This window comes from Pseudogemmobacter sp. W21_MBD1_M6, from assembly GCF_052119585.1.
GTDB lineage: Bacteria > Pseudomonadota > Alphaproteobacteria > Rhodobacterales > Rhodobacteraceae > JBGQOJ01.
Window position 1 is genome coordinate 112,252 of sequence record NZ_JBGQOJ010000004.1, and the last position, 55,781, is coordinate 168,032.

At 59.9% G+C, this 55,781-nt stretch carries 57 protein-coding genes and 1 other RNA gene (2 of these 58 only partly in view); 24 read left to right on the forward strand and 34 right to left on the reverse strand.

What is annotated here, in order from left to right; genetic code table 11:
* Positions 1–938, reverse strand: partial view of a cytochrome-c oxidase, cbb3-type subunit I gene (ccoN, locus tag ACEN2R_RS07125; protein WP_442040655.1) — the 5' portion only. 655 nt of this gene lie to the left of the window's left edge; the window shows 938 of its 1,593 coding nt (coding positions 1–938); it begins with the start codon at positions 936–938; its stop codon lies off the left edge, out of view.
* 193 nt (positions 939–1,131) lie between these two features.
* On the opposite strand from ccoN, the gene ACEN2R_RS07130 reads away from it, so the two are divergent.
* A complete protein-coding gene (locus tag ACEN2R_RS07130) occupies positions 1,132–1,971 on the forward strand; it encodes a universal stress protein (RefSeq protein ID WP_442040657.1) in 840 nt (279 codons plus the stop codon).
* Positions 1,972–1,974: 3 nt separating this feature from the next.
* Here ACEN2R_RS07130 and fnrL read toward each other — a convergent pair whose 3' ends face one another.
* A complete protein-coding gene (fnrL, locus tag ACEN2R_RS07135) occupies positions 1,975–2,724 on the reverse strand; it encodes a transcriptional regulator FnrL (RefSeq protein WP_442040659.1) in 750 nt (249 codons plus the stop codon).
* Between the two features lie 62 nt (positions 2,725–2,786).
* On the opposite strand from fnrL, the gene hemN reads away from it, so the two are divergent.
* Complete coding sequence (hemN, locus tag ACEN2R_RS07140) at positions 2,787–4,142, forward strand: oxygen-independent coproporphyrinogen III oxidase (RefSeq protein WP_442040661.1); 1,356 nt, start codon at positions 2,787–2,789, stop codon at positions 4,140–4,142.
* Here the strand turns inward: hemN and ACEN2R_RS07145 are convergent.
* From ACEN2R_RS07145 to ACEN2R_RS07165, 5 genes are all read right to left on the reverse strand, one after another.
* Entirely contained in the window at positions 4,139–5,740 is a 1,602-nt protein-coding gene (locus ACEN2R_RS07145) for an ABC transporter ATP-binding protein (RefSeq protein WP_442040663.1), read from the reverse strand. The genes hemN and ACEN2R_RS07145 overlap by 4 nt on opposite strands.
* Positions 5,737–6,843 carry an ABC transporter permease gene (locus tag ACEN2R_RS07150; RefSeq protein WP_442040664.1) on the reverse strand — a complete coding sequence of 369 codons (1,107 nt, stop codon included), beginning with the start codon at positions 6,841–6,843 and terminating at the stop codon, positions 5,737–5,739. Before ACEN2R_RS07150 ends, ACEN2R_RS07145 begins: the two co-directional genes overlap by 4 nt.
* Position 6,844: 1 nt before the next feature.
* A complete protein-coding gene (locus ACEN2R_RS07155; RefSeq protein WP_442040666.1) occupies positions 6,845–7,927 on the reverse strand; it encodes a microcin C ABC transporter permease YejB in 1,083 nt (360 codons plus the stop codon).
* 18 nt (positions 7,928–7,945) lie between these two features.
* The gene (locus ACEN2R_RS07160; protein WP_442040860.1) at positions 7,946–9,850 is read right to left on the reverse strand and encodes an extracellular solute-binding protein; all 1,905 of its coding nucleotides are present in this window, start codon (positions 9,848–9,850) and stop codon (positions 7,946–7,948) included.
* Positions 9,851–10,040: 190 nt separating this feature from the next.
* A complete protein-coding gene (locus tag ACEN2R_RS07165; protein WP_442040668.1) occupies positions 10,041–10,553 on the reverse strand; it encodes a c-type cytochrome in 513 nt (170 codons plus the stop codon).
* A 119-nt stretch (positions 10,554–10,672) separates the two neighbouring features.
* On the opposite strand from ACEN2R_RS07165, the gene ACEN2R_RS07170 reads away from it, so the two are divergent.
* Positions 10,673–11,506, forward strand: a complete 834-nt coding sequence (locus ACEN2R_RS07170; protein ID WP_442040670.1) for a prephenate dehydratase — start codon at positions 10,673–10,675, stop codon at positions 11,504–11,506.
* A 12-nt stretch (positions 11,507–11,518) separates the two neighbouring features.
* Here the strand turns inward: ACEN2R_RS07170 and ACEN2R_RS07175 are convergent, their stop codons facing one another.
* Both ACEN2R_RS07175 and nudC read right to left on the reverse strand, forming a co-directional pair.
* Positions 11,519–11,989, reverse strand: a complete 471-nt coding sequence (locus ACEN2R_RS07175) for an SRPBCC family protein (RefSeq protein WP_442040672.1) — start codon at positions 11,987–11,989, stop codon at positions 11,519–11,521.
* Positions 11,990–12,028: 39 nt separating this feature from the next.
* On the reverse strand, positions 12,029–12,994 hold the full coding sequence (nudC, locus tag ACEN2R_RS07180) for an NAD(+) diphosphatase (RefSeq protein ID WP_442040674.1): 966 nt from the start codon (positions 12,992–12,994) through the stop codon (positions 12,029–12,031).
* 204 nt (positions 12,995–13,198) lie between these two features.
* On the opposite strand from nudC, the gene ACEN2R_RS07185 reads away from it, so the two are divergent.
* The 3 genes from ACEN2R_RS07185 (at position 13,199) to ffs (ending at position 16,462) form a co-directional block, all read left to right on the forward strand.
* Positions 13,199–15,178, forward strand: a complete 1,980-nt coding sequence (locus ACEN2R_RS07185) for a bifunctional 2',3'-cyclic-nucleotide 2'-phosphodiesterase/3'-nucleotidase (RefSeq protein ID WP_442040676.1) — start codon at positions 13,199–13,201, stop codon at positions 15,176–15,178.
* 95 nt (positions 15,179–15,273) lie between these two features.
* Positions 15,274–16,320 carry a ribosome small subunit-dependent GTPase A gene (gene rsgA, locus ACEN2R_RS07190; protein ID WP_442040678.1) on the forward strand — a complete coding sequence of 349 codons (1,047 nt, stop codon included), beginning with the start codon at positions 15,274–15,276 and terminating at the stop codon, positions 16,318–16,320.
* Positions 16,321–16,364: 44 nt separating this feature from the next.
* An RNA gene (ffs, locus tag ACEN2R_RS07195) (signal recognition particle sRNA small type) lies at positions 16,365–16,462 on the forward strand.
* Positions 16,463–16,520: 58 nt separating this feature from the next.
* Here ffs and ACEN2R_RS07200 read toward each other — a convergent pair.
* On the reverse strand, positions 16,521–17,006 hold the full coding sequence (locus ACEN2R_RS07200; protein ID WP_442040680.1) for a protein-tyrosine phosphatase family protein: 486 nt from the start codon (positions 17,004–17,006) through the stop codon (positions 16,521–16,523).
* Positions 17,007–17,088: 82 nt separating this feature from the next.
* Here ACEN2R_RS07200 and ACEN2R_RS07205 point away from each other — a divergent pair, with 82 nt between their 5' ends.
* From ACEN2R_RS07205 to recR, 3 genes are read left to right on the forward strand one after another with little or no spacing between them, the layout of a single operon-like run.
* Positions 17,089–18,825, forward strand: coding sequence for a DNA polymerase III subunit gamma/tau (locus ACEN2R_RS07205; protein ID WP_442040682.1), 1,737 nt, complete (start codon positions 17,089–17,091; stop codon positions 18,823–18,825).
* Between the two features lie 10 nt (positions 18,826–18,835).
* Entirely contained in the window at positions 18,836–19,189 is a 354-nt protein-coding gene (locus ACEN2R_RS07210; protein ID WP_442040684.1) for a YbaB/EbfC family nucleoid-associated protein, read from the forward strand.
* A gap of 15 nt (positions 19,190–19,204) precedes the next feature.
* Positions 19,205–19,804, forward strand: a complete 600-nt coding sequence (recR, locus tag ACEN2R_RS07215) for a recombination mediator RecR (protein WP_442040686.1) — start codon at positions 19,205–19,207, stop codon at positions 19,802–19,804.
* 203 nt (positions 19,805–20,007) lie between these two features.
* On the opposite strand, the gene ACEN2R_RS07220 is transcribed toward recR, so the two are convergent.
* Positions 20,008–20,754: a DUF1013 domain-containing protein gene (locus ACEN2R_RS07220; protein ID WP_442040688.1), complete on the reverse strand. Its 747-nt coding sequence runs from the start codon at positions 20,752–20,754 to the stop codon at positions 20,008–20,010.
* A gap of 122 nt (positions 20,755–20,876) precedes the next feature.
* Here ACEN2R_RS07220 and ACEN2R_RS07225 point away from each other — a divergent pair, with 122 nt between their 5' ends.
* Positions 20,877–21,518: a ribonuclease T2 family protein gene (locus ACEN2R_RS07225; RefSeq protein ID WP_442040690.1), complete on the forward strand. Its 642-nt coding sequence runs from the start codon at positions 20,877–20,879 to the stop codon at positions 21,516–21,518.
* 35 nt (positions 21,519–21,553) lie between these two features.
* On the opposite strand, the gene ACEN2R_RS07230 is transcribed toward ACEN2R_RS07225, so the two are convergent.
* The gene (locus ACEN2R_RS07230; RefSeq protein ID WP_442040692.1) at positions 21,554–22,537 is read right to left on the reverse strand and encodes an NAD(P)H-quinone oxidoreductase; all 984 of its coding nucleotides are present in this window, start codon (positions 22,535–22,537) and stop codon (positions 21,554–21,556) included.
* A gap of 9 nt (positions 22,538–22,546) precedes the next feature.
* A complete protein-coding gene (locus ACEN2R_RS07235; RefSeq protein WP_442040694.1) occupies positions 22,547–23,251 on the reverse strand; it encodes a COQ9 family protein in 705 nt (234 codons plus the stop codon).
* A 112-nt stretch (positions 23,252–23,363) separates the two neighbouring features.
* On the opposite strand from ACEN2R_RS07235, the gene rpsU reads away from it, so the two are divergent.
* Positions 23,364–23,570, forward strand: a complete 207-nt coding sequence (gene rpsU, locus ACEN2R_RS07240) for a 30S ribosomal protein S21 (protein ID WP_442040696.1) — start codon at positions 23,364–23,366, stop codon at positions 23,568–23,570.
* Positions 23,571–23,640: 70 nt separating this feature from the next.
* Here the strand turns inward: rpsU and citF are convergent, their stop codons facing one another.
* Positions 23,641–25,053, reverse strand: coding sequence for a citrate lyase subunit alpha (gene citF / locus ACEN2R_RS07245; protein ID WP_442040698.1), 1,413 nt, complete (start codon positions 25,051–25,053; stop codon positions 23,641–23,643).
* 3 nt (positions 25,054–25,056) lie between these two features.
* On the reverse strand, positions 25,057–25,515 hold the full coding sequence (locus tag ACEN2R_RS07250; RefSeq protein WP_442040700.1) for an Lrp/AsnC family transcriptional regulator: 459 nt from the start codon (positions 25,513–25,515) through the stop codon (positions 25,057–25,059).
* A 141-nt stretch (positions 25,516–25,656) separates the two neighbouring features.
* Between ACEN2R_RS07250 and ald the strand changes: the two genes are divergently transcribed.
* Positions 25,657–26,775 (forward strand): alanine dehydrogenase, encoded by a 1,119-nt coding sequence (gene ald, locus ACEN2R_RS07255; RefSeq protein WP_442040702.1) that lies wholly within the window; start codon positions 25,657–25,659, stop codon positions 26,773–26,775.
* 142 nt (positions 26,776–26,917) lie between these two features.
* Here the strand turns inward: ald and mscL are convergent, their stop codons facing one another.
* The 8 genes from mscL to pyk form a co-directional block, all read right to left on the reverse strand.
* Positions 26,918–27,301: a large-conductance mechanosensitive channel protein MscL gene (gene mscL, locus ACEN2R_RS07260; protein WP_442040704.1), complete on the reverse strand. Its 384-nt coding sequence runs from the start codon at positions 27,299–27,301 to the stop codon at positions 26,918–26,920.
* A 254-nt stretch (positions 27,302–27,555) separates the two neighbouring features.
* Positions 27,556–28,374 carry a calcium-binding protein gene (locus ACEN2R_RS07265; RefSeq protein ID WP_442040706.1) on the reverse strand — a complete coding sequence of 273 codons (819 nt, stop codon included), beginning with the start codon at positions 28,372–28,374 and terminating at the stop codon, positions 27,556–27,558.
* A gap of 211 nt (positions 28,375–28,585) precedes the next feature.
* Positions 28,586–30,997: a phenylalanine--tRNA ligase subunit beta gene (gene pheT, locus ACEN2R_RS07270; RefSeq protein WP_442040708.1), complete on the reverse strand. Its 2,412-nt coding sequence runs from the start codon at positions 30,995–30,997 to the stop codon at positions 28,586–28,588.
* Positions 30,998–31,064: 67 nt separating this feature from the next.
* Positions 31,065–32,147, reverse strand: a complete 1,083-nt coding sequence (gene pheS / locus ACEN2R_RS07275) for a phenylalanine--tRNA ligase subunit alpha (protein WP_442040710.1) — start codon at positions 32,145–32,147, stop codon at positions 31,065–31,067.
* Positions 32,148–32,282: 135 nt separating this feature from the next.
* Positions 32,283–32,645, reverse strand: coding sequence for a 50S ribosomal protein L20 (gene rplT, locus ACEN2R_RS07280; protein ID WP_442040712.1), 363 nt, complete (start codon positions 32,643–32,645; stop codon positions 32,283–32,285).
* Between the two features lie 14 nt (positions 32,646–32,659).
* The gene (gene rpmI / locus ACEN2R_RS07285) at positions 32,660–32,860 is read right to left on the reverse strand and encodes a 50S ribosomal protein L35 (RefSeq protein WP_442040714.1); all 201 of its coding nucleotides are present in this window, start codon (positions 32,858–32,860) and stop codon (positions 32,660–32,662) included.
* 117 nt (positions 32,861–32,977) lie between these two features.
* Entirely contained in the window at positions 32,978–33,202 is a 225-nt protein-coding gene (locus tag ACEN2R_RS07290) for a hypothetical protein (protein WP_442040716.1), read from the reverse strand.
* Between the two features lie 33 nt (positions 33,203–33,235).
* The gene (pyk, locus tag ACEN2R_RS07295) at positions 33,236–34,681 is read right to left on the reverse strand and encodes a pyruvate kinase (protein ID WP_442040717.1); all 1,446 of its coding nucleotides are present in this window, start codon (positions 34,679–34,681) and stop codon (positions 33,236–33,238) included.
* 110 nt (positions 34,682–34,791) lie between these two features.
* Between pyk and ACEN2R_RS07300 the strand changes: the two genes are divergently transcribed.
* From ACEN2R_RS07300 to ACEN2R_RS07310, 3 genes are all read left to right on the forward strand, one after another.
* Positions 34,792–35,532 carry an N-formylglutamate amidohydrolase gene (locus tag ACEN2R_RS07300; RefSeq protein ID WP_442040719.1) on the forward strand — a complete coding sequence of 247 codons (741 nt, stop codon included), beginning with the start codon at positions 34,792–34,794 and terminating at the stop codon, positions 35,530–35,532.
* A 17-nt stretch (positions 35,533–35,549) separates the two neighbouring features.
* A complete protein-coding gene (locus tag ACEN2R_RS07305; RefSeq protein ID WP_442040721.1) occupies positions 35,550–35,849 on the forward strand; it encodes a DUF1244 domain-containing protein in 300 nt (99 codons plus the stop codon).
* Between the two features lie 168 nt (positions 35,850–36,017).
* Positions 36,018–37,490: a calcium-binding protein gene (locus tag ACEN2R_RS07310; protein WP_442040723.1), complete on the forward strand. Its 1,473-nt coding sequence runs from the start codon at positions 36,018–36,020 to the stop codon at positions 37,488–37,490.
* A 59-nt stretch (positions 37,491–37,549) separates the two neighbouring features.
* Here ACEN2R_RS07310 and ACEN2R_RS07315 read toward each other — a convergent pair whose 3' ends face one another.
* On the reverse strand, positions 37,550–38,404 hold the full coding sequence (locus ACEN2R_RS07315) for a D-amino-acid transaminase (RefSeq protein WP_442040725.1): 855 nt from the start codon (positions 38,402–38,404) through the stop codon (positions 37,550–37,552).
* 90 nt (positions 38,405–38,494) lie between these two features.
* Positions 38,495–39,358 (reverse strand): sugar phosphate isomerase/epimerase family protein, encoded by an 864-nt coding sequence (locus ACEN2R_RS07320; protein WP_442040727.1) that lies wholly within the window; start codon positions 39,356–39,358, stop codon positions 38,495–38,497.
* A gap of 146 nt (positions 39,359–39,504) precedes the next feature.
* Here ACEN2R_RS07320 and ACEN2R_RS07325 point away from each other — a divergent pair, with 146 nt between their 5' ends.
* The 3 genes from ACEN2R_RS07325 (at position 39,505) to ACEN2R_RS07335 (ending at position 42,186) form a co-directional block, all read left to right on the forward strand.
* Positions 39,505–40,461 carry an L-malyl-CoA/beta-methylmalyl-CoA lyase gene (locus ACEN2R_RS07325; protein ID WP_442040729.1) on the forward strand — a complete coding sequence of 319 codons (957 nt, stop codon included), beginning with the start codon at positions 39,505–39,507 and terminating at the stop codon, positions 40,459–40,461.
* A gap of 175 nt (positions 40,462–40,636) precedes the next feature.
* A complete protein-coding gene (locus tag ACEN2R_RS07330; RefSeq protein WP_442040731.1) occupies positions 40,637–41,050 on the forward strand; it encodes a DUF7282 domain-containing protein in 414 nt (137 codons plus the stop codon).
* A gap of 173 nt (positions 41,051–41,223) precedes the next feature.
* The gene (locus ACEN2R_RS07335; RefSeq protein ID WP_442040732.1) at positions 41,224–42,186 is read left to right on the forward strand and encodes an acetyl-CoA carboxylase carboxyltransferase subunit alpha; all 963 of its coding nucleotides are present in this window, start codon (positions 41,224–41,226) and stop codon (positions 42,184–42,186) included.
* A gap of 17 nt (positions 42,187–42,203) precedes the next feature.
* Here the strand turns inward: ACEN2R_RS07335 and ACEN2R_RS07340 are convergent, their stop codons facing one another.
* From ACEN2R_RS07340 to ACEN2R_RS07350, 3 genes are read right to left on the reverse strand one after another with little or no spacing between them, the layout of a single operon-like run.
* Positions 42,204–42,938 carry a lysophospholipid acyltransferase family protein gene (locus ACEN2R_RS07340; protein ID WP_442040734.1) on the reverse strand — a complete coding sequence of 245 codons (735 nt, stop codon included), beginning with the start codon at positions 42,936–42,938 and terminating at the stop codon, positions 42,204–42,206.
* Positions 42,938–43,843, reverse strand: coding sequence for a cell division protein FtsX (locus tag ACEN2R_RS07345; protein ID WP_442040736.1), 906 nt, complete (start codon positions 43,841–43,843; stop codon positions 42,938–42,940). The genes ACEN2R_RS07340 and ACEN2R_RS07345 overlap by 1 nt, the downstream gene beginning before the upstream one ends.
* Complete coding sequence (locus ACEN2R_RS07350; RefSeq protein WP_442040738.1) at positions 43,840–44,517, reverse strand: cell division ATP-binding protein FtsE; 678 nt, start codon at positions 44,515–44,517, stop codon at positions 43,840–43,842. Before ACEN2R_RS07350 ends, ACEN2R_RS07345 begins: the two co-directional genes overlap by 4 nt.
* 161 nt (positions 44,518–44,678) lie before the next feature.
* Here ACEN2R_RS07350 and ACEN2R_RS07355 point away from each other — a divergent pair, with 161 nt between their 5' ends.
* The gene (locus ACEN2R_RS07355) at positions 44,679–45,479 is read left to right on the forward strand and encodes a zinc-ribbon domain-containing protein (protein WP_442040740.1); all 801 of its coding nucleotides are present in this window, start codon (positions 44,679–44,681) and stop codon (positions 45,477–45,479) included.
* Here ACEN2R_RS07355 and ACEN2R_RS07360 read toward each other — a convergent pair whose 3' ends face one another.
* From ACEN2R_RS07360 to argH, 5 genes are read right to left on the reverse strand one after another with little or no spacing between them, the layout of a single operon-like run.
* Positions 45,480–48,035 (reverse strand): TIGR02302 family protein, encoded by a 2,556-nt coding sequence (locus tag ACEN2R_RS07360; RefSeq protein ID WP_442040742.1) that lies wholly within the window; start codon positions 48,033–48,035, stop codon positions 45,480–45,482. It abuts the gene before it with no gap.
* Positions 48,036–48,071: 36 nt separating this feature from the next.
* Positions 48,072–49,337 carry a diaminopimelate decarboxylase gene (gene lysA / locus ACEN2R_RS07365; RefSeq protein ID WP_442040744.1) on the reverse strand — a complete coding sequence of 422 codons (1,266 nt, stop codon included), beginning with the start codon at positions 49,335–49,337 and terminating at the stop codon, positions 48,072–48,074.
* Positions 49,337–49,654: a DUF2834 domain-containing protein gene (locus tag ACEN2R_RS07370; RefSeq protein WP_442040746.1), complete on the reverse strand. Its 318-nt coding sequence runs from the start codon at positions 49,652–49,654 to the stop codon at positions 49,337–49,339. Before ACEN2R_RS07370 ends, lysA begins: the two co-directional genes overlap by 1 nt.
* Positions 49,654–49,800: an argininosuccinate lyase gene (locus tag ACEN2R_RS07375; RefSeq protein WP_442040748.1), complete on the reverse strand. Its 147-nt coding sequence runs from the start codon at positions 49,798–49,800 to the stop codon at positions 49,654–49,656. Before ACEN2R_RS07375 ends, ACEN2R_RS07370 begins: the two co-directional genes overlap by 1 nt.
* Positions 49,797–51,188, reverse strand: a complete 1,392-nt coding sequence (gene argH / locus ACEN2R_RS07380) for an argininosuccinate lyase (RefSeq protein WP_442040750.1) — start codon at positions 51,186–51,188, stop codon at positions 49,797–49,799. Before argH ends, ACEN2R_RS07375 begins: the two co-directional genes overlap by 4 nt.
* A gap of 22 nt (positions 51,189–51,210) precedes the next feature.
* Here argH and ACEN2R_RS07385 point away from each other — a divergent pair, with 22 nt between their 5' ends.
* The gene (locus tag ACEN2R_RS07385; RefSeq protein WP_442040752.1) at positions 51,211–51,768 is read left to right on the forward strand and encodes a TlpA family protein disulfide reductase; all 558 of its coding nucleotides are present in this window, start codon (positions 51,211–51,213) and stop codon (positions 51,766–51,768) included.
* On the opposite strand, the gene ACEN2R_RS07390 is transcribed toward ACEN2R_RS07385, so the two are convergent.
* Complete coding sequence (locus ACEN2R_RS07390; RefSeq protein WP_442040754.1) at positions 51,765–52,343, reverse strand: DNA-3-methyladenine glycosylase I; 579 nt, start codon at positions 52,341–52,343, stop codon at positions 51,765–51,767. The two genes, ACEN2R_RS07385 and ACEN2R_RS07390, sit on opposite strands and share 4 nt — an antisense overlap.
* A gap of 130 nt (positions 52,344–52,473) precedes the next feature.
* On the opposite strand from ACEN2R_RS07390, the gene ACEN2R_RS07395 reads away from it, so the two are divergent.
* From ACEN2R_RS07395 to yddG, 4 genes are all read left to right on the forward strand, one after another.
* Positions 52,474–53,316, forward strand: a complete 843-nt coding sequence (locus ACEN2R_RS07395; protein WP_442040756.1) for an EAL domain-containing protein — start codon at positions 52,474–52,476, stop codon at positions 53,314–53,316.
* A gap of 143 nt (positions 53,317–53,459) precedes the next feature.
* Positions 53,460–54,635 (forward strand): acetyl-CoA C-acetyltransferase, encoded by a 1,176-nt coding sequence (locus ACEN2R_RS07400; protein WP_442040758.1) that lies wholly within the window; start codon positions 53,460–53,462, stop codon positions 54,633–54,635.
* A gap of 75 nt (positions 54,636–54,710) precedes the next feature.
* Positions 54,711–55,436, forward strand: a complete 726-nt coding sequence (gene phbB, locus ACEN2R_RS07405; RefSeq protein WP_442040760.1) for an acetoacetyl-CoA reductase — start codon at positions 54,711–54,713, stop codon at positions 55,434–55,436.
* A gap of 108 nt (positions 55,437–55,544) precedes the next feature.
* Positions 55,545–55,781, forward strand: partial view of an aromatic amino acid exporter YddG gene (gene yddG, locus ACEN2R_RS07410; RefSeq protein ID WP_442040762.1) — the beginning only. It continues 630 nt past the right edge of the window; only the first 237 of its 867 coding nucleotides appear in the window; the start codon lies at positions 55,545–55,547; its stop codon lies beyond the right edge, outside the window.

Below are 55,781 nucleotides of genomic sequence, written 5' to 3' on the forward strand. Positions count from 1 at the left end.
GGACCCGCCCAGATATAAAGAAAGATCAGCGCCCAGAAGTGGATGATCGACAGTTTATAGCTGAACACCGGGCGTTCGGCCTGCTTTGGCACGAAATAATACATCATCCCCAGAAAGCCTGCGGTCAGGAAGAAGCCCACCGCGTTGTGGCCATACCACCACTGGGTCATCGCGTCCTGCACACCCGAGAACAACTGCACCGACTTCGACCCGAAAAGCGAGACCGGCAGCGACAGGTTGTTGACGATATGCAACATGGCGACCGTCACAATGAAGGACAGGTAGAACCAGTTGGCCACATAAATGTGCTTTTCCTTACGGTTGAAGATCGTCCCCATGAACACCGCAAGATAGGCGACCCAGACGATGGTCAGCCAGATATCGACATACCATTCCGGCTCTGCATACTCTTTCGACTGCGTGGCCCCCAACAGGTATCCGGTTGCAGCCAGCACGATGAACAGGTTGTAGCCCCAGAACACGAACCATCCCAGGTTCCCGCCCCACAGCCGCGCGGCACTTGTCCGCTGCACCACATAGAACGATGTGCAGATCAGCGCGTTGCCCCCGAAGGCAAAGATCACCGCCGAAGTGTGAAGTGGGCGCAACCGGCCAAAATTGCCGATCCCCTGAAGGAACTCAAAATTCAGCGCCGGAAAGGCCAACTGGAAGGCGATCCAGGTTCCGACCAGAAACCCCGTCACCCCCCACAAAGAGGTTGCGATGACACCGGCACGGACAACGCCATCCATATAGCCTGTCTCTGGCAGCGGCTTTGGCTCATCTATGCGACGCACCGACCAAAGAAACATGCCGCCCGCGACGAGCATGATGATCACTGCGTGCACCTGATAGGCCAGATCGCGGGCGTAGTTCGCTGCGATTGCGGCAAGTATCGCAATAACGGCCAACGCCACGAGTTTAAGATAATCCCACATAATGTGTCCCTTCGTCTTTCCGCCACGTTCAAACGTTGGGCGGATTCTATCCGACTCCCGCTCTTATGGGGTGGTTCGGGCCAAAGCTCTTTGATCCATATCAAGTGAATGCATCGACCTTATTGACCTACGTCAAGGCTGGCAGTGCACGGGTTGGATAACGTGGCACCATACGATCAAAAGGAGTGGGGCAATGGCCTATAAATCGCTACTTACAGTCATTACGGACGCCGATACCGACAGCAAGGTTCTGATGAAAGCGGCTGCAATGGCGCGCACCGAAGATGCGCATCTGGATGTGCTGTGCCTTGGCGTGGACCGGACCCAGATGGGCTACTACTATGCCGGTGCGAACGCGCTGATCATTCAGGAAACGCTGGACCGGGCAGAGGAAGAGGCCGCAGGAATTGTCGCTGCCGTGACGGAAAAGCTGAAGAACGAGGGGGTTCGATTTGCGGCGGAAAAGGCCGTTGTGCAGATTGCGACGATGGCCCGCCTGGTTGCGGCAAGGGCGCGGTTCTCGGATGCAGTGATCTTGCGAAAGCCCTACGGCACGGGCCGCTCTATCGAGCACGAAGCGATTATCGAGGCGGCGTTGTTCGAGGGAAGCGCGGCTGTGATTATTGTGCCAGAGGCGGCGGACATCGTCGATCCGCCTAGCCGGATCGTCATCGGCTGGAACGAAAGCCCCGAGGCAATGTCAGCAGTCCGGGCCGCCTTGCCCCTGCTTAAAAACGCGGGCCTTGTCAGCATCACAATCATCGACCCGCCCCAGCATGGGCCGGATCGGTCCGATCCCGGCGGCGCATTGTCCACCATGCTAAGCCGACATGGCATCAAGGCCGAAGTCACCGTTCTGGCAAAAACGATGCCGCGGGTTTCCGACGTTCTGCTGCGCCATGTCACGGACGAGAATGCAGATTTGCTGGTGATGGGGGCCTACGGTCACTCGCGGTTCCGCGAGGCGATTATGGGCGGTGCCACACGCGACCTGCTGGAGCGCGCGACAGTTCCGGTGTTTTTGGCGCATTAGGGCCTAGCTAAGAATGCCGCCATCCGTATCGTCCCCGGTTTCGTCCAGAAGAAGATCGAAATCGGGGATGGTGATATGGCGGTTCGCCTCGATCACGATCACGCCGGATTTTTTCAGCGCGGACATCTGGCGACTTACCGTTTCAAGGGTCAGCCCCAGGTAGTCAGACATTGCCTCTCGGGTCAGGGGCAGGTCGAACTGCACCGCGTTCGCAGCCTTGCCCGACGTGGCAGAGGCGTAGCGCCGCGCGATGATCACCAACAAGCTGGCGATCTTTTCACGCGCGGTCTTGCGCCCCAGCAACAACATCCATTCGCGGGCCGCATCCAGTTCGTCCAGCGTCATTTCCAGCAAACGCTGCGCAATATGCGGGGTCGCCTGCATCATCTCTTCGAACGGCTTCTTGCGGAAACAGCACATCACAAGATCGGTGGTCGCCGTCACGTTATAGGCAGCCGTGTCACGACCGGGCCGCCCGACAAAATCCGACGGCAGCAAAAGGCCGACCATCTGGGTGCGGCCATCTTCCATGACCTGGGTCAGCGACGCGATGCCGGTGACGACAGAGGCGACAAAATCCATCCGGTCGCCCGACCAGATGACCGGCTGACCCGCCTGAAAGGTCCGGTAGTATTTGATTTCTTCCAGAAGCGCGAGCTCGTCGGATTCGCAACGTGCACAGACGGCCCGATGCCGGATAGGGCAATCGGCACATTCATGGGGCGCAGCCTTGGGGTGTGCGGTCGTTGTCATGATTCTGTTCGCGTTTGATCTGCGTCAAAGCGCAGATGGTTTCCTAGAAAGATACTAGGACAATGAGCACACAATCGCAACTTCGCAAGTTTGGTCTTTTTGACGCAAAGGTTCCTCGCTACACGAGCTACCCGACTGCCCCGCATTTCACCGATCAGGTCGGGCCGTCGCAGACGGAAGAATGGATCGCCGCCATTCCGCCCCGGTCAGAGATTTCCTTGTATATCCACGTTCCGTTCTGCCGAAGGTTGTGCTGGTTTTGCGCCTGCCGCACACAGGGCACAAGTTCTGACGCCCCGGTCAAGGCCTATCTCGAAACCCTGAAAACAGAGATTGCGCAACTAGGGCGACTGTTGCCCGAGGGCATCCGCCTGTCGCATCTGCATTGGGGCGGCGGAACCCCCACCCTGTTGTCGCCCACCATGATCAGCGAACTTTCCAGCGCGATCGCCGACGTGCTGCCATTTGCAGAGTTGGCAGAATTTTCGGTCGAGATCGACCCGAACGAGATCGATGAGCCGCGTCTGGATGCGCTGGCCGCTGCGGGCATGAACCGCGCCAGCATCGGCGTGCAGGATTTCGATTCCGAGATCCAGAAGGTCATCGGCCGCATCCAAAGCTATGAATTGACCAAAGCCGCCGTCGATATGATCCGCGCACGCGGCATTACCAGCCTGAATTGCGATATTCTGTATGGTCTGCCGCACCAGTCCAATATCCGGATCGCCGAAAGCGTGCAAAAACTGCTGTCGCTGTCGCCCGACCGCGTTGCCCTTTACGGCTATGCCCATGTGCCGTGGATGGCCCGCCGCCAGTCGATGATTCCGTCCGAGGCATTGCCAACCCCAGAGGAGCGGCTGGAGCTGTTCGAAACGGCGCGGCACCTGTTCCTGTCGGATAACTACAATGAAATCGGTATCGACCATTTCGCCCTGAAGGACGACGGACTGGACATCGCGCGTCGGAACGGGAAATTGCGCAGGAACTTTCAGGGGTATACCTCGGATGCCTCCGATGTTCTGATCGGCCTTGGGGCCTCGTCCATTTCCCGTTATCCGCAAGGTTTTACGCAGAATGCCAGCGGCACATCGGACTACACCGCGCGGGTGCGGGCCGGAACGACCCCGACGGTTCGCGGGCACGTCTTTTCCGCTGACGATCATTTGCGCGCCCGGATCATCGAGGCATTGATGTGTAATTTCGTTGTCACCACGGCAGAGCTTTGCGACCGTTTCGGCGTGACAGATGTGCAGGTCGCGCAGATGTTCAAAGAGGCCGCGCAGCAATTCGCGGGCATGGTCCGGGTCACGGCGGACCGATTCGAAATTCTGCCAAAGGGGCGCCCCCTGACCCGCATGATCGCCCGCGCCTTTGACGCATACGACCTGTCCAAGGCGGGGCACAGTTCGGCGGTCTAGACCGCCACGGCCCGCAGATCGAATGCTGCCGCCATCAGGGTGCGTGTATAGTCCGTTTGCGGCGCGTCAAAAATGACGTCGCTGCTGGCGGCCTCTACGATATCGCCCTGCTTCATCACTACGACCTTGTGCGACAAGGCGCGCACGACCTTCAGATCATGGCTGATGAACAGATAGGCCAGCCCGTATTTTCGCTGCAATTCCCGCAGCAAATCGACAATTTGCACCTGAACGGTCATGTCCAGCGCGCTTGTCGGCTCGTCCAGCACCACCAGCTTGGGCCGCAGGATCATCGCGCGGGCAATCGCGATTCGCTGGCGCTGCCCGCCGGAAAACTCATGCGGGTAACGGTGCATCAACGCGGGGTCCAACCCTACCTCGACCATTATATCCGACACCATCTGGCGCGGCACTTGCCCCGTCGGCACACCGTGCACGCCCAAACCTTCGGCGATGATTTGCTCGACCGTCATTCGGGGTGAAAGGCTACCGTAAGGGTCTTGGAACACGATCTGCATATCGCGCCGCAGGCTGCGCAACTGCCCCGAGGACCAGCCCTGCACGTCCTGCCCCATGAACACGATCGGTCCCTTGGACGCAATCAACCGCATGATCGCCAGCGCCAGTGTCGTCTTGCCTGATCCGCTTTCGCCGACAATCCCAAGGGTTTCGCCCTGCCGCACCGAAATGCTGGCGGCATTCACCGCCTTCACATGGCCGACGGTGCGCTTCAGAAACCCCTTCTGGATCGGGAACCATATCCGCAGATCGTCCGTGCTGACAATCTCTGTCGCACCTTCGGGCACTGGCCCGGGGCGGCCCGTTGCCTCGGCGCTCAGCAGGGCCTGTGTGTAAGGGTGCTGCGGGTTCGCGAAGATCTCGGCGGTTGCGCCATGCTCGACGATCTCGCCGTCTTTCATCACGCAGACGCGGTCGGCGATCTTGCGGACGATGGCAAGATCGTGGGTGATGAACAAAAGGCTCATGCCTTCGGCCTTTTTCAGGTCCGCCAGCAGGTCAAGAATTTGCGCCTGAATGGTCACGTCCAGCGCCGTTGTCGGCTCGTCCGCGATCAACAGATCGGGCCCGTTGGCCAGTGCCATGGCGATCATCACGCGCTGTCTTTGGCCGCCGGACAATTGATGCGGATAGGCCCCCAGACGCGATTCAGGATCGTGGATGCCAACCTTTTCCAACAGCTCTATGATCCGCACCCGCACTGCGGGGCCAACAAGCCCCTGATGCAGCATGATGCTTTCCGATAGCTGTTTTTCCAGCGTATGCAGCGGGTTAAGGGATGTCATCGGTTCCTGGAAGATAAAGCTGATGTCGTTGCCGCGCACCTTGCGCAGCATCTTGTCGTCCGCGCCGACCATCTGTTGCCCGTCGTAGGTCACAGACCCGCTGACCTCTGCGCTATCCGGCAACAGGGCCACTGTGGACAGCGCGGTCACCGACTTGCCCGATCCGCTTTCACCGACCAGCGCCACGGTTTCGCCGCGCCCGACGGTGAATGACACGCCCTTGACCGCCTCTGTCAGCGCCCCGTCCTGGCGAAAGGACACGCGCAGGTCTTTGACCTCTAGCACCGCACTCATGAGAAGGTCTTTCTGGGGTCGAACGCATCGCGGATCCCCTCGAATATGAACACCAGAAGCGACAGCATGATCGCGAAGGCAAAAAACGCGGTAAAGCCAAGCCAGGGCGCCTGAAGGTTCTGTTTTGCCTGCAAGGTCAGTTCCCCCAGTGACGGGGCCGACGACGGCAGACCAAAGCCAAGAAAATCAAGGCTGGCCAGTGTTCCGATGGTGCCGGTGATGATGAACGGCAGCATGGTCAGCGTCGCGACCATCGCGTTGGGCAGCATGTGGCGGAACATGATCTTTGTGTTCGACACGCCAAGCGCACGGGCGGCCCGCACATATTCAAAGTTCCGCGCGCGCAGGAATTCGGCCCGCACAACACCCACCAGACTGGGCCAGCCGAACAGGGCCGTCAGGAACACCAGCAGCCAGAAACTGCGCCCCAGAATGGCGAAGAGGATGATGATGATGTAAAGCTGCGGTGTCGAGGTCCATATCTCGATGAACCGCTGAAAGATCAGGTCGGTCCAGCCGCCGAAATACCCCTGCACAGCCCCCGCGATGACCCCGATGACAGAGGCGATGCCGGTGACGATCAGCGTGAACAGGATCGACAGGCGGAAACCGTAGATCACCCGCGCCAGCACGTCCCGCGCGGTGTCGTCGGTGCCCAGAAGATGCATGGAATCGGGCGCCGAGGGGGCCGCGCCGCCGATGTCGTTCACGGTATCGTAGGAATAGGGGATAGGGGGCCACAGCAGCCAGCCCCTGATGATAGCCTGCCCGTCCACAACGCCGGTTTCCGCTTGCGCCATGATGCCCTCGGGGTCGTCGAAACACGCCTCCAGCCCGCCGGACCTGATCAGGCATTGCACCTCTATGTCGCGATATATCGCCTCGGTCGGAAAATCTCCGCCAAAGTCCTGTTCGGAATAGAACTTGTGGACAGGCGAATACCATTCGCCCTGATAGCTGACGATGATCGGCTTGTCGTTCGCCAGATACTCGGCAAACAGGGACACGCCGAACAGCAGGCTGAAGATGATCAGGGACCAATAGGCCCGCCCGTTACGGCGGAAATTTCGCCAGCGGCGCTGGTTCAGGGGAGACAGGCGCATCCTATGTCTCCCTCACGTCGAAATCGATCCGCGGATCGACGAACACATACATCAGGTCAGACAGGATACCGACCAGAAGCCCGACCAGACCGAACACAAAAAGCGTGCCGAAAATCACCGGATAATCGCGGGCGACGGCGGCCTCGAACCCCAGACGCCCCAACCCGTCAAGGCTGAAAATCGTCTCGATAATGATCGACGACCCGAAAAAGACGCTGATGAACAGGCCCGGAAATCCGGCGATCACGATCAGCATCGCGTTGCGAAAGATGTGGCCGTAAAGCACCTGTTCTTCAGACAGACCCTTGGCGCGGGCGGTGATGACATATTGCTTCTTAATCTCGTCCAGAAATGAATTCTTGGTCAGCAAGGTCAGCGTCGCAAAGCTGGAGATGGTCGAGGCCAGAACCGGCAGCGTGATGTGCCACAGATAGTCCAGCACCTTGCCCATCGCGGTCATCTGGTCGAACCCGTCCGATGTCAGGCCGCGCGTCGGGAAAATCTTGTAGAATGACCCGCCTGCGAACAGGACCAGCAGCAGGATCGCGAACAAAAAGCCAGGGATCGCATAGGCGATGATAATCACGCCACTGGTCCATGTGTCATAGCTTGACCCGTCACGCACCGCTTTCTTGATGCCCAGCGGAATCGAGATAAGATACGCGATAAGCGTCGACCAAAGCCCAAGGGTGATGGACACCGGCATCTTTTCGATCACCAGATCCACCACGCTGATCGACCGGAAATAACTTTCCCCGAAGTCAAAGCGCATATAGCCCCACATCATATTCAGGAACCGTTCCAGCGGGGGCTTGTCAAAGCCGAACTGCTTTTCCAGATCCGCGATGAATTCGGGCGGCAGACCGCGCGACCCCAGATAACCGCTGTTGTCACCCGCGCTTTCCAGCCCCGCATCAGCACCACCTGCGATGCCTTCGAACACGTCGCCGCCGCCTTCTAGCCGGGCAAGGATCTGTTCGATCGGCCCGCCGGGGACGAATTGGGTCAGGGTGAAGTTGATGATCATGATCCCCAACAAGGTCGGAATGATCAGTAACAATCGCCGGAAGATATACGCGCCCATAAGCTTGTTCTGCTCTTTTTACTTTATCGCTCCGGCGGCTTTCAGTGCCTCGGCTTTTTCAGGGTTATACCACCAGAAATCAAGATTACCCAAGGCATAAGGCGGCAATGGGTCGGGATGGTCGAACACATCCAGATAGGCCACGGTGTGCGTGTTCTTGAACCATTGCGGCACCCAGAATTTCTCTGCCCGCAGCACGCGGTCAAGCGCCCTGACGGATGTTGTCAGCTCCTCTTGGGTTTTTGCCGCCAGAACGATCTCGATCAGCTTGTCCACTGCGGGACTTTTCAGGCCCATCAGATTGAATTCCGACGTGTCGGCGGTGGCGGATCCGAAATACTGTTTCAGCCCGGACCCCGGAACATAGCCCATCGGGAACTGGTTGGTCATGATGTCGAAATCATAGCGGCGCTCGCGGTTCACGGCCTGTGCGTTGTCGACCATGTTGTGCACCGCATCGACACCCAGCCGCCGAAGGTTTTCGACAAAGGGGTTGATCACGCGGTTGAACGTCTGGCTGTCGTTGAGGAAATCCAGCTTCAGCGTCTCGCCCGCCGCATTCCGGCGCAGGCCGTCGTTGCCGACGATCCAACCCGCCTCGTCCAGCAGCGCCGAAGCCTGCCGCAGCAGGGCGCGATCCAACTGCCGCGTTGACGACACAGGTGCCGCAGCGGCAGGCTGGTCCAGAACGCCCGGCGGCAGAATGTCGGCCATCGGTTGCAGAATGGCCAGCTCCTCTGGCGATGGCATACCTTCGGCCGCAAGATAGCTGTTTTCCCAGAACGAATTGATCCGCGCATAGATGCCGTAGAACAGCGTTTCGTTCGACCATTCGAAATTGAACATCATCCCGATCGCTTCGCGCACGCGACGGTCCTGAAAATGCGGTCGGCGCAGGTTGAAGATAAACGATTGCCCCGTCGCCAGCGACCCGTCATTCAATTCGGTCTTTTTGATCCAGCCGTTTTGCACTGCGGGAAAATCATAGCCGGTGGCCCAGTCTTTCGAGGATGCTTCGTTGCGGAAGGTGTAGGCGCCGCCTTTGAACCCCTCGAAGGCGGCGGAATAGTCGGCGTAATATTCAACCCGGATCGTATCGAAGTTGCTGCGGCCCTGCATCATCGGAACATCCTTGCCCCAATAGTTCGGGTTGCGGCGATAAACGAGGGTTTTTCCGACATCCAGACGATCGAGCACATAGGGACCAGAGCCGAGCATCGGTTCCAGCGTGGTGCCTTCGAAATCGAAATTCCGGGCAATGAAATCCGCCTTTGAAAAGATCGGAAGACCGCCAACGGTTTCCGGCAGATCGCGCGTCGGGATGCCGGTTTTAAAGGTAAATTTGATGCGGTGGGGGTCCAGAACCTCGGCCTTGTCCACCTGTTGCGACAGGACCGCGCGGAAACTGGACAGACCCTTGGACAAGAATGTCTCGTAAGAAAACAACGCGTCGTCGGCGGTCAGCGGGCTACCATCGGAAAACGCGGCCTCGGGGCGGATGTTGAAGATCACCCAGGACCGGTCTTCGGGGTATTCCATTGATTCGCAGATCAGGCAGTAATTTGCGCCGATCTCGTCTGCGGGGGCTTCCAGCATCGTTTCGAAAAAGACGCTGGATAATGCGCCGCTGCGCCCCTTGATCGAATAGGGGTGCATCGAGTCAAACCCGCCGAACGCCCAGATCGAAATCTCGCCGCCCTTGGGGGCGTCGGGGTTCACATAGTCGAGGTGTTTAAAGTCCGCCGGATATTTCAATGCGCCGAACGTAGAGATCCCATGTGCCTTGATAACCGTCTCCTGCGCCGCTGCGCCCAGCGCTGTCAGAGCCAGTGCAATCAGGAAAAGCGGAACCGAAATCATCCACCGCAACCGACTTGGCCCCGACATGGTTCGGGGAATGGCAAGCGATAGGGTGCGGGGCATCTGCATCTTCGGCTCCTTGATATTTGTCTTCGGGCAGCCAGCACCACCCGATTTACTATGTCCAGCTAAAAGGCAGGCTGTCCATTGTTCAAGTTGAGTTTCCGTGATCGGGCCAAGACCACCCTGACCCGCAACGAAAAAGGCCGCCCCATTCAAGGGACGGCCCGAATTTTCATCCCGAAAGGATAGATCAGTTCGTCTGGGCAAGATAGGCGATCACATTCGCCCGATCCTCGACCTTCGGCAAACCTGCAAAGCTCATCTTGGTTCCGGGTGCGTAGCTTTTAGGGTTCTCCAGAAACGCGCTCAGTTCCTCTGGCAGCCACTCACCCGACATGCCCGCGAACACAGAGGAGTAGCCAAAGCCGTCGCTGGACGCCTGCGCCCGACCAACCACACCGTTCAGATGCGGACCAACGCCGTCGGACCCGTCCAGTTTATGACAGGCTTTGCACTTGCTGAAGACCTTCTCGCCTGCGGCCGGATCGGCAGCGGCCAGAACAACCGCGAAATCGACAACTTCGACCGGCTCTGTGCTGGCAGCCTCGTCAGTGCCTGTGTCAATCACATAGGCCTGCTCTTCGCCCCCGTGGCCGCCACCGGTATGATAAAGGCTTTCGGCTGCGAGGTTCCCTAGAAGGAACACCAGAAAGGCGCCGCAAAAGCCGCCTACAATCTTTGTCATCGTCATTGTGTCGAACATGTCGCGTTCCGTCTTGTTGAAGATTTGGGACTATGTATCCGCTTCCCCTCTCCTACTTCAAGGTATACTTACCGCGACCAATCGCCCATTTGGGCCCAGATTGCCGGAGAAACGCCAGAATGACGGGACGGATTGCATTTCAGGGAGAGCTTGGGGCCTATTCCCATCAGGCATGCCATGACGCACGACCCGACATGGAACCGATCCCCTGCGCGACATTCGAGGATGTCATAGAAACTGTCCGCAAGGGTGATGCCGATCTTGCGATGCTGCCGGTCGAGAACTCGACCTATGGCCGCGTCGCTGATATTCACCGCCTTTTGCCCGGCTCCGGCCTGCATGTGGTGGACGAGGCATTTGTGCGCGTGCACATCAACCTTCTGGGGGTGCGCGGGGCGCGGCTGGCCGATGTCGAAAGCGCGATGAGCCATACGGTTCTTTTGGGTCAATGCCGTGATTTTCTGCGGAAAAACAACATAAGCGTTGTCACCGGCGCAGATACCGCAGGTTCGGCCCAGTATATCGCACGGCTGGGCGACCCCAAGCAGGCCGCGCTTGCCTCGCCGCTTGCCGGAGAGATCTACGGGCTGGACGTGATCGCCCGCCATATCGAGGACCACGACCGCAACACCACCCGCTTTTTGATCATGTCGAGAGAGCTGGACCTGAAGCGGCGCGGCAGCGGCATGATGAAAACATCGTTCGTGTTTCGGGTCCGCAACATTCCCGCCGCGCTTTACAAAGCGATGGGCGGCTTTGCGACGAATGGCGTCAACATGACGAAACTTGAAAGCTACATGGTGGATGGCTCGTTCACCGCAACCCAGTTTTTCGCCGATATCGAAGGCCATCCCGATGATCGCAATGTTCAGCTTGCCATGGAGGAGCTGGATTATTTCACCACGAATATCGCCCTGTTGGGGGTCTATCCGATCGACCCCGCGCGGCGCTAAGGCATTCTGACGTCAATACAGCAGCGGGTTCAGTTTGCTTTCGACGTCTGCGGCAAAGTCGCCGACGCGTTTGTTGAAACGGCGGTTCAGGTTGGATTTCGCCAGCTTCAACGACTGAACCAGCAACCGCGCCGAAAGCGTCTTTGGAAACAGCTGCAATTCGACGTTCAGGCGGGTGCGCTTTGCGGATAACGCCAACAGCTCGATGCTAAGCGTCCCGCTCAGCCCGTCGGACGTCGAGGTGCAAAAAAGCCGGTTCATCGGATCATACTGCGTCAGTTCAGTCTGCATCTTGCGCATCTTGCCGCGGAACAAAAACCCGATATCCCAGGTCATGCCGGCACCGTTGCGGGCCACAGGGCCGGTGTATTGCACAGACACACCGCGCCTTAGCGCCGTGCGCTCAAAGGCATCGAAATCAGACACAGATGCAAAAACCTGTTCGATCGGGGCTTCGATATCTTCCTTGGTACTGAATTGCATGTTTTGGCCGTTCTTTTCGCGTTGTCAGGGTAATGCTAATCAATCCAGTCGGTCTGCAAGCCAATTCTCCAGAATAAACCGTGCAATAGCTCCCTTACGCGAGGGCAGGATCGTGGGGTGTTGCCCTGCGAACACATCCATCATCTCCTCACGGTTGACCCAAAGCGCATCCTCGATTTCCGAGGGGTCGATGGTGATCTCGTAACCGGTCGCCTCGCCGCGGCAGCCGAACATCAGGCTGGCGGGAAACGGCCATGGCTGCGACGCCAGATAATCGACGCGGCCCACGGTCACGCCGGCCTCCTCGAACACCTCGCGCCGCACGGCGGCCTCTATCGTCTCGCCTGGTTCGATGAAACCGGCCAAAAGCGAATACATCCCGTCGGGCCAACCGGGCGACCGCCCCATAAGCACCGAATTGCCATGGGTGATCAACATGATGACCACAGGGTCGGTGCGCGGAAAATGATGGGTATGGCAGGCGGGGCAGTCACGTTGCCAACCGGCCATGACCACCTCGCTTTTGGCACCACATTTCGCACAGAACCCGTGTGTGTCGTGCCACCCGATGACAGCACGCGCGGTCGCGGCCAGTTCGGCGTCGCGGGGCGACAGACGGGTCATGATACCGCGCAGTTCGGCAAAGCAATTGTCGTTCGGCAGCGAGGGGTGATGCTGCTCGCTCGGGTCCATGAAGGCGCCAAGCGTCTCGGCGTCCTCGTTCGGCTCCCATGCGGATACGTCATAGGCAAACCGGGCGGCGCCATTGTCCAGCCCAAGGAAAACCGGCGCGTCAAAGGCGTGTTCCAGAACGGCATGTCCGATCGGCACAAGGGCAAGTTCGGCACGCGCCTCGCCTGCGACCAAAGGCTTGCCGCGCCACATCACAACCGCGCGGGTCGTCGCGTCGGCCAGCAAGGCGTCAATCTGCCCGGACTTGCCGCGCAACTGGGCCGCCCGGTCCAGACCCGACCCACCAAACGTCACTGTTTCCGCAATCTTCATCCATAGCCTCCTGCCCATTCCAGATCTTTGGCACGGGTTCCGCGCAAGTGCAAACAAGACACAGTTCTGATCTTTGACAACGCCGCGACGCAGATCAACCTATGAGTGCATTGGCAATAAACCGCCGACGTGTAAAATATTGAATGTCATACAAGCGTTATGGTCGCACCCTATTCCCGAAGCCTGATGTCAGGGAGAGAAAAGATGACCGACCTTAACCGCACAATTCTGAACCGGCGCATTTTCCTGGCCGGAACCGCAGCAGGGGCTACCGTGATTGCACTTCACCCGTTTTCGGCCAATGCTGCCGGAACCCAGGCTCATCTTCGGATCATGGAAACGACTGACTTGCACGTCCACGTTTATCCCTACGACTATTATGCCGACAAAGAGGTAGACACCCTGGGCCTTGCCCGCACCGCGTCGATTATCGCTGCGATCCGCGCAGAGGCGACAAATTCCATGCTGATCGACAACGGCGATTTCCTGCAAGGCAACCCGATGGGCGACTACATCGCCTACGAGCGCGGGATGAAAGACGGCGACATGCATCCGGTGATCGCCGCCATGAATACACTGGGGTTCGATGCCTCTACCCTTGGCAACCACGAATTCAACTATGGCATTGATTTCCTGATGAAATCGGTCGCGGGTGCGAATTTTCCGGTCGTTTCGGCCAATGTAGTCACCCAGCAGGGCGCCGCCCCAACCGCCGACAGGACGCTGCTGAAGCCCTATGTCATCCTCCAGAAAACCGTGACTGACGGCACCGGCGCCACGCATAAAATCAAGGTTGGGTTGATCGGCTTTGCCCCGCCGCAAATCGTGAACTGGGACCGCAAGCATCTGGAAGGCAAGGTTCAGACCCGCGACATCGTCGCCACCGCCCGCGCCTATGTGCCCGAGATGAAAGAGGCCGGCGCCGACATTATCATCGCGCTGTCGCATTCCGGCATCGGGGCAGCGCAGGAAACCGACGGCATGGAAAACGCGTCCGTTCCGCTGGCCGCGATCGAGGGGATTGATGCAATTCTGACCGGCCACAGCCACCTTGTGTTCCCAGACCCGAAGTTCGCCGGCTCTGACGTGATCGACCCTGTGAAAGGCACGCTGCACGGCAAACCCGCCGCGATGGGGGGCTTCTGGGGCTCGCATCTTGGCGTGATCGACCTGATGCTGGAATACGACGGCGGCGCGTGGCATGTCGTCAACCACACATCCGAGGCCCGCCCGATTGCACAGCGCAACGATGATCGCAGCATCACGCCACTGGTAACCAGCGAGCAGCCCGTGCTGGACAGCGTCGCCCGCGAACATAAGGACACCCTGTCCTATATCCGCCGCGCCGTCGGCAAGACGGCCAGCCCGCTTTACAGCTATTTCGCGCTGGTCGCCGATGATCCATCGGTGCAGATCGTTTCAATCGCGCAAAGCTGGTATATCGCCGCGATGATGAAAAGCACGGAATACGAAAGCCTGCCCATCCTCTCTGCCGCCGCCCCGTTCAAGGCGGGCGGTCGTGGCGGGCCAGAGTATTACACCGACGTTCCCGCAGGCGACGTGGCGATCAAGAACGTGGCGGATCTGTACCTTTACCCCAACACCATCCGCGCGGTGAAGGTGACCGGCGCGCAGGTAAAGGACTGGCTTGAACGCTCTGCCGGGCTGTTCAACCAGATCGAGGCGGGCAAGGCGGACCAGATCCTGTTGAACCCGGATTTCCCCAGCTACAATTATGACGTGATCGACGGCGTCCGCTACAAGATCGACCTGTCGCAGCCGTCGAAATTCGATGCGAAGGGGGTAGAATTGAACCCCGACGCAAACCGCATTGTCGATCTGACGTTCAATGGCGCCGCGATTGACCCCGCAGCGGAATTCATCGTCGCCACCAACAACTACCGCGCCAGTGGCGGCGGTGACTTTCCCGGTGCAAAGGGCGACACGATCATTTTTGAAGGCCCCGACACCAACCGCGACATCATCGTGCGCTACATCGTAGAGCAAGGCATCATCAACCCGACAGCCGATGCCAACTGGTCCTTTGCCCCCCTGCCCGACACCAGCGTTCTGTTCGACACCGGCCCGAAGGCGGTCGACTATGTGAACGCGGTCGCGGGGGTCAAAATCGAGCCCGCAGGCAATGGGCCCGACGGATTTGCCCGGTTTCGCATTACGCTGTGACCGGGTGCATGTGCGCGTGACCGGCCTGCCCGCTTGTCACGCGCACCGTGCCGCAGTAGGTCTGGCGGGATGAAAACATCGCTGGACACACGATCATGACGCAGCCCCCCCTGACCCTGACAGAGCTTGGCTGGGACGACCACTTTCAGGCGCAGCTGCTTGACGGCGACGCGCCCCCGTGTCGCGTGACCAAGATCCACCGCAGCGCGCTGTCCATCCTCTCCGACGCGGGTGCCGACCGCCTGCGACTGTTCGACCGTGGCACTGCGCAGAACTACGCCGTCGGCGACTGGATCATCCCCGGCGCAGTCGAGGGCGAGCCGCCCCGCATTCTGGACCGCAAGACGATCATCCGCCGCCGCGCTGCGGGGGCCGACCATTCCGCCCAGCTGATCGCGGCGAATATCGACACATTTTTCATCGTGTCGTCCTGTAATGACGACTTCAACATCGCGCGACTGGAACGCTATGTCGCCCTTGCGCGGACCGAGGATGTCGATCCGGTTCTGCTGCTGACCAAGGCGGACAAGACCGATGACGCCGCCACCTACCTTTCCCGCGCGCAGCAGGCGCTGCCGGATGTGCCTATACTGACGATCAACTCCAAATCACCGGATACCGTGGCAATCCTCGCCCCGTGGTGTGGAACGGGGAAAACCGTGGCCTTGGCCGGATCCTCGGGCGTGGGGAAATCGACCCTGACCAACCTTCTGACCGACCGTGACGAGGACACCGCGGAAATCCGCGAGGATGACGCACGTGGCCGCCATACAACCACCGCGCGGTCGATGTTCCGCATGTCCACGGGCGGTTGGCTGATCGACACCCCCGGCATGCGGTCCTTGCGGCTGTATGACGGGCGCGATGGTGTGGACGCCGTGTTCCCCGACATTGCCGCCCTTTCGCTGACCTGCAAATTCAACGACTGCACCCATATGCACGAACCGGGCTGCGCCCTGCGCGCGGCGGTCGAGGCCGGCACAGTGGACCCCGCCCGCCTTGCGCGGTGGCAAAAGCTGGTAAGTGAAGACGACCGCAGCACCGAATCGGCCACATCCACCGCCGAACGCAAAAGGGCAGAGGCGCGCGAAACGGCAAGCCACAAGGCCCGCAAAAAGATGAAACTGAATAAATCCCGCTGATAACCGCCCCTTGATCCATGGCGCATGGCCCGCTATATGATCCTTGAGAGGTTGGCGCGGGCAGGCACCTCGCCAACCTGGTCAGATCCGGAAGGAAGCAGCCATAACGAGCCCCGCTTGGGTCGTTGTCAGCCTCTCACCTACGACCAGAGTGCCCGGCAGTTCTGACAGAACGCGGGATCTGGTCTATCCCAGAAAAATTACCCAAAGCGGTCATGCCCCCAGAACGCCCATTGCCTCTGCGTCTCTGTCTCGACGGCACAGGGTCGTACCGCGCGCAGCCGCACCAGCGCCACAGCAGGCGACTCGCCCGCCTCGATCATCAGCCGCAGCACCGCCATCCCCGACCGCCCGCACCCACCAAAGCAATGCACCAACACGCGCCCGCCATCACGCAAGGCCAAAAGCGCCTGAACCGACACATTCGACCAGTCCAAGGCTGTCTGCCCGTCAGGCACCCCGAAATCCGCAACCGGAAAATGCAGCCATCCTGCCCCCACCTCTGTCGCCACGCCCATAGCACCGACGCGCTCTAACTCGGTCGTTTCGACCATCGTCAACACCAGATCGGGCCGCCAATCCTGCATGCGCAGCAGATCGCCCGCATAGTCGCCCCCCCGTCCGGGGATCGACGACAAGGCCAGATGCCCGCCCCCGACCGCCAGCTCTGCCAACTCAAATTCCATTCCGCCCCCTTATTTCCACAACGACAGTGGACGTCGGCCCCTTGCGCCCTTAAGTTCCACAAAGGATCACACGAGGGTTACAATGTCAGACGCAGCCGACACCGGCTATCAGGTTCTTGCGCGGAAATACCGGCCCGCGACGTTTGCCGATCTGATCGGTCAGGACGCGATGGTCCGCACCCTGAAAAACGCGTTTCAGGCAGACCGCATCGCCCACGCCTTTGTGATGACAGGTATCCGTGGCACGGGTAAAACCACCACCGCGCGGATCATTGCAAAAGGCATGAACTGCACCGGACCGGACGGCACCGGCGGGCCGACCACCGACCCTTGCGGCGTCTGCGACAATTGCATAGCCATCGCCGAAGGCCGCCATGTGGATGTGATGGAAATGGACGCCGCCAGCCGGACCGGCGTCGGCGACATCCGCGAGATCATTGAATCGGTGAACTACCGCGCGGCCTCGGCCCGATACAAAGTCTACATCATCGACGAGGTGCACATGCTGTCCACCAATGCCTTCAACGCCCTGTTGAAGACGCTGGAGGAACCGCCCGCGCATTGTAAATTCATCTTTGCCACGACCGAAATCCGCAAGGTTCCGGTTACGGTTCTATCGCGCTGCCAGCGCTTTGACTTGCGCCGGATCGAGCCCGAGGTGATGATCGCCCACCTCAAATCCATCGCAGCCAAGGAACGCGCCGAAATCGCCGATGACGCCCTGGCCCTGATCACCCGTGCCGCCGAAGGCTCGGTGCGCGACGCAATGTCCCTGATGGATCAGGCAATCGCCCATGGTGCAGGCGAAACCACCGTCGATCAGGTTCGCGCCATGCTGGGCCTTGCCGACCGTGGCCGCATTCTGGACCTGTTCAACCTGATCATGGAAGGCAATGCCGCCGCAGCCCTGTCCGAACTATCGGCGCAATATGCCGACGGCGCAGACCCGATGGCCGTGCTGCGCGATCTGGCAGAGGTGACCCATTGGGTCAGCGTCATCAAGATCACGCCCGAGGCTGCCGCCGATCCAACCGTTGGCCCAGACGAACGCACCCGCGGCATGGAAATGGCACAACGCATACCGATGCGCATCCTGACGCGCATGTGGCAGATGCTGCTGAAGTCGCTCGAAGAACTGGCCATGGCCCCCAACGCCATGATGGCCGCGGAAATGGCGATTATCCGCCTGACGCATGTCGCCGATCTGCCCGCGCCAGAGGATCTGGTGCGCAAGCTGCAAAACATGAACCCGCCCCCGTCCGGCGGCAATGCCCCGGCCCCGGCCCACACCGGCACGCCGCAAGGCACCGTGTCGCATCATCGCGGCGCAGTTCTGTCCAGCGGGGCCGCCACCGCTTTGGCACACCAGCCCGAGGATGCCCTCGCCCGGTTTGCGACCTTCGAACATGTGGTCGATCTGATCCGCACCAACCGCGACGTCAAACTGCTGGTCGAGGTCGAGACGGGCCTGCGCCTTGCGGCCTATGCTCCCGGACGGATCGAATACGTCCCGACCCCGACAGCGACGCCCAGCCTTGCGGCAACCCTTGCGCAACGTCTGCAAAGCTGGACCGGCGCCCGCTGGACAGTCACCGTCGTAAATGACGGCGGCGCCAGAACAATCGCCGAAGAACGCGACAAAGACCGGCTGGAACTGGAGCAAAAAGCGATGGACCACCCGCTGGTTCAGGCCGTCCTGCTCGCCTTTCCAAAGGCCCGCATTACCGAAATCCGAACCCCTGAAGACATCGCCAAAGAGGCAGCCATCGAGGCCCTGCCAGAGGTGGATGACGAATGGGACCCCTTCGAGGACGACTAAGGAGACTGACATGCTTAAAGGACTAGGCGGATTGGGCGGGCTTGGCGATATGGCCAAGATGATGAAAGCCGCGCAGGAAATGCAGGCAAAAATGGCGCAATTGCAGGACGAGATGCACAACATCCTCGTCACCGGCGAAAGCGGCGCGGGCCTGGTCAAGGCGACAGCAACCGCCAAGGGCGAACTGAAGGCGCTGGACATCGACCCGTCGATTTTCGTCGCCAGCGAAAAGGAAGTGGTCGAGGATCTGATCCTTGCCGCGATCAAGGACGCCCAGGGCAAAGCCAGCGACCGCGCCCAGGCTGAAATGGGCAAGATCGCGGAAAGCATGGGCCTGCCAGCCGATATGAAACTTCCCTTCTGATATGCGCGCCCACACTTGAGCAACGCACCCAAAGAGATCGAAACGCTGATCGAGATGATGGCAAAGTTGCCGGGGCTCGGGCCCCGGTCGGCGCGGCGCGCCGTTCTGCATCTGATCAAGAAGCGTGCCTTCCTGATGACCCCTCTTGCGGACGCGATGCACCTTGTCGCCGCCACAGCGCGCGAATGTATCACCTGCGGCAACATCGGGACCGACACGACCTGCGACATCTGCCAGTCCGGAAAACGTGCGACAGGCGAGATCTGCGTCGTCGAAGATGTCGCCGATCTGTGGGCAATGGAGCGGGGCGCGGTGTTCAAGGGGCGATACCATGTGCTGGGCGGCACCCTTTCGGCACTGGACGCCATCGGCCCCGACGAATTGCGCATCCCGAAACTTGTCGCGCGGGTGCAAGACGAGGGCATAACCGAGATCATCCTTGCCCTGAATGCGACGATCGACGGTCAGACCACAGCCCACTACATCGCCGACCAACTGGAAGGCACAGGGGTTCAAGTCACCTCGCTGGCGCAAGGTGTACCCATCGGCGGAGAGCTGGACTATCTTGACGATGGCACAATTTCCGCAGCTCTTCGGGCGCGAAAAACGTTTTAGAAAAGAATGAGTATTTGAACCGAGAAGAATGGCAAAGTTCTTCTTGGATTAAATATCCCCGCGCGAAGCGCAATACCCGAGGCCCCGCGCATTCGGGGACGAGACAAAGACGTGGCGCGGCACGCGCCTCCTGTTGATCCGGTCAAGAAAAAAGCCCCACTGCGGTTGCAGCGGGGCTTTTCTGTTTCGGTAGAATCAGATGATCAATTGTCGTCGTCATCCTCGTCATCGTCGTTATCCGGCAGATTGAAGAAACTGTCTGCATCCACTTTCTTCTCGCGCTCGTCCTCGTAAGAGGAGCCAAGCGTGAACGTCTCCAGCCCGGACATCGAAGAAGGCATCCGGTGCTCTGGGTCCATCCCCAAAGACTGCTCAGTCGAAACCAGCTTACGGCGCTCGTCGTCGGTCATCGCCTCGCCCAGCGCCGCTTTCTTGGCGTTGGCCTTTTGAACAGCGGCGTCCAGTTCGGACTGCTTGCACAGGCCCAGCGCAACGGGATCAATCGGCTGAATGTTCGAGATGTTCCAATGCGTCCGTTCACGGATCGCCTGAATGGTTGGCTTGGTCGTGCCGACCAGCTTGCCCACTTGCCCGTCGCTCAGCTCGGGGTGAAACTTTACCAACCACAGGATGGATGCCGGGCGATCCTGGCGCTTGGACAGCGGCGTATAGCGCGGGCCGCGACGCTTTTCTTCGCCCACGGCGGCGGCGTTATACTTCAGCTTCAGCCTGTAGGACGGATCTTTTTCGCCCTTGTCGATTTCTTCCTGGACAAGCTGGTTGTTCGTAATCGGATCAAAGCCTTTTACACCGGTCGCAACGTCGCCATCGGCGATGCCTTGCACTTCCAGTTCGTGCAAATCGCAGAAATCGGCGATCTGCTGAAAGCTCAATGTCGTATTGTCCACCAGCCAGACGGCGGTCGCTTTTGCCATGATCGGTTTGGCCATTGGGATACTCCTTTAAACATATCTTCCCCGTCGCCTGAAAGGCGGTCCCTGTCGGGACGGGTTCACATTGTCGGGGAACTTGGAATGTATATAGTCCTTTGCACAAAAAGAGGGAAGAGAAAATGCGTATTACCCTGTTTGCCCTTATGGCATTGCTTCTGTCGGCCCGTTTCGCATCGGCCGAGGGAGAGCGGGCGGGCGAGTTTGACTACTACGTCCTATCGCTGTCTTGGTCGCCGACATGGTGCGCCCTGGAGGGAGACGCCCGAGGGTCCGCTCAATGCGATCCGCGCAATGACTTCAGCTGGGTCGTTCATGGCCTGTGGCCGCAGAACGAGCGTGGCTATCCGAGTTATTGCCGCACGACCCAGCGCGATCCATCGCAAGGGCAAACAACAGCCATGGCAGATGTCATGGGGGATCGCGGGGCCGCGTGGTATCAGTGGAAAAAGCATGGCCGTTGCGCAGGGTTGCCCCCCGAGGATTATTTCACGACGGTCCGCCGTGCGCTGGCGGCGGTGACGTTACCGCCAGTTTTTGCGAAGCTCGGCAAAAGCTATAAGCTGCCCGCTTTGGTTGTCGAGGAGGCCTTTTTGCAATCGAATCCGGGCATGACCGCCGATATGGTGACGATCACCTGCGATCGGGGCCGCATCCAGGAGACCCGTATCTGCCTGACAAAGGATCTGCGGCCCCGGTCCTGCGGAGCCGATGTCGTGCGCGACTGCCGGATGAAAGACGCGCTGATGGACGGGGTAAGATAGGCGCGCGCCAATCACTTTCGCATTGGGCCGGGCTGTCAGGTGGTCAGCACGATCTTGCCGATATGATCCGCGCTTTCCAGACGTGAATGTGCCGCCGCCGCGCGGTCCAACGGAAAGGCACTGTCCATGACCGGACCAAGGCGCCCCGCCTCGATCAGGGGCCAGACATTCGTGCGAAGCTGGTCGGCGATCCGCGCCTTTGCCAGATCGGACTGCGGGCGCAGCGTCGATCCGGTGATTGTGAGGCGGCGCATCATCACCTCGGCAAAGTTCAGTTCCACCTTTGGCCCCGTCAGAAACGCGATCTGCACCAGCCGCCCGTCATTGGCCAGTGCTTTGACGTTGCGCGGCAAGTAGCTGCCGCCGACCATATCAAGGATCAGATTCGCGCCGCCTGCGTCTTTTACGATCCCGACATAGTCCTCGGTCTTGTAGTTGATCGCGCGTTCGGCACCCAAGGCCAGGCAGACCGCACATTTTTCATCGGACCCCGCCGTGGTGAACACCCGCGCGCCAAAGACATTTGCCATCTGGATTGCCGTTGTGCCGATGCCCGATGACCCGCCATGCACCAGAAACCGCTCTCCTGCCGTCAGCTCGCCGCGCATAAAGACGTTGGACCAGACGGTGAAATAGGTCTCTGGCAAACAGGCCGCCATTTCCATGCTCATCCCTTTGGGTACGCGCAGGGCGTGGCTGGCCGGCGTGGCGACGTATTCGGCGTATCCCCCGCCCGGCAGCAGGGCGCAGACCGCATCGCCCACCGACCATTCCACAACGCCTTCTCCCACGGCGTAGACCTCGCCCGCGGCCTCAAGTCCCGGCAGGTCACTGGCGGTGGGGGGCGGCGCATAGCTGCCCGCGCGTTGCAGCGCATCGGGGCGGTTCACACCGGCGGCGGCCACCTTGATGACGATCTCGCCATAGCGCGGTTGCGGCACGGGGCGGTCGCACAGGTGCAGAACCTCTGGCCCGCCGGGCTGGGAAATCTCGACGGCACGCATGATCTTCGGGCTCATAGGTTGCTCCTACTTCGGGTTTGTCCATGTGCCGGGCAGATCCGTTCTAGGGGTCTTGGCCGGCGCTTTGACCTTGCCTAACACCCAGGCGGGGCCCGCGAAAAGCTGTTTCAGCAGCGGGCTTTTGGTCATCGCCGCCTTTGCCTTTTCGAACTGCATGACATTGTCGATCCTGCGGTCCAGAAATTCCCATGTTGCCTCTGTCTCGATGCTGTCGTCGCCCAGCCAATACAGCACCGTAGACCCGTAAACCCCCGACAGCGTCGCGCGCTTTGTATACCAGTTGATGTCCTCGGATGTGTCGCCCAGCGTGGTCCATATCGCATCCGCTGTGCCCCATATCAGCTTGGCGCCATCCGCCGCGTGTTGCGGCAGGGCGAACAGGGTGCTGCCACGGCGCACGACCTCTTTGTCGTCGATCGCCTCTATGCGGAAACGGACACCTGCGGCGATACGGTCGCGAAACCGCATCTGGCTTAAATCCTCGGATTGCATACGGTCCACCATCGCCTGATCGCCGCGCAGGTGAAACGCCACCGCCAGATCAACAGCGCCGCGCGGACAGACCGACCGCGCAAGCCCCGCATCCACCCCCGAATCGGCAATCGCGGCGCTGAACGCCGCCTCGCTCCAGCCCTCGAACGGGACATGGGGGATCACAGCATCCAGAAGCGCGGCGCGCAAACTGTCGTAAGTGGCATTTTGGTCAATCATATCAAGCACTCCATCCAGTCGGTTCAGGTAGTAGACAAGCTAGGACAGCTTTGCTATACGGCCACTTCCTGCGACTTATGCAACTTTAACTTAGAGAGGTGGTGAAAACCACATGCAGGTAAGTGTTCGCGATAATAACGTCGATCAGGCCCTTCGGGCTCTGAAGAAGAAATTGCAGCGCGAGGGCGTCTTCCGTGAAATGAAGCTCAAGCAACATTTCGAGAAACCGTCCGTTAAGAAAGCACGCGAGAAAGCCGAAGCAATTCGTCGCTCCCGCAAGCTGGCACGCAAGAAATTGCAGCGCGAAAGCGGCGTATAAGCCGAGTTCGTTTGTGATTTGGCGGGGCAACCCGCTCTTGATAACCCCCGTGGCATTGCCCGGGGGTTTGTCATTTCTGGATGCCCTTGATCGTGTCAATCACTGCCCCGTCGCGGTAGTGGCATATCGCAACCGTCCGGTCCGTGTGCTGCGGCCCTGACGCGGCAACGTCGACTTTCAGCGCCGCACGCCGCTCCAAGTCCTCGATTCCGACAACGGGTAGCCCTGCCGCGATCAACCGGTCTTGCAGGTCTTCGCGGGCCGGGTTCACCGCAATTCCGTCCTCTGTCACCACCACATCAATCGTATGCCCCGGCGTCGTGACGGTGGTGACCCTTTCCACAATTTTCGGGTGCAGCCGCGTGGCCAAAGGTGTTGTCACAATGGCCAGCTTGGCCCCCGCCGCCGTATCGCTATGCCCACCGGACCCGCCGATGATGCGTCCGTCGGTGGCGGTGGTGACGTTGACATTGAACCCGATGTCGACCTCTGCCGCACCAAGGATCATCACGTCCAGCATATCCACGACGGCCCCTTTGGTCGCCGGATTACCGTACATAGAGGCCGACATCGCCATATGCGCCGCATTCCTGCGGTAGGATTCGACGGCGCGAAGGTCAAAGCACTGCACATCCAGCAGCGCGCGGAACAACCCAGCCTCGAACATGTCCACGATGGCCCCGGTGATGCCACCTGCGGCAAAGCTGCCTGTGACGCCCCGTTCCACCATCATCCGTCGCACCGACTGCGCCACGGCAAGCGACGCGCCCCCGGCACCCGTCTGGAACGAGAACCCGTCGATCAGAAGCCCCGAGGCGGCAATGACCCGTGCCGCCTGATCCGCGATATGCAGGCTTTGCGGATCGGTCGTCGCACGGGTTGTGCCCGACACGATCAGCGCCGGATCGCCGATCGACGGCACGCAAACCACAAAATCCACGTCTGTCTGTGGAATGTCGATGGGCGTGTTCGGGTAGGGCACCAACGTATCGGTCACGGCGACCACGACCAATGCGTGGCGCGCATCGACCATCGGATAGCCCAATGCCCCGCAGGCGGATTTGCCGCCGACGCCGTTCAGGTTTCCACACGCATCCGCCGCAGGCGCCGCGATAAAAGCCACATCAATGACCGTCTCACCCGCCTCGATGGCCCGCGCACGCCCGCCGTGGGTTTGCAGGATCGCCGGGGTCGGCAACAGCCCCTTCACAACAGCATCCGCGACAGGGCCGCTCATGTAGGAGGTGGTGATCCCCGTCACCACACCATCCCGGATCAGCCCCACCAAGGGTTCATGCACCGGAAACAGCGAACTGGCCGCAATGTGGATATTCCGCAGGCCCAGGGCTGCGATTTCAACCATCACCGCCCGCAGCACATCGTCGCCGTTTCGCAGGTGGTGGTGGAACGAAACCGTTCCGCCATCGCGCAATCCGCTTGCCAGAATTGCCGCGCGAATATCGGGAAGCCGTTTGTCCCGCATCGGTTAAACCGGCAGCGCGGTTGTCTGCCGAACGGTTCGCAGGGCAAAGGACGACTGCATCTGCACGACACCGGGAAGACGCGCAAGATGGCGGCGGTGGATCTGCGCGAAGCCCTCTGTGTCCAGCGCGACGACCTTCAGCAGGTAATCGGCACTGCCCGCCATCAAATGGCACTCCAGCACATCGGGGATTTTGGCAACCTCGCGTTCAAACGCGTCCAGCACCTCCTCCGCCTGCCCTGACAGGGTAATTTCCACGAATACGGTCGTCTGGCGCCCTATCTTGCGCGGGTTCAAAAGCGCGACATAGTCAGTGATGAACCCTTCTGCCTCCAGCCGGCTGACCCGTCGATGGCACGCAGATGGCGACAGGTTCACTTTCTCGGACAGCTCGGCGTTGGACATTCTGCCAGTGACTTGCAGTGTCGAAAGGATACGACGGTCAATATTGTCCAATTCCATTATCTTGCACGATCCTTCGATCAACTAACGTTTTCTTCGATGATACTATGCAAATAATCACAATTAGTCACCCTTCTTTTCAAAGCACGTGCAGGCCAACAGGCGCACAGTCGGGGTAATAGACAACGACAGGAGACGGTTATGAAAATCGGTTGCCCAAAAGAAATCAAACCACAGGAATATCGCGTCGGCCTGACCCCGAATGCCGCACACGAGGCGATCCTGCACGGTCACAGCGTGGTCGTCGAGACGGGCGCGGGCGCGGGCGCAGGCTTTGCCGACGCCGACTATATCGCCGCAGGCGTCAGCATCATCGGCACCGCAGCGCAGGTCTTTGCCGAGGCCGATATGATCGTGAAGGTCAAAGAGCCACAACCGGCGGAACGCAAGATGCTGCGTAGGGGGCAAGTCCTGTTCACCTACCTTCACCTTGCCCCCGACCCCGCCCAGACCAAGGATCTACTGGCATCGGGCGCGACCTGTATCGCCTACGAGACCGTGACCGACCGTACCGGTGGCCTGCCCCTTCTGGCCCCCATGTCAGAGGTCGCAGGGCGGCTTGCCCCGCAAGTCGGCGCATGGACCCTGCAAAAGGCAAATGGCGGCCGCGGTGTCTTGCTCGGCGGTGTGCCCGGTGTCGGGCCGGCCCGCGTTCTGGTCATTGGCGGCGGCGTTGTGGGCACCCATGCGGCGCGGATCGCGGCGGGCATGGGCGCAGATGTGACCGTGCTTGACCGCTCGTTGCCGCGCCTGCGCTATCTTGACGATGTCTTTGGCGGTGTGTTCAAGAATTCTTACGCCAGCGCGGGAAATATCGCAGAGATGATCACCACCGCCGATATGGTCATCGGCGCGGTGCTTATCCCCGGTGCCGCCGCGCCAAAGCTGATCAGCCGCGCACAACTGTCCACGATGAAGCCGGGTGCGGCGCTGGTCGATGTTGCCATTGATCAGGGCGGGTGTTTCGAGACATCAAGGGCGACGACCCATCAGGACCCGATCTATGACGTGGACGGGATCATGCATTACTGCGTGGCGAACATGCCCGGCGCCGTTGCCCGCACCTCGACCATCGCGCTTGGCAATGCCACAATGCCGTTCATGCTGGCGCTGGCCGACAAGGGCTGGCGCAAGGCCTGCGAGGAAGACGCGCATCTTCTGGCAGGTCTGAATGTGCATGCAGGGCACCTGACCTATGCCGCCGTCGGCGAGGCGCTTGGCCTGCCAGTGATGACACCGGCAGATGCCCTGACACTATAATATCGGAAGGTCAAAAGGGGCGGCATTCAGTCGGGGCAAGGGATAACCGGGGCCGGAAAATGCTCTGCCGCCCTTGGCACACACAACATGAAAAAGGGCCCGCGTGGCCGCGGACCCTTTCACCAACCAAGAGCCAGATGCCTTACTTTTTGGCCAGCGCGTCGCGGATCTCTTTCAGCAGGTCGATCTCGGATGGGCCGGCCGGCGCTGCTGGCGCGGCTTTGACCGGTGGATTGATCTTGTTCATCGCCTTGACCAGCATGAACACAACAAACGCGATAATCACGAAATTGATGACAGCCATGATGAATTTCCCATAGGCGAAAACGGCGCCATCAGGTCCATCTCCCAGCTGAACGCCAAGACCGGAAAAATCAATGCCACCCATGAACAGGCTGATGATCGGGTTGATCAGATCTTCAACCAAAGATCCGACGATTGCAGTGAATGCGGCACCGATAATGATACCGACGGCAAGGTCCATGACGTTGCCCTTAGAGATGAAGTCTTTGAATTCTTTAATCATTGTTGTCCCCACGTTTTGCTATGGTCATGCATCTGTTATGGTTCTCGATGCACTTGCGCACAGCTTCTAGCATAGTCTAGCCATTCCAGATGCTCTTTTTTCAGGGGAATTTCCTTCGCAGGTTCCCCGCAGAACCAAGTATACATCCGGCGAAAAATGCCGCCGGATGTTTTTGCCAAACCTGCATAACCATTGCTTTGGCCGGCTATCAAACTCGGGTCAAAGGCAGCATCACCGCCGATAGACCGCCGGGATCAGCCGACAACGTCGAAGGTGAAGTAATGCTGGAAGAAATCATCAAGCGTGACATCCTCGAAGGTGACTGAATCGCCGGTTGCAAGGGTCAACAGCGTCGAGACCCCGTCAATGTCCCCCAGCGAATAACCGGACCCCGACAAGATGAACGATGCATCGTTCTGTCCCTCGATCAGGAACATGTCGATGCCCAATGCAAAATCGGTGATGACGCAATCGGATATCGCACTGTTCGTCGTCTGGACGAAGTCGAAGGTATCGGCACCTGCACCGCCGGTCAGGGTATGGTCCCCGCCTTTTTTCATGCGCACTTCGAAGGTATCGTTCCCTGTGCCACCATCGGCAAGGCTGGTCTGGTCGCCCGTCGAAATGTGGTCATTGCCAGAGCCGCCATAAAGCTCGTTGTTCCCCTTGTTGCCGTAGATCAGGTCATCCCCCGCACCGCCATGAAGGATATCGTTACCACGACCGCCCTGCAGTTTGTCATTTCCGGCATTTCCAAAAAGGTCATCGTTGCCGTCGCCGCCATAAATGCGGTCATTGTCGCCTTGACCCGTGATCACGTCATCCCCGCCACCACCAGACAAAATGTCAGACCCCGTGCCCCCTGAAATCGTATCCGCACCGCCGTTCGCGTAGACAATATCGTTGCCTGCACCGGCCTGAATCACATCGTCGCCTTCGCCAGTGATGATTGTGTCATTGCCTTCCTGCGCTTTGACGGTGAAGCTTGCCGCGACAGGTTCCCCGTCAACAATGATGACAGGTGTTATAATCTCGTTATCCAGCTCGTTTCCAATGATCGTAAAATCAGTCACAAAAGTACCCCCAGGTTATAAATAGTATAAAAAAGCCTGCCTGACCGGCAGCGGTCAGATAGACAATTCGGCTAACACAATAAAACCATATAGTCGCCGCATTTTTGCCTTATTCCAAATTGGAAACAGACTGTTGCGTCTTTTTGGTGTAAACAAAAAAGGCCCCGGACAAACCGGAGCCTTCTGATACAGGTCGAAAACGGGCGTGTGCTTAGCCGCGCAGGACGCCGCCGGTTGCCTTGCGGACCTTCTCGACGATTTTGGCGCTGACCTCTTCGATGTCTTTCTCGGTCAGGGTCTTGTCGGTCGGCTGAAGCCGCACGGAAATGGCCAACGACTTTTTACCGGCCCCCATCTGCGCCTCTGCCTTTTCGCCGGTGAATTCGTCAAACACGCGCACCGTCTCGATCAACACCTTGTCGGCGCCCGCCGCGGCGTTGACCACCGTCAGTGCCTCGACGCCCGTGTCCACGACAAAGGCATAGTCGCGCTCGACCGCCTGCAAGTCGCGAAGGACAAGTGCGGGGCGGGTGATGGTTTTGGACTTGGGCGCAGGCGGGTTGGCGACATAGATCGTAAAGGCAACCGCTGGCCCCTTCACGTCCATCTCTTTCAGCACCTTCGGATGCACCTCGCCGTAGACACACAGGATGTTCTTCGGCCCAAGGCTCATTCGCCCTGACCGACCGGGGTGCCACCACTCTGGCGCGTTCCGCTGGATCATCACCTTGGCAGGCGCACCGATCGCGGCAAGAACCGCCTCGGCATCTGCCTTGGCGTCGAACACATCCACCATCCGGCGCGATCCGAATGCGTCACGCGGTGCGGTGGCCCCAACCAAAAGGCCCGTCGCCTGCACGTGCTGCTCCTCTGGTTCGCCACCGTGGAACGCAGGGCCAACCTCGAACAAGGCCAGATCGGCAAAGCCACGCGCCTGATTTCGGGCGGCGGCCTGCAACAGACCGGGCAGCAGATCTGGGCGCATATGGCTCATCTCGGTGGAAATCGGGTTTTCCAGCCGCGTCGCATCAGTGCCGCCGCCGAACAGCGCCGCACTGGCCTGATCGATGAATGAATAGGTGACGCATTCGTTATAGCCGAGCGCCGCCATCGTCCGCCGCGCTATCGTCTCACGCTTTTGCATCGGGGTCAGAATGGCGGTTGGCACGCCGGTTGTAGCGCGCGCCAATGGCTTGCCCACCAGCTTGGTCAGCGACGCGATCCGCGCCACCTCCTCGACCAGATCGGCCTCTCCCAATACATCGGGACGCCAGCTTGGCGCCTGCGCCATGTCGCCGTCCAGAACAAAGCCAAGCGCCTGAAGCGTCGCGCGCTGGGTTTCGGGCGCGATCTCCATGCCGACCAGCGATTGCACGCGGTCGGTGTCCAGCCGGTAGGCGCGGGACACATCGGGCACGGCGCCCGCAACCACCACATCGGACGCCTCGCCACCGCACAGGTCAAGGATCATACGGGTGGCATGTTCCAGTCCTTCGGCGGTGAAGGCCGGGTCCACGCCACGTTCAAACCGATAGCGCGCATCAGAGTTGATCTTGAGCGCACGACCGGCATGGGCAATCGTGATCGGGTCCCAATAGGCGGATTCCACAAAGACATTCACAGTCTCGTCGGTGCATCCCGTCGCGGCACCGCCCATGATCCCCGCAATGCTTTCGGTGCCGTTGTCGTCGGAAATCACCATCATACCGACGCCAAGGGTGTAATCCTTGTCGTCAAGCGCGGTGATGACCTCGCCACCGGCGGCACGGTGCACCCGCAGGTCACCTTTCACCTTGTCGACATCGAAGACATGCAAGGGACGGTTGCGGTCATAAGTGAAGAAGTTGGTGATATCGACCAACGCCGAGATCGGGCGCAGACCGATGGCCTTCAGGCAGTTCTGCAACCACGCGGGGCTTGGCCCGTTCTTTACGCCCTTGATCACGCGCCCACAAAACACCGGGCAGCCATCGGCGGTATCCGCGTCGATGGTGACGTTGATCGGGCTGGCAAAGCTGCCCTTGACCGGCGCGACATCCCGCACCTTCATCGTGCCAAGACCCCGCGCCGCAAGGTCGCGGGCGATACCGCGCACACCAAGGGCATCGGGGCGGTTGGGGGTGATCGCGATCTCGATGACCGGATCGACGACGCTTGGGTCTTTGGCGGCAAGGTAATCAACAAAGCGCGTTCCGATGACGGCATCCTCGTCCAACTCGATGATGCCGTTATGCTCTTCCGACAGCTCCATCTCGCGCTCGGAGCACATCATGCCATAGCTTTCGATCCCGCGGATCTTGCCCACGGAAATCGTCGTGTCGATGCCCGGAACATAGGTGCCGGGGCTGGCCACGACGACCTTGATTCCGGCCCGCGCATTGGGCGCGCCGCAGATGATCTGGGTTGTCTCTGTGCCGGTATCCACCATGCAGACGTTCAGCTTGTCCGCATCGGGATGCTTTTCGGCGGTTTTGACATAGCCGATGGTAAAAGCCCCCAGTCGCTCGCCGGGATTCTCGACGCCTTCGACCTCCAGACCCAGATCGGTCAGGGCATAGGTGATCTCGTGCAGCGAGGCAGTCGTTTCAAGGTGATCTTTCAACCACGAGAGGGTGAATTTCATTGTGTTAGCCCTTTCTCAAGGCTCGAATGCATAGCGGTCTTGGACATGGTGCGGTCTGTGCCCGGCTTCACCGGCTCAGGCCCCCGTGCAGGTTCGGCTGATCCAGACTTGCAAAACCGTAGTTCCGCAACCAGCGGAGGTCGGAATCAAAGAACGCCCGCAGGTCGGGGATGCCGTATTTCAGCATGGCAATGCGGTCGATCCCCATACCAAAGGCAAAGCCCTGATATTTGTTCGGGTCGATCCCGCCCGCCTGTAAAACCTTCGGGTGAACCATGCCTGATCCCAGAATCTCCAGCCAATCGTCGCCCTCGCCCACTTTCAACTGACCACCCGCCCAGGAACAGCGGATATCCACCTCTGCCGATGGCTCGGTGAAGGGGAAGTGCGAGGCGCGAAAGCGCAGTTCGACATTGTCGACCTCGAAATAGGCGCGCACGAATTCCTCCAGCACCCATTTCAGGTTGGCCATGCTGATGTCGGTATCAATCGCCAGACCTTCGACCTGATGGAACATCGGCGTGTGGGTCTGGTCATAGTCCGCGCGGTAGACACGACCGGGGCAGATCACGCGAATCGGCGCGCCCTGCTTCAGCATCGACCGGATTTGTACGGGGCTGGTGTGGGTGCGCAGCACATGCGGCGGGCGCTCGTCGCCCTCAGCGCGGTGCATATAGAACGTGTCCATCTCGCCACGCGCGGGATGGTGGCCGGGGATGTTCAGCGCATCGAAGTTGTGCCAGTCGGATTCGATCTGCGGCCCTTCGGCCACGGCAAAACCCATGTCGGCGAAAATCGCCGTGACCTCTTCGGTGACCTGCGAGATCGGGTGGATTGTGCCGTTGGGCCGCGGGCGACCGGGCAGGGTCACATCCAGCCATTCGGTCCGCAAACGCTCGTTCAACGCGGCGTCGGACAGCGCGGCCTTTTTGCCGGCAAGGGCAGAGTTGATCTCGTCCTTCAGCGCGTTCAGCACGGGGCCGACCGCCTGACGTTCTTCGGGGCTCATTTGACCCAGTTCACGCATTTTCAGCGCGATCTCGCCCTTTTTGCCGACCGCTTGCAGGCGGATGTCTTCCAGTGCGGCCTCGTCCGAGGCGGCAGCGACACCCGCGATGTATTTGGCGCGTAGCGCGTCGAGTCCGTCCATTGGCCAAAGCCTCCTGCAATCGGGTTTGGCAACCTGCTACCACAGGGGCAATAGGATGCAAGACGCCGTAAATGACAAAAGCCGCGAGACCCATGACAGGCTCGCGGCTTAACGTTCAAACCCTGTTCGGGTGTCTTACGCGAGTGCTGCTTTCGCCTGTGCAACAATCGCACCAAAAGCATCAGGCTCGTGCACGGCCAGATCGGCCAGAACCTTGCGGTCTACTTCGATGCCGGCCAGCGACAGGCCGTTGATGAAACGCGAGTATGTGAACGTTTCGTCGATTGCACGAACACCGGCGTTGATCCGCTGGATCCACAAAGCGCGGAAGTTTCTTTTACGAACTTTCCGGTCGCGGGTTGCATATTGGTTGGCCTTGTCGACCGCCTGCGTTGCAGTACGGAAGTTGCGGCTGCGCGAGCCATAGTAGCCTTTTGCGGCGTCTATGACTTTCTTGTGACGGGCGTGGGTGACGGTTCCACCTTTAACACGGGACATACTTTAATTCCTTCTCAGCGAGCGTATGGCATGTAGGACTTCACGATTTTCGCATCCTGAGGCGAAAGGATCGTGGTGCCACGTGCAGAGCGGATAAACTTAGTCGACCGTTTGATCATGCCGTGACGCTTGCCAGCCTGGCCTGCAACCACGAGACCGCTAGCAGTCACCTTGAAGCGCTTTTTGGCGCCCGATTTTGTCTTCATCTTAGGCATTTCCGTCTCCTCTTGTGGGTCGGTTAACGCGCGACTCGGCATGCCACTTAAGCCGGTCGAACGGATAGAGTGCTGGCGTATAAATCGGCTCCCCCCCCGTTGCAAGGGGGAAAGCACCTAGCGGATGAAGCGCCCGATCACATGGACAAACGCGCTTGGCACATCGGATATCCGATAGCCGCTTGGCTTTAGGCTGACACCGTAGGCGATCATGCCCCCCGCGATCACAACCATGATGGCCGCGACCCGTGGCGCACGACCTTCGGAATAGGCCCCGACAATAGAGGGTATCGCAAACCCTGCGATCACAATCCCGACCACAAGATAAAGATCACTGTCCAAAACAATTTCTCCCGTAGGGGTCTGATCCGGGCATTATTCCGGATCAGAGCGGGAAATCAACCTTTCATCACAGGGTGCTACGCGCAGGATGTTCGTTGTGCCGGGCACGTTGAACGGCACACCTGCCGTCACAACGATCTGATCGGTGACCGTTGCAAAGCCGTAGTCGCGGGCGGTTTTTGCTGCGTTCAACACGGCGGTCTTGAAACGGTCCACCTCGCCGGTGACTACGCAATGCAGGCCCCAGGTCAGGCTCATCCGTCGTGCGGTGCCGACCAGGGACGTCATGGCGATAATCGACACACGCGGGCGTTCGCGGGCAACCAGCGCCGCAGTCGTCCCGGACTGGGTAAAGCAGCAGATCGCCTTGATGTCTGTGGCTTCCGCGATCTCGCGGGCGGCGGCAACGATGCCGTCAGCCACGGTTTCACGCTTTACCGTGCGGCTGGCCTCGATCACCTCCAGGTAGGTCGGGTCGCTTTCGACCTCGATCGCGACATTGTTCATCGTGGTCACGGCCTCGATCGGATAGCTGCCTGCGGCGGATTCGGCCGACAGCATGACTGCGTCGGCACCTTCGTAGATCGCGGTGGCAACATCCGACACTTCGGCACGGGTCGGCACGGGCGAGTCGATCATGCTTTCCAGCATCTGGGTCGCCACGATCACCGGCTTGGCCGCGGCCCGCGCGGCCCGCACCAGACGCTTCTGGATCGGCGGAACGTTCTGCACCGGAAGCTCGACCCCAAGATCGCCACGGGCAACCATGATCCCGTCAGACGCCTTGAGGATTTCGGCATAGGCCTTGACCGCAGCGGGCTTTTCGATCTTCGACAGGATCGCGGCGCGGCCCTTGGCCAGCTCGCGCGCTTCCCAGACATCCTCGGGACGCTGGACGAACGACAGGGCAAGCCAATCGACGCCCAATTCGCACACAAATTCCAGATCTTTGCGGTCTTTTTCGGACAGCGCCGCAAGGGGCAGCAACACATCCGGAACGTTCACGCCCTTGCGGTTAGAGATCGTGCCGCCGACGACGACAACGCAATTGGCGTAATCCTTGCCACACTCTTCGACGGTCAGGCGGATCTTGCCGTCATTGACCAGCAAAGACGACCCGACCTCCAGCGCCTCGAAAATCTCGCGGTGCGGCAGGCGCACGCGGCTCACGTCGCCCGCAGCCTCGTCCAGATCAAGCCGGAACTTGGCACCTGGCACCAGTTCCTCCTCGCCGTTGGCAAAGGTGCCCACACGCAGTTTTGGCCCCTGAAGGTCGGCCAGAATCGCGATCGGACGGTTCAGATCGGATTCGACCTTGCGGATGATCTCGTGCCGTTTGCGGATTTCGTCGTGGTCGCCATGGCTCATGTTCAGGCGGAACACATCGGCGCCCGCCTCGAACAAAGCGCGAATGGTTGCATAATCATTCGATGCTGGGCCCAATGTGGCCACGATTTTCACTTTGCGTAGGCGTCTCATCCGGCATCCATCCTTTGCGTTACCGCTAACATATCTGTCAGGCGTCTTATTACCTAATTTCATTCATTCGACAACTGGTCTAAATCTACTGTGCAAAAGAAGACAGGCCTATGACATATAAACCGTTCGAAATTTTAGGGGCCGACAGGCCATCGCGCTGGCTGGTGACCTGCGATCATGCCGCGAACACCGTTCCGGATGAAATCGGGGGCGGTTGCCTTGGGTTGCCGCAGGTCGATATGGACCGGCATATCGCCTATGACGTCGGCGCCGCGAATGTCACGCGCGCGCTGGCCGACCGGCTGAACGCGCGCGCCATCCTGTCGAACTTTTCGCGTCTGGTGATCGACCCGAACCGGGGCGAAGACGACCCGACCCTGTTGATGAAGTTATATGACGGCACGATCATTCCGGCCAATCGCGACGCTTGCCCACAGGAGGTGGACCGGCGGCTGACCGCCTATCACCGCCCCTATCACGACGCCTTGACCGATCTTGCCGCCGCGCGGGACGATACGGTGATTTTGTCGATCCACAGCTTTACACCGCAGCTACGGGGGCGCGCCCGGCGTCCCTGGCAAATCGGCATCCTTTACGCCGAAGACACGCGCCTGGCACATCCGCTGATCGAACGGCTGACCAAAGAGCCCGACCTGTGCGTGGGAGACAATGAACCCTATTCGGGTCATCTTCCCGGCGATGCGCTGGACCGCCACGCGGTGCAGACCGGCCGACCACATGTTCTGATCGAATTACGCAACGACCTGATTGCCGGGACAGAGGGCCAATTGCATTGGGCCAACCGCCTTGCGCCGATCCTTGACGATGTTCTGACCGCATCCCGGTTCTGATAAAACAGGAGAGTAAAATGGACACCCAGACCCAGCTAGAGCTTGAAGCCGCCGCATTCCGCCGTTTGCGCGACCATCTGGCAAAACGGACCGATGTGCAGAACATCGACATGATGAACCTTACGGGGTTTTGCCGGAACTGCCTGTCGCGCTGGTATCAGGAGGCCGCGAACGAGCGCGGAATCCCGATGACCAAAGAGGAGGGCCGCGCGGCGTTCTACGGCATGCCTTATGACGAATGGCGCGCGCTCCATCAGACCGAAACCACCGATGCGGAAAAGGCGAAATTCAAGGTCACGTCTAAGCAGCACGAATAGGGCGTCTCGAAATTACCGATAATGCGCCAATTTTCGATGGATTAAACCCCGTTTGCGCGCGAATACAGGGCCTGACGTGACTGGCTGCATGCCTTTCGATTGACACATTCTGCGAAATTAAGGAAATGTCAGGACTATATTTGTTCCTGACATTTCCGGGGTATTACCGTGTTCAGCTTGTTCCTTCTTCCGATTCTTGCCCTGGGCATTGGCCTAGTCTTTAGCGGCAACGACAGCGGCGAAACGCATGACGATGCGCCCGAACCCGATGTGGACGTGACGGTCGCCGACGACGATCCGAACATCATCGACGCAGGCGACGGCAATGACCGTGTATTTACGAACGAGGGCGATGACAGCGTCATGGGCGGGGCGGGCGATGATGCGCTTTTCCTTGGCGACGGCGAGGATACCACCATCAGCCCCGAGGATATTACCGATCTGGCATTCGGCCTGTATTCTCCGGTCGAAGGGATGTTCTCGGCGCTGGATTTTTCGGGCGACGAAGGAAATGATCAGATCTATGGCGGCGATGGCGCCGATCTTTTGATCGACCTCGAAGGATCGAACACGATTTTTGGCGGCCTTGGCCATGATGCCATCGTCGCGTTCGACAACGGGCTGAATGATGACCCCGACCAACTCTTCGGTGGCTTTGGCGACGACTATGTACTTGGCGATCGGGGCGACAGCCTGACCGGCGGCGCGGGCGAGTTTGACACGTTCGGTGTCTATGTGGATGCCCTGGATGCGACATTTGTGACCATCGAGGACTTTCAGCAAGACGAATACATTGCAATTATTTCCGAAACCGCGACGGTGAACAGCGTCCTTGCCACCACGCAACCGGCAGACGGCACAGGCGTGTTCATCACAGTAGACGATCAGCCGGTTGCCTTCGTCAAAGGCATAGATGCGCTTTCCCCCTTCAGTTACGGGTTAACCCCGCTGTCCACCGCACCGCAGACAGTGATCGGCACCTCCGCCGATGACCTGCTGACAGGCGGCGCGGGCGATGATCTGATCTACGCCGGAGCAGGTGATGACTTTGCATATGGCGGAGCGGGCGATGACAGGATCTTTCTGGGGGATGGCAATGACATCTCTTATGGAGAGGACAGGCCCGGCCAACCCGGCACCGATTATGTTGATGGCGGCAATGGCGATGACCTGCTGTGGGGCAGCGGTGACAACGACGAGTTGCACGGCAACCTTGGCAACGACATGCTGGTTGGCGGCGCGGGCAATGCCAGACTTTTCGGCGGGTTCGGAAACGACGTTTTGATCGCCCGTGACCCTATAGGTCAGAACCCCGATATTCTGGACGGCGGGGCGGGGAACGACGCGTTGATTGGCGACAACGGTGACCTGATGACGGGTGGTGACGGCAATGACAGCTTCATCAACGACCTGTCCTACGAAGCGAGTTCCTCGCCGATCATCGTCACAGATTTCTCTCCGGCCGAGGACACGCTGCTTCTCAATTTCAAAACGGGCACACCAGACCCCGGCTTTTCGCTGGCCTTATCCGGCGACGGCACCGCGACCGAGGTCCGTTCGGCCGGAACTGTCAGCGCAATCCTTCAGGGAATAACGCCGGACCAACTGGGCGCGGACAACGTCCGCATCACCTTTGGCTGACAAAAGAAAAACGGCGACGCCCGCGCATCGCCGTTCAGCAGTTCGGTGGGCTTGATCCGTCAGATCGCCGACTTGCGGCTTTCGTCCAGATAGATCTCGCGCAGACGAAGGGCGACAGGGCCGGGTTTGCCTTCGCCGACCGCGACGCCGTCGATGGACACAACCGGCATCACAAAGGTCGAGGCAGAGGTGATAAACGCCTCTGCGGCATCCTTGGCCTCGTCCATGGTGAACGCACGCTCTTCCACTTCCATCTGGGCCTCACGCGCGAACCGCAGCACGGCGGTCCGGGTGATCCCGTGCAGGATCTCGTTGCCCAGATGGCGGGTGATGATCTTGCCGGATTTCGTCACGATATAGGCGTTGTTCGATGTGCCCTCTGTCACCAAGCCGTCCTCGACCATCCAAGCGTCATCGGCACCGGCGGCTTTTGCCATCATCTTGCCCATCGACGGATACAAAAGCTGAACCGTCTTGATGTCGCGGCGGCCCCAGCGCTGGTCCTCGATGCTGATGACCTTCATCCCGGTCTTAACCATCGGGCTGTCGATCAGGGTCTTGGACTGGGTGAACAGGACAAGCGTCGGCTGGACGTCTTTGGGATAGGCAAAGTCCCGATCTGCGGCACCACGGGTGACCTGCAGGTAAATCATGCCCTCGGTCAGATCGTTCAGGCGCACCAGCTCGCGGTGGATGTCCAGCAGGTCGTCCATCGTGACGGGGCTTTTCATCTCTAACTCGTCCAGCGACCGTTGCAACCGCGTCGCGTGGCCTGCAAAATCCAGCAGCCTACCGTCCAGAACGCTTGTCACCTCGTAGACACCGTCGGCAAACAGAAAGCCGCGATCAAAGACCGAAACCTTGGCATCTTCTTCGGGCACATAGCTGCCATTGACGTAAACTGTGCGGCTCATTCTCTTCTCCTGTTGCCAAACTGGTGCTGCGGTCTTCGGACAATCGCGGCGTTCCGTCAAGCGCCGACAGCAGGCGATGCGCCCCGCAGGCTACAATGCGACGTGCTGCACTGGGGTATCCCCGCCCATCTCGTCCCACAGGGTCTCGATCCAGCCCTTGATCACCTGCGCCTCGTCCCACCGGTTCGACATCTCGCGCCCGTCGGGGCCGGTCATCGCGTATTCGGGTGGGCCAAGCTCGCACACAAAGACGCAATCGCCCGTCGCATTGCGGTCGCGCCATCCCTCCAGCCCTTCCCGCCACCAGCCTTTGAACAGCTCCACCCATTTCCGGTGTTGCGGAAAATCCAGTTGCAACTGGATCTGCTGGCGGCTGGCCACCCGCCCCTGAAAGCTGTCAGAGCGCTCGAGTATCCGCGACATCAGCCCAAGGTCGCGGTCCGACAAGGGATGCCAGAACTCTCGGTCGACAACGTAATGCGACAGGTCGGCGCTGAGCCGCATGTCGGGGATCCGCTCCAGCAGTTGCAGCGTTGTGTAAAGGTCGTTGGTGATGCAGTTGCGATGCGTTTCGAACTGGATCGGCACGCCGACCTCCTGCGACATCTCCAGCCAGCGGCGGATCACCGGCTCCATCTCGTCCAGAGTGATCGGCATCACCTGTCCGATCACATCGACAAAGGGCGCGCCAAAGTCTTTGGCCAGCTCAAGGGTGTCGCGGAACCCCTCGACCGATTTCGGAAATGCCACGATCAGCGGCGTTAGCCCGTAGGCCTCCAGATAGGGGCGCACCTTATGCGCCGCATCGACATCGGCGGCCCCCAGATCAATCGCCAGCCCGTCGAAACCGGCCTCTGCCACCATCTCGCACACTCTCGCATAGGAAAGCAGTTCACCGGTCTGGTCGTGTGGCTGCATCGCCCAAAGCGAGGTATAGGTTTTCAATCGGCGCATGACGGGTCTCCTTTCGGAAAAGCCTAGCCACTGCTGCGTTGCGGCGCAATTATGCTGCAAACGCAAATCATCCCTTGAAGTTGGTTGCGCAATATTCTACCGAAAGACCAAGCAAAAACGAAATATCGTTACCGAAAGGCCTTGATATGAGCTTCCGCATCCAGCCAACCGCCCCGGCCCGTCCGAACCGTTGCCAGCTTTTCGGCCCCGGCTCTCGTCCTGCGATCTTTGAAAAGATGGCAGGCAGCGCGGCGGATGTGATCAACCTTGATCTGGAAGACTCTGTTGCGCCATCCGACAAGGACAGCGCCCGCGCCAATGTCATCAAGGCGACGCACGAGATCGACTGGGGCAACAAATACCTGTCGGTGCGGATCAACGGCCTTGATACGCCCTACTGGTATCGCGATGTTGTGGACCTGCTGGAACAGGCCAGCGACCGGCTTGACCAGATCATGATCCCCAAGGTGGGCTGCGCTGCCGACGTCTATGCGGTTGACGCGCTGGTCACCGCGATCGAGCGTGCCCATGGCCGCGCCAAGCCGATCACCTTCGAGGTGATCATCGAATCTGCCGCCGGTATCGCCCATGTCGAGGAGATCGCGGCCTCCAGCCCGCGCCTGCAAGCGATGAGCCTTGGCGCTGCCGATTTCGCGGCGTCGATGGGAATGCAGACCACCGGCATCGGCGGCACGCAGGAAAATTATTACATGATGCAAGACGGCGCTAAATACTGGTCCGATCCGTGGCATTGGGCGCAAACTGCGATTGTTGCCGCCTGCCGCACCCACGGGGTTCTGCCCGTCGATGGCCCATTCGGAGATTTCAGCGACGACGAAGGGTTCCGCGCGCAGGCGCGTCGCTCTGCCACGCTGGGTATGGTCGGAAAATGGGCGATCCACCCCAAACAGATCGTCCTGTCGAATGAGGTTTTTACCCCGTCGGACGCCCAAGTGCTGGAGGCCCGCGAAATTCTGGCCGCGATGGAAACCGCAAAGGCCAACGGCGAGGGGGCGACCGTCTATAAGGGCCGTCTGGTTGATATCGCATCTATCAAACAGGCCGAAGGGATCGTCCGGCAATTCGAGATGATGCAAGGGTAAGGCCCACCAGAGCCAGCGAAACATCCCGTTTGCGCGACGCAAGACTGATCGCGCAGACCACCGCCCGAAAAGAAATCCAAAAAAAATCGCATCGGCGTGAAACTTATGTATCGCGGCATCCGTATGTTCCTGTGATGCCTCAAAAACGGGGCACAGATACATAAGGGAGCATTCAATGCGCAAATTCATTCTATCCGCTGGCCTCACTCTGATGGCAACCTCCGCATTCGCGGCAGGTCACGGGATGTCACCCGCCGTAGAGGCAATGGACCAATCCGCAGAAAACGGCATTGTCAGCGCCGATAAAATCGTCGCAGCCGAGAATGGCTGGATGGTCGTTCATCGCACCGACGCCGCAATGAAACCCGGCCCGGTTCTTGGCTATGCCCCGCTGCGCATGGGTGAAAACATGGACGTTGCGGCGATCCTGACAGACGACGTGAAAGCCGGCGACATGCTGATGCTGATGATCCATTCCGAGGCCGGCGGCACGCAAAAAGGTGTGTTCGAATACACATTGGGTGCCAAGGAAGACGGCCCGATCCGTATCGACGACAAACTGGTCATGGCGATGATCACGGTCAAGTAAAGTCAGTCGCACAGACTTATTGCGTTCATAACGAGTGTATGGCGCCCATGCCGGATTTCCGGTGTGGGCGCGGTTTATTACACGGCTTCGTTTGGCTGATCGGTGCCGCTTCTGATTGCAAATCCATGCGTCCCGTTTCATATACAAGGAATTGAACCCGCTTGGAGTGGAACATGACCAACTATCTTGAGTTCGAAAAACCGCTGGCCGAAATCGAAGGCAAAGCCGAAGAGCTGCGGGCGCTCGCGCGCAAGAACCAAGAGATGGACGTCGAGAAAGCGGCAGCAGCGCTGGACAAAAAGGCCGGCGACATGCTGCGCGATATCTACAAAGACCTGTCGCCTTGGCGCAAATGTCAGGTGGCCCGCCACCCGGACCGCCCCCATTGCAAAGACTACATCGAGGCGCTGTTCACAGAATATACGCCCCTTGCGGGGGACCGGAACTTTGCCGACGATCACGCGATCATGGGGGGTCTTGCCCGTCTGAACGGTCAGCCCGTCATGGTGATCGGCCACGAAAAAGGCAACGATACAAAGACACGGATCGAGCGTAATTTCGGCATGGCCCGCCCCGAAGGCTATCGCAAGGCGATCCGCCTGATGGATCTGGCCCACCGGTTCGGCATTCCTGTCGTGACACTTGTCGACACCCCCGGCGCCTACCCCGGAAAGGGTGCAGAGGAACGTGGCCAGTCAGAGGCGATTGCCCGCGCAACCGAGAAGTGCCTGCAAATCGGCGTGCCTTTGGTTGCCGTGATCATCGGCGAAGGCGGATCAGGTGGCGCGGTTGCGTTTGCCACCGCCAACCGCATCGCAATGCTGGAACATTCGGTCTATTCGGTCATTTCGCCAGAGGGCTGCGCGTCGATCCTGTGGAAAGACGCCGAGAAGATGCGCGAAGCGGCCGAAGCGCTGCGATTGACCGCACAGGATCTGACCAAACTGGGCGTGATCGACAAGATCATCCCGGAACCTGTCGGCGGCGCACAGCGGCACCGAAAAGAGACGATCACAGCGGTTGGCAAGGCAATCGAGGCCATGTTGAAAGACCTGTCGGGCAAGAAACCCGATGCGCTGATCAAAGATCGCCGTCAAAAGTTCCTGGATATGGGCACGAAAGTGCTGGCTGCGTAACGCAATCGGCTTGGGGGCTATCCTTTAACGACAAACCCCGCCTCTGCCATCAAGGCATTGGATCGCGCCTCTACCAATGCTTCCAACTTGGTCATAAAGGCGGCTTTCGGCATTCCCGCAGGGATGCGCGGCAGAAATTCCACCACAGCGATCCCCGGCCTGCGGTAGATGCCGTGGCGCGGCCAGAAGACCCCGACATTGGTCGCGACCGGAACGCAGTCGCGATTCATCTGTTCGTACAGGACGCCGGTTCCCGCCTTATAGGGCTTTTTTGCCCCCGGCGCGACGCGCGTTCCCTGAGAGTAGATGATCAATTGACCCGGAGAAAGATTGCCCTTCTCGACATCGGTAACCATCTTTTGAATGGCCAGCCCGCGCTTGCCACGGTTCACCGGAACGCATCCGATCCGTCTGGCGTATTGACCCAGGATCGGCGCGTAAAGCAGTTCTTGTTTCATGATGAACTTGCCACGGGGCACGGCCCCGAAGATCATGATGATATCAAGGAAAGACTGGTGTTTGGCGGCGATCAGAACTTCGTCTTCGGGTGGGGTTCCGCGCACCTCTGTGCGCAGGTTGATCATCCAGCCCGCGCTCCAGCAGACCCAGCGACAATAGGCGTGGCAGGCGGCAAAGGCCCCGTCGCGTGATGCGATGGCCCAGGGCAGATAGGCGATGGCGATGACCGGCATCGCCACATACATCGCGATTATGAAAAGGGCCGAGCGGACCCATTGGATAGCATACCCCATCAAGCAAGCTCCTTCAGCATACGCAGGGCCGCAGCACGCGTGGCCCAAAAGGCAACAACCGCAGCCATCGGCGGAATGACCAGCGGCCAAAGCCAGTGAGCGCCCTGAAACCCGAGACCTGTCAAAAAGCTGCCCGCGCTTTGCGCCGACGGCAGCAGTGACACCGCCAGCAGCCCCGCCAGCGTTCCAATGGCGGCCCCCGTCAGTGTGCGCAGCGTAAAGCGCCGCACAAAGGCCCGCGCGATGTAGATGTCGCGCGCGCCGACCAGCCGCAGCACCCGGATCACGCGGGCATTGGCGGACAACGCCGCATTGGCCGCCAGCATGATCATTGCGCCGGTCGCCAGCCCGATCAGGCCAATCGACAACAGCCCCAGCAGGCGCAGACGCCCCGCCGCACGGATCAGGGGTTCGCGCCAGCGGGTGTGGTCGTCCAGCACGGCACCGGGCACCTCTGCGGCAAGTCGCAGGCGCAGGCCGTCGGCGTCATACCCGTCGCCCTGTTCGATCACTTCGATCAACTGCGGGATCGGCAATGCATCAAGCGGCAGATCAGGCCCGAACCACGGCTCTAGCAGTTTGCGTTGTTCCTCTTCGGTCAGGGCACGCGCGCCCGCGATCCCCGGGGTGGTTTCCAGCACCGCGATCGCCGCGCTGGTCTGCGCCGCCATCTGGTCCTGCGGGGCGGAGATACGCAGGGTCGATGTCTGCGCAAGCTCCGATGCCCAGCGATCTGCCAGGCGTCCCGTCGCAAGGGACAACGCCAAAGCGAAAACCGTCAAAAACGCCATTGCGCCCGCCGTGAACAACGTCAGCCAGGCGGTATACCCCGTGGGCGGGACAACGCGGTCGGCTTGATGATCCCCCGCCAGAAAATCGGCAATCGCTGCAAAAACAGGTTTCAAAGATCGGACCCCGCAAGCTGTAGCCGACGGTTCTTTATCCGCAGCACCCGCGCGTTCAACTGTGCCTTGGCGGTGCGGATCAGCGTCAGGTCGTGGGTCGCCACGACAATCGTCTTGCCCATCTTGTTCAGCTCCACCAGCAGCGTCAGCAGCCGCAGCGACATTTCCCAGTCGATGTTGCCTGTCGGCTCATCCGCAAGGATGATGTCGGGCGACATGATCAGGGCACGGGCAAGGGCGGCGCGTTGCCGCTCTCCGCCCGACAGTTGCGGCGGCAGCGCGTTCTTGTGCCGGGTCAACCCGACCCACGTCAAAAGCTGGATCAGGTTTTCGGCCTCGGCGCTTGGGTCACGTCCGGCAACCGTCAGCGGCAGCGCCACGTTTTCGGCAAGCGGCAGGTGGTCCAGAAATTCGCAATCCTGATGCACAACACCGATGCGCCGCCGGTTGCGGGCAATATCGTCGCGGTCCATCGTGCGGGTGTCCTGACCGAAAACCTGCACATCCCCGGACGTGGCGAACAACCCCATGTAACACAGTTTCAGGAACGTGGACTTGCCTGACCCCGACGGCCCCGTCAGAAAATGAAACGAACCGGGTGCCAGTTTCAACGAAATATCGGACAGAAGCTCCCCCCCGCCATAGCTATAGGCCACGTTCTGAAGCTCGATCACGACGGTTTCTCCTATACCCTGCCCCACTTTTGACGGAGGAAGGACGATGTTTCAATCACGCATGCGAGCAATTGTTTGGATATTCGCCATGTGCTTGATAGAACAAGCATTAACAAGGTGGTATAACCACCCAAACACTAGCAATCGGGACAGGGGGCGAAATGCGGCTGATTTGCCCAAATTGTGATGCGCAGTATGAAGTCGGGGATGGTGTCATTCCCGATGAAGGTCGGGATGTGCAATGTTCGAATTGCGGACAGACATGGTTCCAGCGGTCCGCGCGCATGGATGCAGAGCTTGCAGAAGAGCTTGACGTCAGCGCCGAAACCAAAGACTGGGCTGCCCCCGACGCCGGTGCAAGCACAGAAATCCCGATGGAAATCGATTACGACGAGGACGAAGAGCCCGCCCCGACCCCCGTAGCCGCCCCGCCCCGCCGCGCATTGGACGAAAGCGTGCTTGGCGTTCTGCGCGAAGAGGCAGAACTGGAAACACGTGCCCGCCGCACCCATACGGCAGAGCCGCTGGAAACCCAGCCCGATCTGGGTCTGGAAGACACCGACAAGGGCGTCGGTTCCGGGCAGGCCACGACCAGAGAGCGTATGGCGAAAATGCGGGGGATCGAAGATGATGAACCCGTCGTGCCAACGCGCCGCGATCTTTTACCGGATATTGAGGAAATAAATTCGACCCTCCGGGCAACGTCGGATCGCAAAGGCGCATCTGCCGCCAAAGACGCGGATGTAGATGCCGGTTCCAGATCCGGGTTCCGCTTGGGATTCGGGTTGATGACGATGTTGACCGCGATCTTGATGGGGCTTTACGCCTATGCCCCCCGGGTCATCGAGGTTGTGCCCGCGTCAGAGCCGGTGATGGTCGAGTTTGTCGAAAAGGTGAACGTCGCCCGACGCTGGCTGGACCAGACCGTGCAGAACACCGTCGGCGGCATCAACGGCGGCTGATCAGAACCGATCAAGCAAACGCTTGAGGTAGTCCAGTTCGATGGCGGGGCGGTCCTGTTCGCTGGACCGGCGCCGGATTTCATCCAGCAGGTCGCGCGCGCGCCGGTAAACGTCTTCGCCTTGCAGCAATTGCTCGTCCGAACCAACCTGCCCGTTCGCACCGGAATCGCGCCCCAGCGGGTCACGACGGCCATTGGGGTCGGCGCGGCCAACCGCCTCGCCTTGCTGGCCTTGCTGCTGTTGCTGTTGCTGTGCCAGCGCCTCGCCCAGACTGCGCATACCCTCGCGCAGGGCCTCCATCGCCTCGGACTGGCTATCCAGGGCATCCGCCATGCGGTTGTCGCGCAACGCGCCCTCGGCCTGATCCATCGCACGGCCCGCCCGCCCCAAGGCATCCCGCGCCGCATCGCCTTCTGGTGTGCCCGCGCCGGGCATGCCGCGTTCCTGGCGGTTCAGTTCGTTGCGAAGGGCCTGCTGGCGATCAGCAAGGCTTTGGGATTGGGACTGACCTTGGCCCTGACCTTGGTCGGAGCCCTGCTGACCTTCGCCCTGACCCTGCCCTTGGGGGGCTTCGCCTTGTTGCCCGTCCTGCCCTTGCTGGTCGCCCTGTTCCGGGTTGAACTGTTGCTGAAGGTCCTGAAACGCCTCGTCCGACAGCCCCTGCTGTTCGCGCAGCGTGTCCTGCAAACCGTTCATCGCCTGTTGGCCCGGGCTTTGCTGGCCTTGCCCCTGCTGGCCCTGCGTCACCTGAAGGTTCTCCATCATCCGGTTCAGCTCGTCCAACAATTGCTGCGCCTCGGCCATGCGGCCCTCTTCCATCAACTCCTGGATTTTATCCATCATCTGTTGAATCTGGTCGCCGGTAATTTCCTGGCTGTCCTGATTTTCTGCGGTTTGCTGATCGGGGTCTTGCTGGTTCTGTTCGGCCAACTGACGGATATAATCATCGGTTGCGTCGCGCAATTCCTGCATCAGCTCTGCAATCTCGTCCTGATTGGCCCCTTGGCGCATCGCCTCGGCCAGACGTTCCTGCGCCTGACGCAACCGTTCCAGCGCATCGGCAAGCTTTCCATCCTCCAGCAAGACGGCAATATCCCAAAGCGCCTGTGCCACCTCGTCTTGCAGTTCGGGCGTCAGCCCGCCTGCAACAGCCGCCTCCAGCCGCCGGATGGCGACGCGCAATTGCAGATAGGCCGCCTCGTTCTTAACGAAGCCTTCGGGTTTGTGCGTCACCGCCCGCAGCACCTGCGCCGCCCGCGCACCATTGCTGCGCGACCACAGGATATCGCGGCGCTGTTCGACAACCGCACGCGCCAACGGGTCAAAGAAACGCCGCCCTTCAAGAATAATCTGCTGCGCGGGAGCGGTGCCGTTTTGGTCCAGAGCATCCTGCGCCGACAGCGAAATCAGAACCGGCAATCCCGCCCAAGGATGTTGCGCCAGATTTTCCACTATGGTTTCGGTGAAATCCCTGCGGTCGCCGCTGATGGGCATCGGCAAATCCAGAACAATATCGTCACGCGGGTCCGGGTCGGCCAGCAGGCCAAAGCGCCGGTCGACCGAAGCCATGTCCAGCGTGATCATGGCCTGCGCCGCAACAACGCCGTAGTCGTCCCCTGCGGCAAAGGGCAGCTTGAACTCGCCCCCGGCAGAGCGTTCGGCCTCTCCTGCCAATGCGATGCGGGGGGGCTCATCGGGGGTCATGGATATATCCCATTCCGCGCCAACTGCGCCCATGATTTCAAGGCTGCCGTCCTGCGTTATGGTGAATTCTTGCGACGGATCGGATGCGCTGGCCACATCGCCCGTGCGGCCCGATACAGTCTCGGCCACCGTCAACGCCCCCGGCGTGCCATAAAGGCGAAGCGTCAGCTTGCTTCCCTCGGGGACGCTGAAGCCTTCCTGATTTATATCATTCAGATACAGGCTGGGCTTTCCTGTATAGGCGGGCGGTTCGATCCAGCCTTCCCAACTTGGCCCGCTTGCGGTCAACTGGCCCTGGCCCGGCGCCATTTCAGACACCGAGGCCACGCGCCAGACAGAGCCGAACAGAACCGCAACCAAAAGCGCCAGCAGCGCGGCATAGCGTAACGCGAAAGGATCGCGCGCGGAGATGCGCAGATCGGGGCGGGCCGCCTTTGCCCCCGCCACGCGGTCCGCCATGCGCACCAGATGCGCCCGCCACACCGCCTGCGACGCATCATCGGTGGCACCAATCGCCTGGGTGTCGGCAAGGGCTGTGATCGGCCGCCCCGCAAGCGTGCGGTCAAGCCGGTCAAGCGCCTCGGCCCGCGACGGGAAGTGAAACTGCCGGACGCCGCGAACACAGGCCCAAAGCGCGGCGGATACGCAAACAACGGCGATACCCCAGGCCAGTTCCAGCGGCACCACATCCTGAAGCCCCAACATGAGGGCGGCAAGTGCCAGAAACAGAACCGACCACAGCGGCCAGAATGCACGCGTCAACCGCTCTGCCAGCATCCCCGTTCGCGTCAGGAACAGGGGGCGGCGAAGGCGATCCAACGCCTCGTCACGGGTGCGGTTGGCTTGGCTCATCGACCCTTTCCGAAAACTGCCGCACGGGATAGCGCGTTACAGCCATTCCGGGATGGTATCCCGATTTATCAAATCGTCAAAGGTCGGACGCGCCCGAATGACAGCGAATTGATCGCCGTTCACCAGCACCTCGGGGATCAGGGGCCGAGAGTTGTATTCCGACGACATCACGGCACCATAAGCACCGGCACTGCGGAACGCGACCAGATCGCCCGACTGCAACGGCGGCATCGTGCGGGCCTTGGCAAAGGTGTCGCCGCTTTCGCAGATCGGGCCAACGATGTCGTAGGGATGCTGTTCGGTGCCCGCCGCAGGCTCGATCACCGGAACGATGTCGTGGTGTGCGCCATACATGGCAGGACGGACCAGATCGTTCATCGCCCCGTCAAGGATCAGAAAATCGCGGTCTTCGCCGGATTTCACATAGATCACCTTTGACACCATAAGGCCCGCATTGCCCGAAATCAGGCGGCCCGGTTCGATCTCGATCTCGCAACCCAGATCGCCAAGGGTCTGGCGCACCATCTGGCCATATTGGCTGGGCAAGGGCGGCGCATCGTTCGAGCGGGTGTAGGGAATGCCAAGCCCGCCGCCAAGATCAAGACGGCGGATATTGTGACCCTCGGCGCGCAGCTGTTTTGTCAGCTCTGCCACCTTCTTGTAGGCCAGCTCGAACGGCTCAAGCTGGGTCAACTGGCTGCCGATATGAACGTCGATCCCGATCACCTCCAGCCCCTTCAGGGACGCCGCCAGTGCGTAAACCTCGCGGGCGCGGGAAATCGGGATGCCGAACTTGTCGCCCTTTTTGCCGGTCGAAATTTTCTCGTGCGTCTTGGCATCGACATCGGGGTTCACGCGGATGGTGATCGGCGCGACGGTGCCAAGGGCAAGGGCCGCCTCTGACAGGACCATCATTTCGGGTTCGGATTCGACGTTGAACTGACGGATGCCGCCCTTTAGCGCCATATCCATTTCCGCCCGCGTCTTGCCAACGCCGGAGAACACGATCCGGTCGCCCGGAACGCCCGCCGCCTTGGCACGCGCGTATTCGCCGCCGGAAACAACGTCCATGCCCGCGCCCAGATCGCCAAGCAGCTTCAGCACCGCCTGATTGCTGTTGGATTTCATGGCAAAGCACACAAGGTGGTCCATGCCCGCAAGCGCCTCGTCGAAAAGACGGAAGTGACGGGTCAGCGTGGCGGTGGAATAGACATAGAAGGGTGTGCCGACAGCGGCTGCAATCTCGGATATTGCCACGTCTTCGGCGTAAAGCGCGCCGTCGCGATACAAAAAGTGATCCATCAGGTAACGGGCCTTGAACGAAGGAAAAGATACAGAGGCAAGCCGCAGGAAACGCCGATACCAAAGGTCGCGGGAATGGCGATCAACGCGACCCAGTTCTTACGGGTGACTGTCTCGGCCAGAACAAAGACAGTCAGCGCAATTGCTGCGATCGTCAGATCCCAGACAAGACCGGAACTGGCGTTATTCGCGTGCCATGCGGCGACCATATCGGTCAGGGATGTGCCGTTTTCTCGGAACCACAGCACAAAGTAATACATCGGGTGGATCGCCCCCCAGACGGCCAGCGCCGCATAAATCATCCGCAACAACGACATCAGCCACCGACCCTTATACCGACATAAGCCGATCCCGTGACCGTCAGGCCGGGTTCGGGCGCGGGTTCGGGGCGGGTTGGCGCACCGTCGGCACCGCAGGCGGCAAGCATGGCCAGCGCCATCAACAGGGATGCAACGCGGATCATGCCAGTTTCGCCTTCCAATGGGCCACCTGCGCGCGCACCTGATCGGGGGCCGTTCCCCCGAAACTGGTGCGACTGGCGACAGAGTTGTGCACGCCCAGAACATCGAACACATCGGCGCGAATGCCCGCATGGACCGACTGCATATCGGCCAAAGTCAGGTCGGGAAGGTCGCAATCCTTGCCCTCGGCCATCGCAACCAGCGACCCGGTGACATGGTGCGCCTCGCGGAAGGGCAGGCCAAGTTCACGCACCAGCCAATCGGCCAGATCGGTCGCCGTCGAGAACCCGCTTGCCGCCGCTTTTTCAAGCGAGGCGCGGTTGGCGGTCATATCCGACACCATGCCGGTCATCGCGGCCAAGGCCAGCATCAGGCTGTCGGTGGCGTCGAACACCTGTTCCTTGTCTTCCTGCATGTCCTTGGAATAGGCCAGCGGCAGCCCCTTCATCACCGTAAACAGCCCGACCATCGCCCCCATGATACGGCCAATCTTGGCACGGATCAGTTCGGCGGCATCTGGGTTTTTCTTTTGTGGCATGATCGACGATCCGGTCGAGAACCGGTCGGACAGCGCCACGAACCGGAATTGGGCCGAGGACCAGATCACCAACTCTTCGGCAAAACGCGACAGGTGCATCGCGCAGATGGTCGAGGCCGCAAGAAACTCCAGCGCAAAGTCGCGGTCGGCCACCGCATCCAGCGAGTTCGCCATCGGTCGGTCAAAGCCAAGCGCCTTGGCGGTCATGTGGCGGTCAATCGGAAACGAAGTGCCGGCCAGCGCCGCAGCGCCCAAGGGCGATTCGTTCATCCGCTTGCGGGCATCCTGAAAGCGCGACATGTCACGGCTGAACATCTCGACATAGGCCATCATGTGGTGGCCCCATGTCACCGGCTGCGCGGTTTGCAGATGGGTAAAGCCGGGCATGACCCAATCCGCACCCGCCTCTGCCTGCGTCAAAAGCGCCTGCATCAGGGCGCACAGTCCCTCGATCGCGGCATCGGCCTGATCGCGCACCCACAGGCGGAAATCGACGGCAACCTGATCGTTCCGGCTACGGGCAGTGTGCAAACGCCCCGCCGCCTCGCCTACGATGTCCTTCAGGCGGGCCTCGACGTTCATGTGAATATCTTCCAGCGCAACCGAAAACGGGAAGGTTCCGGTTTCAATCTCTGACAAGACCGTGAGGAGGCCTTCACGGATCGCCTCTGCATCTGTAGCAGTGATGATACCCTGTGCGGCAAGCATCGCCGCATGGGCGCGCGAGCCGGTGATATCCTGTGCGGCCAATCGCTTGTCGAATCCGATAGAGGCATTAATAGCCTCCATGATTGCATCGGGTCCGGCGGCGAAACGTCCGCCCCACATCTGGTTCGAGGTCTTGTTGGTCATTGTCGGCCCTTTGGAGGGAAATATGAGCATTCTGCGTTCCGTCATCCTATACGCGGGCCTTGCGCTTTGCGCAAACACTGCACAGGCCGAAATGGCCCAACTAGAGGCGTTGCGCAGCGGCGATATGGAAAAACTGGTGTTTCTGGCGGCCCCCGCCGAGGTTCCGCAAACCCCGTTCACAGATATAGACGGGGCAGAGCACACGCTGTCACAGTTTCAGGGCAAATATGTCCTGGTGAATTTCTGGGCGACATGGTGCGCGCCCTGCCGCAAGGAAATGCCGATGCTTTCGGCACTGCAATCCGAATTCGGCGGCGACAATTTCGAGGTTGTGACAATCGCCACGGGCCGGAACTCTGTCCCCGGCATACAAAAGTTCTTTGCCGAGATCGGCGTTTCCAATCTGCCGCTTTATCTGGACCCGAAACAGCAACTGGCCCGGGATCTGGCAATTCTGGGCCTGCCGATCAGCATTATCCTTGACCCCGAAGGGCGCGAAATCGCCCGCATGCGCGGCGACGCGACATGGGATGGTGACAGCGCAAAGGCAATCATCGAAGCCCTGATTTCAGGCGGCTAACCCCGCCCGCCCATCGCGGCGACCGGCGCATGGCAACGACAGGTCACAAGGTGGTCGTTGACCATCCCTGTCGCCTGCATGAAGGCATAGACAATGGTCGGGCCACAGAACTTGAACCCCGCTTTTTTCAGGTCTTTCGATATCTGGATCGACAACGGCGTCGACACAGGCACATCCCCCAGCGTGGCAATCCGGTTCTGCAACGGTTGCCCCCCGACATAGTCCCAAAGGAACCGGTCGAACCCCTGTTCCGCCTCGATCCGTTGCCATGCTCTGGCGTTGGTTATGGTCGCTTCGATCTTGCCGCGGTGACGGATAATGCCGGCATCCTGCACCAGGCGATCGACCTCTGTTGTGCCCCATCGCGCAATGACATCCGGGTCGAAGCCTTCAAAGGCCGCGCGAAAGTTGTCGCGCTTTTTCAGGATCGTGATCCAGGACAAGCCGGCCTGGAACCCGTCGAGAATCAGTTTTTCCCACAATGCGCGGCTATCCCGTTCGGGCACGCCCCATTCCGTGTCATGATAGTCGATATAAATATCATCACTTCCAACCCATCCGCAGCGATCAGACATAAAAATCATTCTTTCCCAACATGTTAAAACGGTCTCGACATATTTAGCATAATTAGAACAAAATGGGAATATTCACATCTCTTTAGGCACTGTGGCGCAAAACTGCCCGTGCTTGAGATGGAGAGTTTTCATGGCGAACCGAATGCACGAAGGGATAGATGCGGTGCCGGCAGGGTTGGAAAGCCCGCTGTCCTTTGCCGTGACGTCGCGTGATCGAGAAGTGCTGCAAATGGTCAAGGCGGCACTACATCGCAAGCATGCGCTGCTGGCCTTTCAGCCGGTTGTGCAAACTCTGAATCAGGCGCGGCCCGCGTTTCACGAAGGGTTAATTCGCGTTCTGGATGACACGGGGCGCATCATTCCCGCCAAAGATTTCATCGACGTGGTAGAGGCGACTGAAACCGGGCGGATCATCGACTGCGTCGCGCTGGAACTCGGACTTCAGGCGCTGGCAGAGGAACCCGGACTGCGGTTGTCCATCAATATGTCGGCGCGGTCCATCGGATACCAACGCTGGATGAAGACCTTGCTGCACGGGTTGCACGCCGACCCGACTGCAGGGGAACGCCTGATCCTTGAAATCACCGAATCCTCGGCCATGCTGATGCCCGAACTGGTCGTGTCATTCATGGATGACCTTCAAAACCGGGGAATCAGTTTCGCTCTGGACGATTTCGGGGCGGGTTACACGGCCTTCAGATATCTGCGGGATTTTTTCTTTGATATCCTGAAAATCGACGGGCAGTTCATTCGCGGCATCCATAAAGACGCTGACAACCAGATCCTGACAAAGTCGTTGCTGTCCATCGCGCAACACTTCGAGATGTTCACCGTCGCCGAATGCGTCGAAGATGCTGCCGACGTCGCCTTTCTGACGTCGATCGGCGTCGACTGCATGCAGGGCTACTACTTCGGTGCACCGACGACCATGCCCCCCTGGCGCGATCAAGGCGCAAAGCGGCTTCGCGCGTGAGTTTTGCAGTTCTTTTTACAAGCCATTGCCCTGCCCCGACTTTGCCCCTAGAAATTTATGACGAAATAGCGGGGTGTACGGGGCCCGCGCATGGTGCGTGATGCTCGCTCCTCCCTGCTCAACGGGCTTCGGGAGACTTCTTTATGACCAATGTCGTTATCGCATCTGCTGCGCGAACTGCTGTAGGCAGCTTTGGTGGTGCATTTTCTACCATACCCGCCCACGATCTGGGCGCTGCCGTGCTGCAAGAAATCGTTGCGCGCGCCGGAATTGAAAAGGGCGAGGTGTCGGAAACGATTCTCGGCCAGGTTCTAACCGCGGGTCAGGGTCAAAATCCTGCGCGTCAGGCCCATATCAATGCCGGTTTCGCCAAGGAAGCCTCGGCATGGAGCATTAATCAGGTCTGCGGTTCCGGCCTGCGCGCCGTCGCTTTGGCCGCTCAACATATCCAGCTTGGCGATGCCAGCATCATTGCGGCCGGCGGCCAGGAAAATATGTCGATGAGCCCCCATGTTGCGAACCTTCGCCCCGGCCAGAAGATGGGCGACATGAATTTCATCGATTCGATGATCCGTGACGGCCTTTGGGATGCCTTCAACGGCTATCACATGGGGCAAACCGCTGAAAACGTGGCAGAGCAGTGGCAAATTTCCCGCGACATGCAGGACGAGTTCGCCGTTGCCAGCCAGAACAAGGCAGAGGCCGCGCAGAAAGCCGGAAAATTCGCGGACGAGATCTTGGCCTACACGATCAAGACCCGCAAAGGCGAGACGGTCGTCGATCAGGATGAATTCATCCGCTATGGCGCCACAATGGAAGCGATGCAAAAACTGCGCCCCGCCTTCACCCGCGACGGCACTGTAACCGCAGCAAACGCGTCCGGCCTGAACGATGGTGCCGCCGCCGTTCTTCTGATGAGCGCGGCTGACGCCGAAAAGCGCGGAATTCAGCCGCTTGCACGCATCGCCTCCTACGCAACCGCGGGCCTTGACCCGTCGATCATGGGCATGGGCCCCGTTCACGCGTCCCGCAAGGCGCTGGAAAAGGCCGGCTGGACCGCAGCCGATCTGGATCTGGTCGAAGCGAACGAAGCCTTTGCCGCGCAGGCCTGCGCCGTGAACAAGGATATGGGCTGGGATCCGTCGATCGTGAACGTGAACGGCGGCGCGATCGCAATCGGCCACCCGATCGGCGCCTCTGGCTGCCGTATCCTGAACACGCTGCTGTTCGAGATGCAGCGCCGTGGTGCCAAAAAGGGCCTTGCTACCCTTTGCATCGGTGGCGGTATGGGTGTTGCAATGTGCGTCGAGCGCCCGTAAACATATCTGGCGCGCAAGATAATTGCGCGCCCGCATCAAATATAGAAATTAGATTACCTACGTCTGGGAGGACTCATGTCTAAAGTTGCGATCGTAACAGGGGGCACGCGCGGGATCGGCGCGGCAATCTCCACTGCATTGAAGGCGGCGGGCTATACGGTAGCCGCCGTTTACGCCGGAAATGATGAAGCCGCGAAAGCCTTCACAGCCGAGACCGGAATCGCAACCTACAAATGGTCGGTCGCCGATTATGACGCCTGCGCGGCCGGGGTCGCACAAGTCGAGGCGGATCTGGGGCCAGTGGCCGTCCTCGTCAACAATGCCGGCATTACCCGCGATGCCCCATTCCACAAAATGACCCGTCAGCAGTGGACAGAAGTGATGGATACGAACCTGTCCGGTCTGTTCAACATGACGCACCCTGTCTGGCCCGGAATGCGGGAACGCAAATTCGGGCGCGTGATATCGATCAGCTCGATCAACGGGCAAAAAGGGCAGTTCGCGCAAACCAACTATGCTGCCGCCAAGGCGGGTGATCTGGGCTTTACCAAGGCACTGGCACAGGAAGGTGCCCGTGCTGGCGTAACCGTGAACGCAATCTGCCCCGGATACATCAACACCGAGATGATGAGCACGATCCCTGAAAAAGTAATGAACGAAGTCATCTTGCCGCAGATTCCCGTCGGGCGCCTGGGCGAGGCCGAAGAAATCGCACGTTGCGTGGTCTTCCTTGCTTCGGACGATGCGGGCTTCATCACCGGATCGACGATTTCGGCAAACGGCGGGCAATACATGGTCTGACGCAGGTCAGACGGACGACACAAAGGTCGGCCCTTCGGGTCGGCCTTTTTCGTTGCGGTGGCGGATCACGGCCCGCAATCACCCAGCGCAAAAAACAGGATGCAGACCATGTCAAAAGGCAAGGCAACCGCCGTAGGGTTCATCGCCGTCCTTCTTTGGTCGCTTCTGGCGCTGTTCACGGTTGGATCAGCGCCGGTCCCGCCATTCCAGTTGAACGCGATCTGCTTTGCGATCGGTGGTGCGATCGGTTTAATCTGGACAGCACGCAACGGCGGATTTTCGACCCTGCGACGCATCAACTGGCGTGTTTACGCCTTTGGCACGTTTGGGCTTTTTGGTTACCAT

Coding starts and splice junctions, on each gene's coding strand:
- ACEN2R_RS07130 (WP_442040657.1), top strand. CDS start 1,132: ATGGCCTATAAATCGCTACTTACAGTCATTACGGACGCCGATACCGAC.
- fnrL (WP_442040659.1), bottom strand. CDS start 2,724: ATGACAACGACCGCACACCCCAAGGCTGCGCCCCATGAATGTGCCGAT.
- hemN (WP_442040661.1), top strand. CDS start 2,787: ATGAGCACACAATCGCAACTTCGCAAGTTTGGTCTTTTTGACGCAAAG.
- ACEN2R_RS07145 (WP_442040663.1), bottom strand. CDS start 5,740: ATGAGTGCGGTGCTAGAGGTCAAAGACCTGCGCGTGTCCTTTCGCCAG.
- ACEN2R_RS07150 (WP_442040664.1), bottom strand. CDS start 6,843: ATGCGCCTGTCTCCCCTGAACCAGCGCCGCTGGCGAAATTTCCGCCGT.
- ACEN2R_RS07155 (WP_442040666.1), bottom strand. CDS start 7,927: ATGGGCGCGTATATCTTCCGGCGATTGTTACTGATCATTCCGACCTTG.
- ACEN2R_RS07160 (WP_442040860.1), bottom strand. CDS start 9,850: ATGCCCCGCACCCTATCGCTTGCCATTCCCCGAACCATGTCGGGGCCA.
- ACEN2R_RS07165 (WP_442040668.1), bottom strand. CDS start 10,553: ATGTTCGACACAATGACGATGACAAAGATTGTAGGCGGCTTTTGCGGC.
- ACEN2R_RS07170 (WP_442040670.1), top strand. CDS start 10,673: ATGACGGGACGGATTGCATTTCAGGGAGAGCTTGGGGCCTATTCCCAT.
- ACEN2R_RS07175 (WP_442040672.1), bottom strand. CDS start 11,989: ATGCAATTCAGTACCAAGGAAGATATCGAAGCCCCGATCGAACAGGTT.
- nudC (WP_442040674.1), bottom strand. CDS start 12,994: ATGAAGATTGCGGAAACAGTGACGTTTGGTGGGTCGGGTCTGGACCGG.
- ACEN2R_RS07185 (WP_442040676.1), top strand. CDS start 13,199: ATGACCGACCTTAACCGCACAATTCTGAACCGGCGCATTTTCCTGGCC.
- rsgA (WP_442040678.1), top strand. CDS start 15,274: ATGACGCAGCCCCCCCTGACCCTGACAGAGCTTGGCTGGGACGACCAC.
- ACEN2R_RS07200 (WP_442040680.1), bottom strand. CDS start 17,006: ATGGAATTTGAGTTGGCAGAGCTGGCGGTCGGGGGCGGGCATCTGGCC.
- ACEN2R_RS07205 (WP_442040682.1), top strand. CDS start 17,089: ATGTCAGACGCAGCCGACACCGGCTATCAGGTTCTTGCGCGGAAATAC.
- ACEN2R_RS07210 (WP_442040684.1), top strand. CDS start 18,836: ATGCTTAAAGGACTAGGCGGATTGGGCGGGCTTGGCGATATGGCCAAG.
- ACEN2R_RS07220 (WP_442040688.1), bottom strand. CDS start 20,754: ATGGCCAAACCGATCATGGCAAAAGCGACCGCCGTCTGGCTGGTGGAC.
- ACEN2R_RS07225 (WP_442040690.1), top strand. CDS start 20,877: ATGCGTATTACCCTGTTTGCCCTTATGGCATTGCTTCTGTCGGCCCGT.
- ACEN2R_RS07230 (WP_442040692.1), bottom strand. CDS start 22,537: ATGAGCCCGAAGATCATGCGTGCCGTCGAGATTTCCCAGCCCGGCGGG.
- ACEN2R_RS07235 (WP_442040694.1), bottom strand. CDS start 23,251: ATGATTGACCAAAATGCCACTTACGACAGTTTGCGCGCCGCGCTTCTG.
- rpsU (WP_442040696.1), top strand. CDS start 23,364: ATGCAGGTAAGTGTTCGCGATAATAACGTCGATCAGGCCCTTCGGGCT.
- citF (WP_442040698.1), bottom strand. CDS start 25,053: ATGCGGGACAAACGGCTTCCCGATATTCGCGCGGCAATTCTGGCAAGC.
- ACEN2R_RS07250 (WP_442040700.1), bottom strand. CDS start 25,515: ATGGAATTGGACAATATTGACCGTCGTATCCTTTCGACACTGCAAGTC.
- ald (WP_442040702.1), top strand. CDS start 25,657: ATGAAAATCGGTTGCCCAAAAGAAATCAAACCACAGGAATATCGCGTC.
- mscL (WP_442040704.1), bottom strand. CDS start 27,301: ATGATTAAAGAATTCAAAGACTTCATCTCTAAGGGCAACGTCATGGAC.
- pheT (WP_442040708.1), bottom strand. CDS start 30,997: ATGAAATTCACCCTCTCGTGGTTGAAAGATCACCTTGAAACGACTGCC.
- pheS (WP_442040710.1), bottom strand. CDS start 32,147: ATGGACGGACTCGACGCGCTACGCGCCAAATACATCGCGGGTGTCGCT.
- rplT (WP_442040712.1), bottom strand. CDS start 32,645: ATGTCCCGTGTTAAAGGTGGAACCGTCACCCACGCCCGTCACAAGAAA.
- rpmI (WP_442040714.1), bottom strand. CDS start 32,860: ATGCCTAAGATGAAGACAAAATCGGGCGCCAAAAAGCGCTTCAAGGTG.
- pyk (WP_442040717.1), bottom strand. CDS start 34,681: ATGAGACGCCTACGCAAAGTGAAAATCGTGGCCACATTGGGCCCAGCA.
- ACEN2R_RS07300 (WP_442040719.1), top strand. CDS start 34,792: ATGACATATAAACCGTTCGAAATTTTAGGGGCCGACAGGCCATCGCGC.
- ACEN2R_RS07305 (WP_442040721.1), top strand. CDS start 35,550: ATGGACACCCAGACCCAGCTAGAGCTTGAAGCCGCCGCATTCCGCCGT.
- ACEN2R_RS07315 (WP_442040725.1), bottom strand. CDS start 38,404: ATGAGCCGCACAGTTTACGTCAATGGCAGCTATGTGCCCGAAGAAGAT.
- ACEN2R_RS07320 (WP_442040727.1), bottom strand. CDS start 39,358: ATGCGCCGATTGAAAACCTATACCTCGCTTTGGGCGATGCAGCCACAC.
- ACEN2R_RS07325 (WP_442040729.1), top strand. CDS start 39,505: ATGAGCTTCCGCATCCAGCCAACCGCCCCGGCCCGTCCGAACCGTTGC.
- ACEN2R_RS07330 (WP_442040731.1), top strand. CDS start 40,637: ATGCGCAAATTCATTCTATCCGCTGGCCTCACTCTGATGGCAACCTCC.
- ACEN2R_RS07335 (WP_442040732.1), top strand. CDS start 41,224: ATGACCAACTATCTTGAGTTCGAAAAACCGCTGGCCGAAATCGAAGGC.
- ACEN2R_RS07340 (WP_442040734.1), bottom strand. CDS start 42,938: ATGGGGTATGCTATCCAATGGGTCCGCTCGGCCCTTTTCATAATCGCG.
- ACEN2R_RS07355 (WP_442040740.1), top strand. CDS start 44,679: ATGCGGCTGATTTGCCCAAATTGTGATGCGCAGTATGAAGTCGGGGAT.
- ACEN2R_RS07360 (WP_442040742.1), bottom strand. CDS start 48,035: ATGAGCCAAGCCAACCGCACCCGTGACGAGGCGTTGGATCGCCTTCGC.
- lysA (WP_442040744.1), bottom strand. CDS start 49,337: ATGGATCACTTTTTGTATCGCGACGGCGCGCTTTACGCCGAAGACGTG.
- ACEN2R_RS07370 (WP_442040746.1), bottom strand. CDS start 49,654: ATGTCGTTGTTGCGGATGATTTATGCGGCGCTGGCCGTCTGGGGGGCG.
- ACEN2R_RS07375 (WP_442040748.1), bottom strand. CDS start 49,800: ATGATCCGCGTTGCATCCCTGTTGATGGCGCTGGCCATGCTTGCCGCC.
- argH (WP_442040750.1), bottom strand. CDS start 51,188: ATGACCAACAAGACCTCGAACCAGATGTGGGGCGGACGTTTCGCCGCC.
- ACEN2R_RS07385 (WP_442040752.1), top strand. CDS start 51,211: ATGAGCATTCTGCGTTCCGTCATCCTATACGCGGGCCTTGCGCTTTGC.
- ACEN2R_RS07390 (WP_442040754.1), bottom strand. CDS start 52,343: ATGTCTGATCGCTGCGGATGGGTTGGAAGTGATGATATTTATATCGAC.
- ACEN2R_RS07395 (WP_442040756.1), top strand. CDS start 52,474: ATGGCGAACCGAATGCACGAAGGGATAGATGCGGTGCCGGCAGGGTTG.
- ACEN2R_RS07400 (WP_442040758.1), top strand. CDS start 53,460: ATGACCAATGTCGTTATCGCATCTGCTGCGCGAACTGCTGTAGGCAGC.
- phbB (WP_442040760.1), top strand. CDS start 54,711: ATGTCTAAAGTTGCGATCGTAACAGGGGGCACGCGCGGGATCGGCGCG.